The sequence below is a fragment of the Streptomyces sp. NPDC037083 genome, assembly GCF_055606485.1.
On the sequence record NZ_JBVJSQ010000013.1, the window covers coordinates 250,595 to 306,819 of the forward strand.

Annotated in this window: 54 protein-coding genes and 1 pseudogene (2 of these 55 running past the window's edge); 31 read left to right on the plus strand and 24 right to left on the minus strand. The window is 72.6% G+C overall.

The annotated features are described in order from the left end of the window. Positions 1-107, minus strand: partial view of a nucleotidyltransferase family protein gene (locus ACZ7DE_RS31020; RefSeq protein WP_470766958.1) — the 5' portion only. It extends 640 nt beyond the left edge of the window; only the first 107 of its 747 coding nucleotides appear in the window; its start codon is at positions 105-107; its stop codon lies beyond the left edge, outside the window. Between the two features lie 222 nt (positions 108-329). Between ACZ7DE_RS31020 and icmF the strand changes: the two genes are divergently transcribed. The 3 genes from icmF (at position 330) to ACZ7DE_RS31035 (ending at position 5,177) form a co-directional block, all read left to right on the plus strand. Further along, entirely contained in the window at positions 330-3,560 is a 3,231-nt protein-coding gene (icmF, locus tag ACZ7DE_RS31025; RefSeq protein WP_470766960.1) for a fused isobutyryl-CoA mutase/GTPase IcmF, read from the plus strand. A gap of 230 nt (positions 3,561-3,790) precedes the next feature. After that, positions 3,791-4,363, plus strand: a complete 573-nt coding sequence (locus ACZ7DE_RS31030) for an AMIN-like domain-containing (lipo)protein (protein WP_470766962.1) — start codon at positions 3,791-3,793, stop codon at positions 4,361-4,363. An 85-nt stretch (positions 4,364-4,448) separates the two neighbouring features. Continuing rightward, positions 4,449-5,177: a polysaccharide deacetylase family protein gene (locus tag ACZ7DE_RS31035; RefSeq protein ID WP_470766964.1), complete on the plus strand. Its 729-nt coding sequence runs from the start codon at positions 4,449-4,451 to the stop codon at positions 5,175-5,177. A 25-nt stretch (positions 5,178-5,202) separates the two neighbouring features. Here the strand turns inward: ACZ7DE_RS31035 and ACZ7DE_RS31040 are convergent, their stop codons facing one another. From ACZ7DE_RS31040 to ACZ7DE_RS31070, 7 genes are all read right to left on the minus strand, one after another. Then, complete coding sequence (locus tag ACZ7DE_RS31040; protein ID WP_470766966.1) at positions 5,203-6,243, minus strand: YihY/virulence factor BrkB family protein; 1,041 nt, start codon at positions 6,241-6,243, stop codon at positions 5,203-5,205. Between the two features lie 57 nt (positions 6,244-6,300). Next, complete coding sequence (locus ACZ7DE_RS31045; RefSeq protein WP_470766967.1) at positions 6,301-6,954, minus strand: maleylpyruvate isomerase N-terminal domain-containing protein; 654 nt, start codon at positions 6,952-6,954, stop codon at positions 6,301-6,303. A gap of 85 nt (positions 6,955-7,039) precedes the next feature. After that, positions 7,040-8,179 carry an abortive phage infection protein gene (locus tag ACZ7DE_RS31050; RefSeq protein WP_470766969.1) on the minus strand — a complete coding sequence of 380 codons (1,140 nt, stop codon included), beginning with the start codon at positions 8,177-8,179 and terminating at the stop codon, positions 7,040-7,042. Positions 8,180-8,417: 238 nt separating this feature from the next. Next, positions 8,418-8,858, minus strand: coding sequence for a hypothetical protein (locus ACZ7DE_RS31055; RefSeq protein WP_470766971.1), 441 nt, complete (start codon positions 8,856-8,858; stop codon positions 8,418-8,420). Positions 8,859-9,021: 163 nt separating this feature from the next. Continuing rightward, positions 9,022-10,572: an MFS transporter gene (locus ACZ7DE_RS31060; RefSeq protein WP_470766973.1), complete on the minus strand. Its 1,551-nt coding sequence runs from the start codon at positions 10,570-10,572 to the stop codon at positions 9,022-9,024. Between the two features lie 310 nt (positions 10,573-10,882). Continuing rightward, positions 10,883-11,950, minus strand: a complete 1,068-nt coding sequence (locus ACZ7DE_RS31065) for a helix-turn-helix domain-containing protein (RefSeq protein WP_470766975.1) — start codon at positions 11,948-11,950, stop codon at positions 10,883-10,885. A gap of 48 nt (positions 11,951-11,998) precedes the next feature. Continuing rightward, entirely contained in the window at positions 11,999-12,340 is a 342-nt protein-coding gene (locus ACZ7DE_RS31070; RefSeq protein ID WP_470766977.1) for a hypothetical protein, read from the minus strand. A gap of 641 nt (positions 12,341-12,981) precedes the next feature. On the opposite strand from ACZ7DE_RS31070, the gene ACZ7DE_RS31075 reads away from it, so the two are divergent. Together ACZ7DE_RS31075 and ACZ7DE_RS31080 are read left to right on the plus strand one after the other, a co-directional pair. Continuing rightward, positions 12,982-14,307: a lipase family protein gene (locus ACZ7DE_RS31075; protein WP_470766981.1), complete on the plus strand. Its 1,326-nt coding sequence runs from the start codon at positions 12,982-12,984 to the stop codon at positions 14,305-14,307. Positions 14,308-14,351: 44 nt separating this feature from the next. Then, positions 14,352-14,861: a molybdenum cofactor biosysynthesis protein gene (locus ACZ7DE_RS31080; RefSeq protein WP_470766982.1), complete on the plus strand. Its 510-nt coding sequence runs from the start codon at positions 14,352-14,354 to the stop codon at positions 14,859-14,861. A 131-nt stretch (positions 14,862-14,992) separates the two neighbouring features. On the opposite strand, the gene ACZ7DE_RS31085 is transcribed toward ACZ7DE_RS31080, so the two are convergent. From ACZ7DE_RS31085 to ACZ7DE_RS31100, 4 genes are all read right to left on the minus strand, one after another. Further along, on the minus strand, positions 14,993-15,442 hold the full coding sequence (locus tag ACZ7DE_RS31085) for an ATP-binding protein (RefSeq protein WP_470766984.1): 450 nt from the start codon (positions 15,440-15,442) through the stop codon (positions 14,993-14,995). 228 nt (positions 15,443-15,670) lie between these two features. After that, the gene (locus ACZ7DE_RS31090) at positions 15,671-16,507 is read right to left on the minus strand and encodes a chitosanase (RefSeq protein ID WP_470766985.1); all 837 of its coding nucleotides are present in this window, start codon (positions 16,505-16,507) and stop codon (positions 15,671-15,673) included. A 158-nt stretch (positions 16,508-16,665) separates the two neighbouring features. Then, a complete protein-coding gene (locus tag ACZ7DE_RS31095; RefSeq protein ID WP_470766987.1) occupies positions 16,666-16,995 on the minus strand; it encodes a hypothetical protein in 330 nt (109 codons plus the stop codon). A 158-nt stretch (positions 16,996-17,153) separates the two neighbouring features. Next, complete coding sequence (locus ACZ7DE_RS31100; RefSeq protein WP_470766989.1) at positions 17,154-17,426, minus strand: hypothetical protein; 273 nt, start codon at positions 17,424-17,426, stop codon at positions 17,154-17,156. A gap of 184 nt (positions 17,427-17,610) precedes the next feature. Here ACZ7DE_RS31100 and ACZ7DE_RS31105 point away from each other — a divergent pair, with 184 nt between their 5' ends. After that, on the plus strand, positions 17,611-18,315 hold the full coding sequence (locus ACZ7DE_RS31105; RefSeq protein ID WP_470766991.1) for a hypothetical protein: 705 nt from the start codon (positions 17,611-17,613) through the stop codon (positions 18,313-18,315). Between the two features lie 119 nt (positions 18,316-18,434). On the opposite strand, the gene ACZ7DE_RS31110 is transcribed toward ACZ7DE_RS31105, so the two are convergent. Beyond that, on the minus strand, positions 18,435-20,651 hold the full coding sequence (locus ACZ7DE_RS31110; RefSeq protein WP_470767089.1) for a M4 family metallopeptidase: 2,217 nt from the start codon (positions 20,649-20,651) through the stop codon (positions 18,435-18,437). A 458-nt stretch (positions 20,652-21,109) separates the two neighbouring features. Between ACZ7DE_RS31110 and ACZ7DE_RS31115 the strand changes: the two genes are divergently transcribed. Beyond that, the gene (locus ACZ7DE_RS31115; RefSeq protein WP_470766993.1) at positions 21,110-23,083 is read left to right on the plus strand and encodes a CASTOR/POLLUX-related putative ion channel; all 1,974 of its coding nucleotides are present in this window, start codon (positions 21,110-21,112) and stop codon (positions 23,081-23,083) included. A gap of 155 nt (positions 23,084-23,238) precedes the next feature. Continuing rightward, positions 23,239-23,706, plus strand: coding sequence for a hypothetical protein (locus tag ACZ7DE_RS31120; protein WP_470766995.1), 468 nt, complete (start codon positions 23,239-23,241; stop codon positions 23,704-23,706). 101 nt (positions 23,707-23,807) lie between these two features. Here ACZ7DE_RS31120 and ACZ7DE_RS31125 read toward each other — a convergent pair whose 3' ends face one another. Beyond that, positions 23,808-24,260 carry a flavodoxin family protein gene (locus tag ACZ7DE_RS31125; RefSeq protein ID WP_470766997.1) on the minus strand — a complete coding sequence of 151 codons (453 nt, stop codon included), beginning with the start codon at positions 24,258-24,260 and terminating at the stop codon, positions 23,808-23,810. A gap of 215 nt (positions 24,261-24,475) precedes the next feature. Continuing rightward, positions 24,476-24,796: a hypothetical protein gene (locus ACZ7DE_RS31130; RefSeq protein WP_470766999.1), complete on the minus strand. Its 321-nt coding sequence runs from the start codon at positions 24,794-24,796 to the stop codon at positions 24,476-24,478. Between ACZ7DE_RS31130 and ACZ7DE_RS31135 the strand changes: the two genes are divergently transcribed. From ACZ7DE_RS31135 to ACZ7DE_RS31180, 10 genes are all read left to right on the plus strand, one after another. Then, entirely contained in the window at positions 24,795-25,109 is a 315-nt protein-coding gene (locus tag ACZ7DE_RS31135; RefSeq protein ID WP_470767002.1) for a hypothetical protein, read from the plus strand. The two genes, ACZ7DE_RS31130 and ACZ7DE_RS31135, sit on opposite strands and share 2 nt — an antisense overlap. A 210-nt stretch (positions 25,110-25,319) precedes the next feature. After that, positions 25,320-25,694, plus strand: coding sequence for a hypothetical protein (locus tag ACZ7DE_RS31140; protein WP_470767004.1), 375 nt, complete (start codon positions 25,320-25,322; stop codon positions 25,692-25,694). Positions 25,695-25,905: 211 nt separating this feature from the next. Then, positions 25,906-26,274 carry an ArsR/SmtB family transcription factor gene (locus tag ACZ7DE_RS31145; RefSeq protein WP_470767005.1) on the plus strand — a complete coding sequence of 123 codons (369 nt, stop codon included), beginning with the start codon at positions 25,906-25,908 and terminating at the stop codon, positions 26,272-26,274. A gap of 428 nt (positions 26,275-26,702) precedes the next feature. Further along, the gene (locus tag ACZ7DE_RS31150) at positions 26,703-27,170 is read left to right on the plus strand and encodes a hypothetical protein (RefSeq protein WP_470767007.1); all 468 of its coding nucleotides are present in this window, start codon (positions 26,703-26,705) and stop codon (positions 27,168-27,170) included. A gap of 492 nt (positions 27,171-27,662) precedes the next feature. Continuing rightward, positions 27,663-29,204 (plus strand): ATP-binding protein, encoded by a 1,542-nt coding sequence (locus ACZ7DE_RS31155; protein WP_470767008.1) that lies wholly within the window; start codon positions 27,663-27,665, stop codon positions 29,202-29,204. Further along, the gene (locus ACZ7DE_RS31160) at positions 29,201-29,623 is read left to right on the plus strand and encodes a roadblock/LC7 domain-containing protein (protein ID WP_470767010.1); all 423 of its coding nucleotides are present in this window, start codon (positions 29,201-29,203) and stop codon (positions 29,621-29,623) included. The genes ACZ7DE_RS31155 and ACZ7DE_RS31160 overlap by 4 nt, the downstream gene beginning before the upstream one ends. Continuing rightward, positions 29,620-29,985, plus strand: coding sequence for a DUF742 domain-containing protein (locus tag ACZ7DE_RS31165; protein WP_470767012.1), 366 nt, complete (start codon positions 29,620-29,622; stop codon positions 29,983-29,985). Before ACZ7DE_RS31160 ends, ACZ7DE_RS31165 begins: the two co-directional genes overlap by 4 nt. Beyond that, a complete protein-coding gene (locus tag ACZ7DE_RS31170) occupies positions 29,954-30,580 on the plus strand; it encodes a GTP-binding protein (protein WP_470767014.1) in 627 nt (208 codons plus the stop codon). The genes ACZ7DE_RS31165 and ACZ7DE_RS31170 overlap by 32 nt, the downstream gene beginning before the upstream one ends. Beyond that, positions 30,577-31,839: a cytochrome P450 family protein gene (locus ACZ7DE_RS31175; RefSeq protein WP_470767015.1), complete on the plus strand. Its 1,263-nt coding sequence runs from the start codon at positions 30,577-30,579 to the stop codon at positions 31,837-31,839. Before ACZ7DE_RS31170 ends, ACZ7DE_RS31175 begins: the two co-directional genes overlap by 4 nt. Further along, positions 31,836-33,077, plus strand: a complete 1,242-nt coding sequence (locus ACZ7DE_RS31180) for a cytochrome P450 family protein (protein WP_470767016.1) — start codon at positions 31,836-31,838, stop codon at positions 33,075-33,077. Before ACZ7DE_RS31175 ends, ACZ7DE_RS31180 begins: the two co-directional genes overlap by 4 nt. 124 nt (positions 33,078-33,201) lie before the next feature. Here ACZ7DE_RS31180 and ACZ7DE_RS31185 read toward each other — a convergent pair whose 3' ends face one another. The 3 genes and pseudogenes from ACZ7DE_RS31185 to ACZ7DE_RS31195 form a co-directional block, all read right to left on the minus strand. Continuing rightward, positions 33,202-34,737, minus strand: coding sequence for a helix-turn-helix domain-containing protein (locus ACZ7DE_RS31185; protein ID WP_470767018.1), 1,536 nt, complete (start codon positions 34,735-34,737; stop codon positions 33,202-33,204). A 125-nt stretch (positions 34,738-34,862) separates the two neighbouring features. After that, positions 34,863-35,063, minus strand: a pseudogene (locus ACZ7DE_RS31190) (MFS transporter); the annotation flags it as partial. Positions 35,064-35,299: 236 nt separating this feature from the next. Further along, complete coding sequence (locus tag ACZ7DE_RS31195; RefSeq protein ID WP_470767019.1) at positions 35,300-35,734, minus strand: MarR family winged helix-turn-helix transcriptional regulator; 435 nt, start codon at positions 35,732-35,734, stop codon at positions 35,300-35,302. Positions 35,735-35,960: 226 nt separating this feature from the next. Between ACZ7DE_RS31195 and ACZ7DE_RS31200 the strand changes: the two genes are divergently transcribed. The 4 genes from ACZ7DE_RS31200 (at position 35,961) to ACZ7DE_RS31215 (ending at position 39,601) form a co-directional block, all read left to right on the plus strand. Continuing rightward, positions 35,961-36,647: a TetR/AcrR family transcriptional regulator gene (locus ACZ7DE_RS31200; RefSeq protein ID WP_470767021.1), complete on the plus strand. Its 687-nt coding sequence runs from the start codon at positions 35,961-35,963 to the stop codon at positions 36,645-36,647. Between the two features lie 109 nt (positions 36,648-36,756). Further along, on the plus strand, positions 36,757-37,377 hold the full coding sequence (locus ACZ7DE_RS31205; protein WP_470767023.1) for an L-threonylcarbamoyladenylate synthase: 621 nt from the start codon (positions 36,757-36,759) through the stop codon (positions 37,375-37,377). Between the two features lie 121 nt (positions 37,378-37,498). Continuing rightward, a complete protein-coding gene (locus tag ACZ7DE_RS31210; protein ID WP_470767025.1) occupies positions 37,499-38,254 on the plus strand; it encodes a dienelactone hydrolase family protein in 756 nt (251 codons plus the stop codon). A 156-nt stretch (positions 38,255-38,410) separates the two neighbouring features. Next, entirely contained in the window at positions 38,411-39,601 is a 1,191-nt protein-coding gene (locus ACZ7DE_RS31215; protein WP_470767026.1) for a glycoside hydrolase family 64 protein, read from the plus strand. Positions 39,602-39,666: 65 nt separating this feature from the next. Here ACZ7DE_RS31215 and ACZ7DE_RS31220 read toward each other — a convergent pair whose 3' ends face one another. After that, entirely contained in the window at positions 39,667-42,069 is a 2,403-nt protein-coding gene (locus ACZ7DE_RS31220; protein WP_470767028.1) for a M4 family metallopeptidase, read from the minus strand. Positions 42,070-42,490: 421 nt separating this feature from the next. On the opposite strand from ACZ7DE_RS31220, the gene ACZ7DE_RS31225 reads away from it, so the two are divergent. The 3 genes from ACZ7DE_RS31225 to ACZ7DE_RS31235 all read left to right on the plus strand — a co-directional run bounded on the left by ACZ7DE_RS31225 (position 42,491) and on the right by ACZ7DE_RS31235 (position 46,120). Next, entirely contained in the window at positions 42,491-43,312 is an 822-nt protein-coding gene (locus ACZ7DE_RS31225; RefSeq protein WP_470767030.1) for an MHYT domain-containing protein, read from the plus strand. A gap of 200 nt (positions 43,313-43,512) precedes the next feature. After that, a complete protein-coding gene (locus ACZ7DE_RS31230) occupies positions 43,513-45,018 on the plus strand; it encodes a metallophosphoesterase family protein (protein WP_470767032.1) in 1,506 nt (501 codons plus the stop codon). A 67-nt stretch (positions 45,019-45,085) separates the two neighbouring features. Continuing rightward, positions 45,086-46,120: an LLM class flavin-dependent oxidoreductase gene (locus ACZ7DE_RS31235; protein ID WP_470767034.1), complete on the plus strand. Its 1,035-nt coding sequence runs from the start codon at positions 45,086-45,088 to the stop codon at positions 46,118-46,120. 6 nt (positions 46,121-46,126) lie between these two features. Here ACZ7DE_RS31235 and ACZ7DE_RS31240 read toward each other — a convergent pair whose 3' ends face one another. Then, the gene (locus ACZ7DE_RS31240; RefSeq protein WP_470767036.1) at positions 46,127-47,122 is read right to left on the minus strand and encodes a TauD/TfdA dioxygenase family protein; all 996 of its coding nucleotides are present in this window, start codon (positions 47,120-47,122) and stop codon (positions 46,127-46,129) included. A 189-nt stretch (positions 47,123-47,311) separates the two neighbouring features. Here ACZ7DE_RS31240 and ACZ7DE_RS31245 point away from each other — a divergent pair, with 189 nt between their 5' ends. Continuing rightward, complete coding sequence (locus tag ACZ7DE_RS31245) at positions 47,312-48,142, plus strand: aldo/keto reductase (protein WP_470767038.1); 831 nt, start codon at positions 47,312-47,314, stop codon at positions 48,140-48,142. Positions 48,143-48,223: 81 nt separating this feature from the next. Here ACZ7DE_RS31245 and ACZ7DE_RS31250 read toward each other — a convergent pair whose 3' ends face one another. The 4 genes from ACZ7DE_RS31250 to ACZ7DE_RS31265 form a co-directional block, all read right to left on the minus strand. Continuing rightward, positions 48,224-50,566 (minus strand): SpoIIE family protein phosphatase, encoded by a 2,343-nt coding sequence (locus tag ACZ7DE_RS31250; protein ID WP_470767040.1) that lies wholly within the window; start codon positions 50,564-50,566, stop codon positions 48,224-48,226. Between the two features lie 120 nt (positions 50,567-50,686). Beyond that, complete coding sequence (locus ACZ7DE_RS31255; protein WP_470767041.1) at positions 50,687-51,154, minus strand: peroxiredoxin; 468 nt, start codon at positions 51,152-51,154, stop codon at positions 50,687-50,689. Beyond that, positions 51,151-51,549 carry a DoxX family protein gene (locus ACZ7DE_RS31260; protein WP_470767044.1) on the minus strand — a complete coding sequence of 133 codons (399 nt, stop codon included), beginning with the start codon at positions 51,547-51,549 and terminating at the stop codon, positions 51,151-51,153. The genes ACZ7DE_RS31255 and ACZ7DE_RS31260 overlap by 4 nt, the downstream gene beginning before the upstream one ends. Positions 51,550-51,879: 330 nt before the next feature. Beyond that, positions 51,880-52,398: a MarR family winged helix-turn-helix transcriptional regulator gene (locus tag ACZ7DE_RS31265; RefSeq protein WP_470767046.1), complete on the minus strand. Its 519-nt coding sequence runs from the start codon at positions 52,396-52,398 to the stop codon at positions 51,880-51,882. Positions 52,399-52,598: 200 nt separating this feature from the next. Here ACZ7DE_RS31265 and ACZ7DE_RS31270 point away from each other — a divergent pair, with 200 nt between their 5' ends. The 5 genes from ACZ7DE_RS31270 to hemC form a co-directional block, all read left to right on the plus strand. After that, a complete protein-coding gene (locus ACZ7DE_RS31270; RefSeq protein ID WP_470767048.1) occupies positions 52,599-53,579 on the plus strand; it encodes an ATP-dependent DNA ligase in 981 nt (326 codons plus the stop codon). 143 nt (positions 53,580-53,722) lie between these two features. Beyond that, positions 53,723-54,517 (plus strand): NPP1 family protein, encoded by a 795-nt coding sequence (locus ACZ7DE_RS31275; RefSeq protein WP_470767051.1) that lies wholly within the window; start codon positions 53,723-53,725, stop codon positions 54,515-54,517. 65 nt (positions 54,518-54,582) lie between these two features. Then, a complete protein-coding gene (locus ACZ7DE_RS31280) occupies positions 54,583-54,780 on the plus strand; it encodes a hypothetical protein (RefSeq protein ID WP_470767054.1) in 198 nt (65 codons plus the stop codon). Beyond that, entirely contained in the window at positions 54,777-55,241 is a 465-nt protein-coding gene (locus ACZ7DE_RS31285; protein WP_470767056.1) for a GNAT family N-acetyltransferase, read from the plus strand. Before ACZ7DE_RS31280 ends, ACZ7DE_RS31285 begins: the two co-directional genes overlap by 4 nt. Before the next feature lie 68 nt (positions 55,242-55,309). Beyond that, on the plus strand, positions 55,310-56,225 hold the 5' portion of the coding sequence (gene hemC / locus ACZ7DE_RS31290; RefSeq protein WP_470767060.1) for a hydroxymethylbilane synthase. 20 nt of this gene lie beyond the right edge of the window; 916 of the gene's 936 nt are visible here — the first part of the coding sequence; it begins with the start codon at positions 55,310-55,312; its stop codon lies off the right edge, out of view.

The window sequence follows — 56,225 nt, forward strand, 5'->3', positions numbered from 1 at the left end:
GCATCCGGCCGTACGGGGCGCGTCGTCCCCCCGGCCGGGTGTGCCGCCAGGTGCAGGCCGGGAGCGCCGCCGCGCCCGTCCCCAGCGGTGTCGTCGACCCTCTGCATCCGCTGCTCCGTTCCAGTGACAGCGACCGTCCGGCAGGAAGACCGCGTACCCCTCCCGGCCGCCACCACACCGGGGAGTGCCTGTTTCCGGCCGCCGACGGCCGGACGGTCACGGATCGTCGTTCTGTGCTGTTGGTCACATCGTCCTCACCTCGTGTCATTTACTAGGACGTCCTACTATTTTCTCAGTCGGAGTTACCGTGATCTGTCTGGGAAGGCCCCATGAGCGACCTGCACCGTCCCGTGCACCCCGTCCGTCTGGTCACGGCCTCGGCCCTGTTCGACGGGCATGACGCATCGATCAACATCATGCGGCGGATCTTCCAGTCGCAGGGCGCCGAGGTGATCCACCTCGGACACAACCGGTCGGTCCAGGAGGTCGTGGACGCGGCGCTGGAGGAGGACGCCCACGGCGTGGCCGTCTCCTCCTACCAGGGCGGCCACGTGGAGTACTTCGAGTACCTGGTCGAGTCGCTGCGCGCGCGGGGGGCGGAGCACGTCCGCGTGGTGGGCGGCGGAGGCGGCGTCATCGTGCCCGAGGAGATCGTCCGGCTGCGCGAGAGCGGGGTCACGATCTTCTCGCCGGAGGACGGGCAGCGGATGGGCCTGGCCGGGATGGTCAACTCGGTAATGCGCGACTGCGACTTCGACCTGTGGGACGCCGAACCGGCCGACACGGCCGCCGTCCTCGCGGGCGACCGGTTCGCGATCGCCCGCGCCATCACGGGCGCGGAACTGGGCAAGCTGTCCCCGCAGTTCCTGGAGCAGGTGCGCGCGGCGGGCACGGCCCGCCCGGTGCCGGTGCTCGGCATCACCGGCACCGGCGGCTCGGGCAAGTCGTCGCTGACGGACGAACTGGTACGCCGGTTCCGGGTCGACCAGCAGGACAAGCTGCGGATCGCGGTGATCGCGGTCGACCCGACCCGACGACGCGGCGGGGGCGCGCTCCTCGGCGACCGGATCCGGATGAACTCCCTCGACGGCAACCGGGTGTTCTTCCGGAGCCTGGCCACCCGCGGCAGCCACGAGCTGCCGGAGCACCTCTCCGACGTCATCGACGTGGTCAAGGCGGCCGGATTCGACCTGGTCATCGTGGAGACGCCGGGCATCGGACAGGGCGACGCGGCGATCGTGCCGTTCGTCGACACCTCGCTGTACGTGATGACGCCGGAGTTCGGCGCCGCCTCGCAGCTGGAGAAGATCGACATGCTCGACTTCGCCGACGTCGTGGCCATCAACAAGTTCGAGCGGCGCGGGGCCAAGGACGCGCTGCGCGACGTGGGCCGCCAACTGGTGCGCAACCGCGAGGCGTTCGGCATGCGCCCGGAGGACATGCCCGTGTACGGCACCTCGGCGGCCACCTTCAACGACGACGGGGTCACCGCGCTCCACCAGCATCTGAGGTCCGCGCTGGCCGAGAAGGGCCTGCCGCTGTCCGAGGGCACGCTGGCCAGGGTGGACGTGCGGCACTCCTCCGGCATCCGTCAGGTGGTCCCCGCGGACCGGGTGCGCTACCTCGCCGAGATCACCGACAGCATCCGCGCCTACCACGCCGAGACCACCAGGCTGGCGGAGGCGGCCCGGCGGGTGCAGCGCCTGGAGGCGGTCGGCGGCGAGCTCTTTGAGGCCGGCGCGGACGCCACGAACGTGCGCGAACTCCTCGAAGCGGCCCGCAAGAGCCTCCCGCACGAGGTCACCGAGCAGATCCGGGACTGGCCCGCCGTCGTGGCCGCCTACTCCGGCGACGAGCAGGTGGTGAGGATCCGGGACAAGGAGATCCGCACCAAGCTGACCCGCGAGTCCCTGTCGGGGAACAAGATCCCGCGTGTCGCCCTGCCCCGCTTCACCGACCACGGCGAGCTGGTGCGGTTCTGGCGCGGGGAGAACCTGCCCGGCCGCTTCCCGTTCACCGCCGGGGTGTTCCGCTTCAAGCGCGACGGGGAGGACCCGGCCCGCATGTTCGCCGGCGAGGGCGACCCGTTCCGCACCAACCGGCGCTTCAAGCTGCTCTCCGAGGGCCAGCCCGCCACCCGCCTGTCCACCGCCTTCGACTCGGTCACGCTCTACGGCCGTGACCCCGACGAGCGTCCCGACATCTACGGCAAGGTCGGCACCTCCGGCGTCTCGGTGGCCACGCTGGACGACATGAAGGCGCTCTACGACGGCTTCGACCTCGTCGCGCCGACGACCTCCGTCTCCATGACGATCAACGGCCCCGCCCCGACCGTCCTGGCGTTCTTCCTCAACACGGCCATGGACCAGCAGATCGACGCCTTCCGCGCCGCCGAGGGCCGCGACCCCTCCCCCGAAGAGACGGCCGCACTGCGGGCCCACGCGCTGGCGAGCGTGCGGGGCACCGTGCAGGCCGACATCCTCAAGGAGGACCAGGGCCAGAACACCTGCCTGTTCTCCACCGAGTTCAGCCTGCGGATGATGGCCGACATCCAGGAGTGGTTCATCGCGCAGAAGGTCCGCAACTTCTACTCGGTGTCGATCTCCGGCTACCACATCGCCGAGGCCGGCGCGAACCCCATCAGCCAGCTCGCCTTCACCCTCGCCAACGGCTTCACCTACGTCGAGGCCTACCTCGCCCGCGGTATGCACATCGACGACTTCGCCCCCAACCTGTCGTTCTTCTTCTCCAACGGCATGGACCCGGAGTACTCGGTCCTCGGCCGGGTGGCCCGGCGCATCTGGGCCGTCGCGATGAAGGAGAAGTACGGCGCCAACGAGCGCAGCCAGAAGCTGAAGTACCACGTCCAGACCTCCGGGCGCTCCCTGCACGCCCAGGAGATGGACTTCAACGACATCCGCACCAGCCTGCAGGCTCTCATCGCGATCTACGACAACTGCAACAGCCTGCACACCAACGCCTACGACGAGGCGGTCACCACCCCCACCGAGGACTCCGTGCGCAGGGCCCTGGCCATCCAGATGATCATCAACCGGGAGTGGGGCCTGGCGATGAACGAGAACCCGCTGCAGGGCTCGTTCGTCATCGACGAGCTCACCGACCTGGTGGAGGAGGCCGTCCTGCAGGAGTTCGAGCGGATCAGCGAGCGCGGCGGCGTGCTCGGCGCCATGGAGACCGGATACCAGCGCGGCCGCATCCAGGACGAGTCGATGCTCTACGAGCAGCGCAAGCACGACGGCACCCTGCCCATCATCGGCGTCAACACCTTCCGCAACCCGCACGCCGACACCGCCGAGCCGGGCGTCATCGAGCTCGCCCGCGCCACCGAGGAGGAGAAGGTCTCACAACTGGAACGCGTACGGAGCTTCCAGGCCGGTCACCGTGACGAGGCGCACGCGGCGCTGGCCGCGCTCAAGGAAGCGGCGGTGAACGACCGCAACGTGTTCGCCGTCCTCATGGACGCCGCCCGCGTGTGCTCCCTGCAGCAGATCACGGACGCCTTCTTCGAGGTCGGCGGCCAGTACCGCCGCAACGTCTGAGCGCGGATCCACCGGCCTCCGGGCGGGGCCGCGGGCGGCCGGTCCCCCGCGGCCCTCTCTCGGTTTCCGGGACGTCCTCGGACTCAAGTGCCCCTGGCCGCGGTCGGCGGCCGGGGGCACAGGCACATGCGGGACGGGGAAAGGACCAGTCCGCCGGAAAACGGTGCAACCTTCGGGGCAATCCGGTTGTCTCAGTTGATATCCGACACGCACACCCCTCGGGGGAGACCATGATGCGAAGCAGAACCGTCTGTGCCACCGCCGCCCTGCTGACCGCCACGCTCGGCGTGGCCGCGGCTCCCGCCGTGGCCGCCCCGGCCACGGCCGCCCGGGCCGTCACCGCCTGCCCCACCGGCTGGGGCAGCCTCGGCAAGACGTACTCCGCCGCCACGGCGACGCCGCTGACGAACGTCCGGACCGGCAACCACGACTGCTACGACCGGTTCGTCATCGACGTGCCCGGCGCGAGCGCCGACCGACTCGGCTTCTCCGTCAAGTACGTCGCCCAGCTCTACCAGGACGGTTCGGGCCGTCCCATCCCCGTCGGCGGCGGCGCCATCCTGGAGGTCCGGATCAACGCCCCCGCCTACAACCCCGAGACCGGCGCCTCCACCTACCCGGGCCGCGTCGCACAGCCCCTGCCGGGCGTGAACCTCACCGGGTACCGCACCTTCCGGGACACCCGCTACGCCGGAAGCTTCGAAGGCGTCACGCAGTTCGGGCTCGGCGTGCGCGCACGCCTGCCCTTCAGGGTGCTGCGCCTGACCGACCACCTCGTGGTGGACGTCGCGCACAGCTGGTGACGCCTGCTGCCGGCCCGGATCGCCCCGAACGCGGTGGCGTGGCGGGCGGGGTTGGCACGGCCGGATACTCGCGGCGGCGATAGGGGTGACGACAGTGGCGGCGGTCACCTCGGTGTGGACCGCGCAGGCCGGACCCGTCGACGGCACTCGGGCGGGAGCGGGCGTGTCGGCGAGCCCCTCCCCGGGCGGCCCCGGCGCCGCCCGGGCGGCGGTGTCGGTGGACATCGCCCACGCCTCGGACCACGGCGCCCGGGGCGTCAACATCACCGTGGACGACGGGCCGGACCCGGTCTGGACGCCCCAGGTGCTGGAGGTGCTGCGGGAGAACGGCGTGAAGGCGACGTTCTGCATGGTCGGCACGCAGGCCCAGGCCCACCCGGACCTGGTCAAGGCGGTCGTGGCGGCCGGACACCGGCTGTGCGACCACACGGTCTCGCACGACACCACCATGGACACCAAGCCCGACTCCTACCAGTCGCAGCAGATCCTGGACGCCGAACGCATGATCACCGAGGCGTCCGGAGGCGTCCGGCCGATGTACTACCGGGCTCCGGGCGGCGCCTTCACCCCCTACAGCCGCAATCTCGCCGCGTCCCGCGGGATGCGGCCGCTGGGCTGGAACGTCGACACCAAGGACTTCGAGCACCCCGGCGCCGCCGCCATCGTCGCCACCGTCAAGAACGAGGTGGGCAACGGCCCGACGATCCTCTTCCACGACGCGGGCGGAGACCGCTCCCAGACCGTGGCCGCGCTGCGCGAGGTACTTCCGTGGCTGAAGGAGCAGGGCTACTCCTTCGGCTTCCCGGTGCGCTGAGCGGACCGGCCCGCGCCGGTCCGCGTCACTCGGCCCGGCGCTTGTCCTCCTCGCTCCACGCGCGGGTGTCGCGCGGCCGGACGTAGGGTTCCTCGCCCTCCGGAAGGCCGCCCGCGACGGCACGCTGCCGGGCCATCTCGGCGTCGAACTCCAGGCCGAGCAGGATCGCGATGTTGCTGATCCACAGCCACACCAGGAAGACGATCACACCGGCGACCGCGCCGTAGGTCTTGTTGTACGAGGCGAAGTTGGCCACGTAGAAGGCGAACCCGGCGGAGGCGAGCAACCAGATCACCAGCGCCAGGACGCTCCCGGGCGTGATCCACCGAAAGCCCCGGCCCCGCACGTTCGGCGCCGCCCAGTACAGGATGCCGACCATGATCGTCACCAGGACCACCAGGACCGGCCACTTGGCGATGGACCACACGGTCAGCGCCGTGTCCCCGACTCCCAGCGCGGCGCCGGCCTGACGGGCGAGGCCGCCCGTGAAGACCACGATCAGCGCGCTGACGACCGCGAGCACCAGGAGCACCACCGTCACACCCACGCGGATCGGCAGCACCTTCCACACCGGCCGCCCCTCGGGCATGTCGTACACCGCGTTGGCGCTGCGGATGAAGGCGGCCGTGTAGCCGGAGGCCGACCACACCGCGAGCACGAGTCCGACGACCGCCATGACGGAGCCGATGCCGCCGCGGCCCTGCAACTGCTGCACCGCGTCGCTGATGACGTCCCGCGCCGAACCCGGGGTCACCTTGCGGAGGTTGGCCAGGACCTCGTCGGTCGCCGACTTCCCCGCCACCCCCAGGAGGGACACCAGCACCAACAGGGCCGGAAACAGCGACAGGACGCCGTAGTACGTCAGTGCAGCGGCCCGGTCCGTGAGCTCGTCGTCCTGGAACTCCCGTACCGTGCCCTTCAGTACGGCCCACCAGGACCGCTTCGGCAGCTGCGTCGGCTCCTCCGGTTCCCGCCGCTCCGTCTGCTCGTCCGGACCCGCCGCCTGCTCACGGCCGGACGCCGACGTCGTGGCGCGGCCGTGGTTGGAATTCGCTCTCGGTGCCATGTCACCGGAGTAACCGCAACGCTCCGTCCCATGCCCCCGTCGGGTCCGCGGCCCGTCTCAGCCGAGCACGAAGGGGATTTTCCCGGCCAGTTCCCCCAGCGCCGCCTTCTCGGCGTCGGTCGCGGCGCGGCGTCCGGTGCCGACCAGCAGCGCGTCCCGGTCGCGGAACGACGCCGGGATCCGCGCCCCGGCGATCCGCTCCAGCGACGCGCGGGCGGCCGCGAGGGTCTCGGCGGGCGGTTCCGCGGCCGCGGGCAGATGCGCGATCAGGTCGAGGTGATGCAGCGTCCATTCCATGACGTACGCCGACAGGTAGTCGCCCACGGTCAGCACTTCGTCCCGGGTCCCCACCCGCGCGGCCGGGTCGGCGAGTTCTGCGGCCCGCCCGGCGGCGGCGCCGACGTCGTCGAAGTGGAACTTCAGCCACCGCGGCTCGCCGTAGGCGGCGGCCAGCCGGGGAATCAGCGCGTCCAGCGGATCGTCCCCGGTGGGCGGCTCGACGAGGTTCCAGTAGCCGGCGGAGTCCACGGTCGGTGCGGAGTCGGCGGGCGTCACCAGCGTGATCAGCACGTCCTGGGCGTCGATGACCAGGTGGCACACCAGGTCCCGCACCAGCCAGCCGGCACAGCCGGAGGGTCGTTCCCAGTCCTCGTCGCGGAGTTCGTCGACCGCCGCGCGCAACGCCGTCCAGGAGCGAGAGAAGAGATCCACCGCGGCACGGTAGTGCGCGTCCGGATCGGCGGGCAAGCACCCCGCCGCGAACAGCGCCGGGAACGGACGGCGGGCGGGCGGCGGTTCAGCGCGCCGTGCCCGTGCCGTGGTCGCCGTAGTGGCGGGCAAGGGCGTGGAAGGCCTGCTTGGGCTCCCAGTGCCAGCCGGACTCCGGGTGGCCCGGGCGCTTCTGCAGGGATTTCGTCACGGCGTAGGAAGCCAGGTCGAGGTCGTGACGGGGGTCGTCCGCGCGGTGCGGGGCGTCCGGGGTGACGAACTCGAACGCCATCGCCGCGTACAGCCCCATCGACTCGAAGACGTCGAGCAGTGCGCTGACGTAGTCGGCCTGGGTGCGCTCACTGCGCACCAGGCGGCCCTTGATCTCCTCGGGGTCCTTGTCGTGGTCGACCACGTCCCATGCCATGCCGCCGGCCTGCGGAGCGCCCAGGTAGGCGCACGTGCCGAACTCGGTGACGGCGAGGGGCTTGCCCCAGCGCAGGTACCGGCGCAGCTCCCGGACGTGGTCGGAAGGGCGGGGGAAGAACGAGTAGTAGTCGATGCCGACTATGTCGAACAGCGACCAGTCGACCACGTCGTCCTGGGCCGCGGCGTAGCTGAGGCGACCGCCGAAGACGGAGCGGCCGGTCCTGGCCGCCCGGGCGGTGAAGGCGTTCAGGCGGCGTTGCATGACCACCGGATCGTAGGTCCCGTTCATCAGGTTGCGTACGCGCTCCAGCACCGTCTCGCCCGGCACGATGCCCGGCACGAACAGCCAGAACTCGCAGCCGACGCTGAGGTCGACGCTCGCGCCCTGTCTGCGCAGCCGTTGCGCGAACCGACCGGTCTCCGCGAGGTGTTCGAGAATGTCCCGGGCCGGGACGTCGCCCAGCGTGGGCTGCAGCCAGACGTGCAGGCCCTGTTCGGCCGCCTCCGTCGCGGTCGCCGTGAGCCGTTCCACGCCGTCGCCGGTGACGTCGACCGTGTCGGCGTGCAGCCGGCAGCGGATGGCGCGGATGTCCGCCCGCATCCGCTCGGCGCTCCAGCCGGTGGCCGGGGTCTCGCCCTCCCCCACGGTGTAGACGACGCCCCGGTGCCGCAGCCCGCGCCGTCGTGCCGTGGCATGCGCCCGCCCCGCCGGTCCGAGCGCACCCGCGGCGCCGACCGCCGCCATCCCGGCCAGGAATCCGGCCCGGCTGATCCGACTGATCCGATTGGTTTCCTCCATGCCCCCACGGTGCGGGCGTCGGGTGCGGGGGCGCAGTAGGCCGAAGGTCTGGATCGTCGTGACGAAGGTGGGTGCGAGGGCCGGGCGGACGGTCGTTTCGGCGAGCCACGCGGCCGAAAGACGCCGCGCCCCCGCCTCGACCCGACCGCTGCGTCCCTCACCTCGACCCGGCTCGAACGCCCCGGCCCCCGGGCGCGGGCGCGCGCCGGGGGCCGACCTGCCGAGGCGACCGGAAGGGTCAGATCCGGCCTCCGGTGAGCCGGGTGAGCGGGCCGTGCGTGTGACGGCCGGATCGGCGGCCCACGGCGTACGAGGCTGCGGTCAGCGCGGACAGGCCGGCCGCCGCGCCGGCGGCCACCAGCTTGCGGTGGGCGATGACCGTCCACGCCGTCTTGGCGGTCGCGGCCACCTGGCCCGAGGTCGTCACGATCGCCTGGCGGCTCGCCTCGACGCCCCGCACGGCGCCCTGGGCGGCGCTGTGCACGGCACTGGTCGCCGCCTCGGCCGAGCGCTCGACTCCGTTCTTGGCGGCCGATGCCGCGTCATCCGCCTTGGTCGCGGCGCTGTTCGTGGCCTGGGCCGCCGGAGCGGTGGCCTTGGCCGCGCCGCGCCGGGCCTTGGCCGCGGTCGCCTGCTTGGCTTCGGACTCTTCGTTCGTCTTCCTGTTCGGTTCAGTCATGGACTTCGCGTTGCCCCTCACTCGGGCCGCAAACCCCTGCGGCCGCGAGACGTGGGGACATCGCTCCGATCGCCCCTGGCGGCGGCGGACCGCAGGCCGTTCACCGTCGGGTCGCTTTTGTGGGTCTCCCACTGTCCGAACGAACGGCGTCCGGACGAACAGGTCACCCGCCGCCGGGTACCGTCCCGCCCTTGAGGCGTTCCAGGTCCGAGGGACGCACCTGGATGACCAGGACCGCGATCAGCGCGGCCAGCACGGTGAAGATCGCCGCCATGACGAAGGCCGCCGAGACGCCGGCGGTGAGGATCTCGTCGGACCAGGGAGCGGGGAGTTGGCCCGTGCGCCGGAAGTTCAGACGCTCGGCCGGGGTGGCCTGTGACAGGAAGTCGGGGACCTGCTCGTCCGCCTCGTTGCGGCTGGCCGTGCCGTACATCGTGACCAGGATGGACAGGCCCAGCGAACCGCCCACCTGCTGGGTGGCGTTGAGGAGCCCGGAGGCCGCGCCGGTCTCCGGCGGGGGGACGTTGGACAGCGCCATGAGAGTGAGGGAGACGAACTCCATGCCCATGCCGAGACTGAACACGAGCATCGGGCCGAGGACGCTGCCGGCGTAGGTGGAGTGGACGTCGGTCAGGGTCAGCCAGGACAGGCCGCCCGCCGCGAGGATCGCGCCCCCCACCATGAAGGGCTTGGGTCCGTACGTCGGCAGAAACCGCGAGGCCAGGCCTGCGCCGATCGCGATGACCGCGCTGACCGGCAGGAAGGCGAAGCCCGCCGCGAGCGGGCTGAAGTCGAGCACGTTCTGCACGAAGAGCGTGAGGAAGAAGAACATGCCGAAGATCGCGGCGGCCAGGCACAGCATGATGCCGTACGTGCCCGCCCTGTTGCGGTCGGCGAACATGTGCAGCGGGGTGATGGGCTGCTTCGAACGCCTCTCGACCAGGATGAACAGCGCGAGGACGACCACGGCGGCGCCGAACGAGGCCAGCGTGAGCGGGTCCCGCCACCCTTCCTGGGCGGCCCTGATGAACCCGTACACCAGCAGGACCATGCCCACCGTGGAGGTCAGCGCGCCGGTGAGGTCGAAGCGGCCGGGATGGCGTTCGGACTCCTCGATGTAGCGGGGTGTGGCCAGGGCGATGAGCAGCCCGATCGGAACGTTGACGAAGAGCACCCAGCGCCAGTTCAGCCACTCGACGAGGATTCCGCCCGCGAGCAGTCCGATCGCACCGCCGCCGGCCGAGACCGCGGCGAACACCCCGAAGGCCCGGTTGCGCTCGGGCCCTTCCCGGAAGGTGGTGCTGACCAGGGACAGCGCGGTCGGGGAGGCGATGGCGCCGCCGACGCCCTGCAGGGCACGCGCGGCGAGGAGTTGGGCCTCGTTCTGGGCGAGTCCGCCGAGCAGGGAGGCGAGTACGAAGAGCAGCACTCCGAAGACGAAGACGCGCCGTCTGCCGAGGATGTCCCCGGTGCGGCCGCCGAGCAGCAGCAGTCCGCCGAAGGTGAGCGTGTAGGCGTTCACCACCCAGGCCAGGCTCGTGGTGGAGAAGTCCAGGGAACGCTGGATGTCCGGCAGCGCGATGTTCACGATGGTGATGTCCAGGACCACCATCAACTGGCACGAGGCGATGACCAGCAGCGCCATGCCGTGTCCCCCACCGTCCTGTCGGGCGGTGGTCCGGGGCGCTGAGGTCGGCTGAGGAACGCTGCTCATGACGTGATCGCCCGCGCGCAGGCGGGCCCTGGGCAGAGGCCAGCGAGCGGTTGTGCCCACTGTCGGGTCCACCGTTTGACGGTACGCCCGCCGCCGAACCGTCACCACTCGATCATTCGTGGGCGGCGTGCGGGCGGATGCGACGCCCCTCCAGCCCCTCCGTGCCGCCCGCCCCGTCCGTGCTGGCCGCCCCCCTCCGGGCGTTCGCGCCGCTCCGGGTGGCCGCGCGCGTCCGTGCGTCCGCCCTTGCCGTGCCAGGGCTCCCCTGTCGTCCTGGCACGGCGGCGATTCCGCGGGTTGGCCGCGGTGATCACCAGGATGCGGGAGGGACACCCGGTGTGTCATTGGCGGAGCGTCCACGTCCGCTTGGCGCAGCGTCCACTCCGGCTCGAGGTCGCGGGTCGTCCCGGGGCTCGGTGAGGGCCTGTTCGCGCAGTGCGCTGGGCGTGAGGCCGTAGGCGGTGCGGAAGGCGCGCGTGAACTCGGCGGCGCGGGGGAAGCCCCAGCGGGCGGCCACGGCGTGGATCGGCAGTGCGCGCAGGCGGGGGTCGGCGAGTTCGCGGCGGGCGTTCGCCAGTCGCTGGTCGCGGATGTAGGAGGAGACCGTGAGGCCTTCGGCCTGGAAGAGGCGGTACAGGTAGCTGCGGGAGACGTGGTGCGCGGCGGCGATTCCGGCCGGGGCCAGGTCGGGGTCGTCGAGGTGCCGGCGGATGAACGTCTTGACGCGGAGCGTGAGCGTGCGGCTGTGGGTCTCCGGCGGGAGCCGGAGGTCGGCGTCCACGGCGTGCGCGAAGGCGGCCGTCACCAGGTCCGCGGCGACGGTGCCCAGCCGGGGGGCGTCCGAGGGCTGGTAGGGGGAGGTGTCCGCGACCACTTGGAGGAGGAACTGGGCCAGCAGGGCGCCGATCCCCTCCCGGCCCGATATGAGCCGCCCCAGGACCCGGTCCGCACCTCGCTCGGGCACGGCCACCAGGGCGCGCGGGACCTCGAGGCCGACGACCGTGACCGGATCGGTCCCGGTGAGCACTTCCCACGAGCGCGAGGAGGAGTTGATGTGGAAGTCGTTGATCCCGTAGGAGGCCTGCTGTCTGCCCCAGTCGGCCGCTCCCGCGCCCTTCAGCAGGAGGGACAGGTGGTAGACCTCCGGATCGGACTGGCGGACGAGTTTCGGGGTGCGGCGGAAGACCAGGGGGTCGAAGGTCGCCGGCCACACGGTCACATCGCCCAGTTCGAGCACGCGCTGGTGGCCCCGGTAGTCGGCGGTGCGGTCGCTGGTGAGCTGCATGGGCGCGTGGGTGCGGCCCATGCGCTCCGCCCACGCCTCGAACCGGGCGTCCACCGGCAGGTCCGTGGTGCGGAAGACCGATTCGTGCAACACGAAGGCAGTCAACCACACCGTGGGGAAGGGCCTGTTGAGGTCGGTAGGTCAGCTCAGGTGGGCGGTGTCGACGATGACGGACTCGTCGCCGGAGGCGGTGATGGAGATGTAGCCGGGGTCGCCGTTGCGGTCGAGGTAGCACACCACGTACCCGACGCCCACGACGGTCTCGCGCACCGGATGCTTCGAGACGGCCTCGCGGCAGGCCGCTGCCGTGGGCACCGCGGACGAACTCCACTCCGCCATCTTGCCGTTGGTGGACCTCAGGAAGCCGCCCTGGACGTAGACGGCGTCCGTGCCGGCGTCGGCGACCGTGGGCGGCGAGTGGGTGAAGTCGTAGCCGGTGGGCGCCTTCTGGCCGTCGGACTTCTCCATCGCGAAGCCGCGCACGAGCGACGTCGACGGCGAGGGCGTCGAGTCGGGCAGGGCCGCACTGACCGCCGCCCCGCCGCCCCCGACGACCGCGACGGCGGTGAGACCGGCGATCAGCGGATGGGCGTACGCCAGGCTGAGCAGGGGGCCCGACGACCGGGATCGAGAACTTCAGCGAGGTGTTCTTCTGCGTGATGGTGTTGTTGTCGCCCGCGGCCACCGTCTGTGTCGGTGAGTGGTGGGTGCCGGGCGGCGGCGGCAGATGGGGGTCGCTGAACGGGGCGGGGTCGCCGAGTCGAGCGCCGCGCGTGCGGTCGGTGTTCATGGCTCGGGACGCTAGCGACCGTAAACCCCGAGGTCTTGTTTTGGCGGAAATCGTCCCCAATGGGCAGCTCTTGGTCGCCCCCGGTGACGAATGTGATCGCCGCGGCGAAGGTTCGGACTTGCTACCGAGCAGTCATATTACCGAACCGTAACCTACCGACCGCTACCCGGGGTAACTCGACCCTCGCTACCGTCCTGACAGTTCGTCTAAGAGCGGTACGGGCAGCGGTGGACGACCGAGGCCCCGTACCGCTCGGTCGTCACGGCCCGCACCCCACCGGGCCGTCCGCCACCCGAGCCGCAGACGAAGGCTCGGCCTCCCCCGGAGGTCCGCCATGCCCGCCCCCACCCGCCTGCTGGCCGCAGCCGTCACCGCTGCCGCCTGCCTCGGCGTCACCGCCGTACCCGCCGACGCGACGCCGCAGTCGGACGCCGTGGTCTCGCGCGGCGTCACCATCCCCACCTTCTACAACCCGCCTGCCGCGCTTCCGGCGGCCGACGGCGCCCTGATCCGCTCCGAACCGCTCCCCCTCGCACTGAGCCTGCCGGGCGTCGACGGACCGCTGCCCGGCACCGCGACCCGCCTGATGTACAAGTCCACCGACTCCGGCGGCCGGCCCATGGCGGTGACCGGCGCCTACATCGAACCCTCGGCCCGCTGGACCGGCAGCGGACCACGGCCGCTGGTCGTCGTGGCGCCCGGCACGATGGGCCAGGGCGACCAGTGCGCCGCCTCCCTCGGCCTCGAACGCCCGTTCCTGGTCAACGGGCAGACGCTCTCCGTCGGATACGAGGACCTGGCGATCTACCGCTTCCTCGCCCGGGGCATCGCCGTCGTGGTCACCGACTACACCGGCCTGGGCGCGACGGACCGGCTGCACACCTACGTCAACCGGGTCGACGAGGCGCACGCCGTCCTGGACGCCGTCCGCGCCGCCCGCTCCCTCGAGGACACGTCCCTCACCGCCGCCTCACGGGTGGCGCTGTTCGGCTACAGCCAGGGCGGCGGGGCTACCGCGTCCGCCGCCGAACTGCAGCCCTCCTACGCTCCCGACGTGCCCCTCGCCGGGACCTACGCGGGAGCTCCGCCCGCCGACCTGGTCGCCGTCACCAAGGCGATCGACGGCAGCGACCTGGCCGGCGCGCTGGGCTGGTCGGTCAACGGCTTCCTGGAGTCCGACCCCGCCCTTCGGCCCATCGCCGAGGCACACCTGAACGCGGCCGGCCGTGCCGCGCTGAAGGACCTGTCGACGATGTGCGTGGGCGACGCGCTGCTCGCCTACAACTCCGCGCGCAGCACCGCCTGGACCACGGACGGACGGTCCATCAGCGAGGTCGTCGCCTCGGAACCGGCGCTGAAGGCGTTCCTGGCCGACCAGCGCATCGGGGCCCGCGAGCCGGCGTCGCCGGTGCGGCTGGCGACCGGGACCGCCGACGACCTGGTGCCGCACGCGCAGGCGCGGGCCCTGGCCGTCGCCTGGTGCGCCAAGGGCGCCGACGTCACGTACAAGCCGGTGATCCTGCCCGGCCTCGGCAGCTCCCTGATCAACCATGTCACCCCGCTGCTCGTCGACCAGGGCGACGCGATCTCCTGGCTGGCCGACCGGCTCGACGGCAGGCCCGCCACGTCCAACTGCTCCACGCTCGCGTTGCGCCCCTGACACGAGTCACGCGGTGACTCCGACGCCGGGACTAGGGTGGCTCCATGACGGAGATCGAGATCGTGGAGCTGCTGGTCTCGGCGTCGCACCGGCTCGCGGGACGCCCCGCGGACGGGCCGTCGGACGGCCCGGACGACGAGTCGGTGCAGGCCGTCCAGGTCCGTCGCGGACTCGGACTGGTCGGCGACCGGTACTACGGCCGCGCCGCCCACCGGGACGCCTCGGTCACCCTCATGGCCGCGGAGCACCTCCCCCGGCACATCGCCCCGGAAGCCGGCCTCACGCACACCCGCCGGAACGTCCTCCTGCGCGGCGTCGACATCGACTCCTGCGTGGGCTCGACGATCGTGCTCGGCGGCCCGGCGGGCCCCGTGGCCTTCTCGGTGAACCGCCCGGCACGGCCGTGCGCGTGGATGGACGTCACCGTGGGGCCCGGCGCCCAGCGGGCCCTGCGCGGAAAGGGAGGCGTGCGCTGCACGCCGCTGTCCGACGGGGTGCTCGTCCTGGGCAGGACGACGTTCGCCGTCGTGGAGGCGTTTCCCCCGCGGGACTGAGACCGTCGTGGTCGCTCCCACGGCGCTCCGGACGCCGTGGGACGCGGCCTGCCCACGCGTTCGGCGCGGGTCGGGCGGCCCCGTCCCCCACCCGCGAAGGGGCCCGTCGCGGGTGGGGGACGGGGCCGCGTTCACCGTCCGTCGGTCAGGCCCAGCCGGGCGACGATGCGTTTGCCGATCGGCTGGCGCGTCACGTCGAAGCCCTCGGCCACGGCTCTGACGATCTCCAGGCCGTGCTGGCCCACCCGCGTCGGGTCCGGTGCGTGCGGCGTCGGCAGCACCGGGTCGCTGTCCCACACCGCGATCTCCACCACGGCGCCGGCGATGCGCAGATGCAGCAGGACGGGCCCGGGCGCGTATCTGAGCGCGTTGGTGACCAGCTCGCTCACCACGAGCTGGGAGAGATCCATGGCCCGGGCCGACACGGTCAGGCCCTCACGGTGCTGGACGCGGGTGAGGAACTCACCCGTCAGCTGCCGTGCCCGGGCGATGCAACCGTCCTTGCCGTCCAGGGCCACCGTCGTCTCGGCAGGGGCTCCCTCGGGCAAGGGCCACCCCTGGTCGGGCGGGACAGGTGCCATCCGGACCGCCTTCGTTGCTACCCCGTTCATATCCGCGCGACTACCCGGTAACCCATCACCTACGCCCCAGTCGCCTCACTCACGCGATCGCGGTCCCGACGGGGCTTCCAGGGCGTCCGTCGGCGCCCCGGCGGCGTCGCGCCCGCCCGTCCCGCCGCCATGGTCCCGGCCGGCGCGCCGAAGTCTCCGGCACGCCACCGCACACGACGACGGGCGCGAGCGGCCGCGTCAGTCCAGGTGGTAGCTGTCGCCGTACACCTTCCAGTCCAGGGGCGGCTCGAGGTCGAGGTTGCCGTTGCGCAGGAAGACGCGCTGGGCGGTGTCGACGCGACTGGTGTCGCTGTGCGCCTCCTCCTGCTTCATGGCCCACACCCGAGCGTCGAGGAAGGCGTTCAGGTACGCCGTCTCGTCTCCGCCCCGGGCCGGCGGCTTCGCCTCGGCGAGTGCGCGCCCGCGGATGTTGCGGAAGCGGGTGGGGTCGGTGCCGTCGCCGTGCATGACGAGGGCGTCGTAGTAGGCGAACTGGCCCAGGGCGCGCAGGCCGTCGGCGCTGCCCCGGCGGACGGCCGGGTCGAAGTAGACCCGGTCGCGTTCGTCGTTCTGGGCCTGCTGGAACACGGTGTCCCGGGCGGCCTCGCGCCAGTCCGTCACGTAGTCCGGGTCGAGTCCCGCGTGCGAGTCGGTGCCGTCGACCGCGCGCAGGGCGGGCAGGTATCCGGCGAGGACGTTGCCGGGCCTGCGGTCGGCGTAGAGCTCGACGAGGTCGAGCATGTCGCCGGTGCCCGAGCAGAAGCCGATGATGCCGGCGGTGTATCCACGGCCGTCGCCGATGTCCTCGATGTAGGGGTACTGGGCCTTCCAGTCGAGCGAGGAGTTCTCCGCGCTGGAGACCAGCTTCATGGCGATCTCCTTCTTCGCCGGGTCGTCGAGGCCTGTCGCGGCGGGGGCCGTCGTCGCCCGGCGGGCGCCGAGCAGCGGGGTGGCCGCCACGACGCCGGCGAGGGCGAGGAAGCAGCGGCGGGAGGTGGGGGCGAGGCCGTCGACCGGCCGGGATATGTGCACCACAGTGACTCCAGGTGGGGGGTGGGGGTACTTCCGTGGGTGGTACTTCCGTTGCAAGCGACTGACAGGAAAGTTTCCTATCAAGCGTGGCGCACAGAGGTAACCCTCCCGAAGTCATGTTCGTACGATCGAACGAACGGCCCGCCGCCGCTCCCCGGGAGCTAGAGCAGCCGGATCACGAGGGAGACCAGGAACCCGGTGAGGCCGATGTGGAAGACGACCAGACAGATCCACTGCGACACGGACATGCGCCAGGACGTCGACGCCAGGATTTCCCACTCACTGACGGCGAAGGCGGCCAGCACCAGAGCCAGCACCTCCCACAGCACGATCCACCAGCCGGACGGCCCCGCCGCCGGAGTGCCCTCGATCGCCCCCTGGACGCGGGTCACGCGGCCCAGCAGGAAAAGTCCGATGAGGAGCTTGTGCCAGCCATGGCGGACCGCGGGCGCGGCGATTGCGCGAGTGGCGGATGTGGATCCTGTCGACATTCGCACATTTGATCACCCGCGGCCGATGGAAGCCATCGTTCCGGTCGCGCGAGGGCGCGGCGCCCCGGCGACGGCGTCCGCGCGGGTACGTGCTGACCGGGCCCGCTGAGCGGACCCGGTCAAACCGGCTCTGCCGGTCCTGCCCGGAGCCGCCTGGCTCAGGGAACTCCGGGGGCGTCGCCCCGCCAGTCGAAACGGCGGTCGTCTGCGTCGCGTCGTGCGTACAGGGCGCGGCCGCCGGGCCCGTACCGGCCTATCTCCGTAGTCAGGGCGACCTCGTGCAGCTCGTGCCCGGGCCGGCCCGTGACGTCCAGCAGCAGTCCGTCCAGCGGGCCGCCGACCAGCTGGACGTACGCGCGGTCCGGGCGGGGAGCCGCGTCGTCGTGGTCGGCGCCGTAGACCCGGCCCCGCAAGAACTCAACCTCGTCCATGACCAGCAGCCTGTCACCCGCCACTGACAACGGCCGCCGCGCGGGAGACGGCCGACGACGGTCGGCGGCCGGACGTTCTTCGGCCAAGGCCATGGCGGAAAAGCGGCGTTCGGGCGCAATCCCCCGACGAGACGGGTATGCCCCTTCTACACGTCGTTGTGTGTGGGGTGGGGGGCCGACCCTGATGGCACGTAGGCGGGAGCGGGCGCGGGCCGGCGAGTCGGCGCGCGCCCGCCGCCGTCGGGCCGTGCGCGAGCTGCGCGCGTCGGGGCGCTACGGGCCCCGGCTGCGCGAGGTGCTGCCCGCCCTGGCGGCCCTGGTCGCCGTCGCGGGCGCCGGGCTCGCGGGTCTGGCGCTGCTCTCGCACCGGCTCGGCTGGCAGGCCGGTGCGCTGGCCCTGGCCTCGATCGCGCTCGTCGCCGCCGTGGCGCGCCGTCGCTTCCGCCGGCCCGCTCGGCGGCGCGGCGGGTACTACACCGCCCAGGAGCTGGCGGAGCTGGACATGCCCGCACTGGTGGTCGCGGTGGCCAGGATGCTCCGGCGGGACGGCTGGCGCGTGCTGTCGCCCGCCCGGCACGACGCGCTCCATCTCGCAGCCCGCGACGACCGGGGACGGCTGCTCGACGTCGCGTTCCGTCCCGTGGCCGAGCCGCTGCCCGACGAGGAGGCGGCCTGCTCCTGCCGGGCGCGGCTGCGGTCACGGGGGCGGTCCGGTCCCCCGTTGCGGCTGGTCGTGCACCGGGGCACGTTCACGCACCGGGACGAGGCGTGGGCCGCGCGGGACGGACACACCTATCTGATCGACGGTCCCCGGTTACGGCTGTGGGCGCGCGGCACGCCCCTGGCGCAGCTGGTGGGAGGTGTCGTCCCCCCGCCCCGGCGGGTCTGAGGTCCGCAGGTCCCGGGCCCGCCGCCGGACCGTCCGCAGGCCCGCGCCGGGAATCACCCCCTGAACGCGCCGCCGCCCGGGCCTCGAGGGCCCGGGCGGCGGCTTGGGGCGTTCCGCGGTCAGGGAGTGAGCTGCCAGCGCTGGATGTAGCCGACGTCGATCGACGCACGGTCCTGGACGCGCAGCTTCCAGGTGCCGTTCAGGGGCTGCGCCGAGGCGTCGATGGTGAAGGTCTGGTCGACGTCGTCGGCGGCGCCGCCGCTGCGGTTGAGCAGCGAGTAGACGGTGCCGTTGGGGCCGACGAGGTCGACGGTCAGGTCACCGCGGTAGGTGTGGACGATGTTGACGTAGACGGAGGTGGTGGCGGAGGCGTTGCCGTCGCGGCCCGTGATGGTGACGGGCGACTCCACGGCGGCCCCGTTGTCCGGGATGTCGACCCGGGCGCCGTTGGCGTAGATGTACGCGATCCGCCAGGTGAAGGCGGACGTGACGGACGCCCCCGTGCCGTCGGTGACCTTGACGGCGACGTCGCTGCTGCCGAGGGTGGTCGGCGTGCCGGTGATCAGGCCGCTCGCGTTGATGCTCAGGCCGTCGGGCAGTCCGGTCGCCTCATAGGTCAGGCCCGCGCCGGAGTTGGTGGTGTACGCGTCCACCTGCAGGCTGACCGCCTGGCCCACCCCGCTGGTCTGGTCGGCGATCGGCGCGACATTGACGCCGAGGGCTATGCGGCTGCCGACGTTGACGGCGGCCCAGGCGTCCGCGACGGCGAGGTAGGTGGGGCTGTAGGCCCCGAACAGGTCGCTCGCCGCCTGCAGGGTGGCGGTGCGCGCGCCGGCGTAGTTGGTCGACGAGGTCATGTACGTCGTCAGCGCCCGGTACCAGATGGCGGCGGCGTTCTCGATGCCCACGCCGGTGACGGATCGGCCGTCGGACGTCGGGCTGTCGTAGGCGACGCCGTTGACGGTCTTGGCGCCGCTGCCCTCGGAGAGCAGGTAGAAGAAGTGGTTCGCGGGGCCCGAGGAGTAGTGGACGTCGATGCCGCCGAGGGTGGAGCTCCAGCTGTCGCGGGAGGAGCCGTCCCTGGAGGGCTTGTCCATGTAGCGCAGCGGCGTGCCGTCGCCGTTGATGTCGATCTTCTCGCCGACGAGGTAGTCGCCGGGGTCGGCGGCGATGTTCGCGTGGAACTCGACGGCGGCGGCGAAGATGTCGGAGGTCGCCTCGTTGAGGCCGCCGGACTCGCCCGAGTAGGTCAGGTTGGCGGTTGCCGCGGTGACGCCGTGGCTCATCTCGTGGGCGGCCACGTCCAGGGCGGTCAGCGGGTGGGTGTTGCCCGAGCCGTCGCCGTAGGTCATGCAGAAGCAGCTGTCCTGCCAGAAGGCGTTGACGTAGTTGCTGCCGTAATGGGCGCGGCTGTAGGCGGCGACGCCGTCGTTGCGGATGCCGTTGCGGCCGTACACGTTCTTGTAGTAGTCCCAGGTGGCCGCTGCGCCGAAGGCCACGTCGACGCCGGCGGTCTGACGGTCGGAGGGCAGACCGTTGCCCCAGACATCGTTGTCGTCCGTGAAGAGGGTGCCGGTGCCCGAGGTGCCCTGGTTCAGGTCGTAGGTCTTGTGCCCGGCGCGATCGCCGTCGGTGAGCTGGTACCTCGACCCCGAGGGCGTCGTGCCGAGCGGGACCGTGCCGCTGTACTGGCCGGTGCCGGTGCCGGTGTGCACCTTCTCGGCGGCGAGGATCTGCTTGCCCGTGGTCGCGTCGGTGACCACCTGGAGTTCGCTGGGCGTGCCGTCCTGCTGGACGCCCTCCACGAGGGTCTCCCAGGCCAGGACGGGCTTGCCCGCTCCCGCCCAGACGACGAGGCGGGGCGCTCGCTCGGTCCCGGCGCCGGTGACGTCGGCGCCCTTCGCGGCGGCGAGCGCCCTGCCGGTGGCGTGCGACGCGGACAGCTTCGGGGTGAGCGACGCGACCTTGACCGTGGCCTCGCTCGCCCGGGACACGGTGGTCCGGCCGTTCGCGACGTGGACGACGAGGTCCCCGCCGAGCACGGGCAGTCCGGCGTAGGTGCGTTCGTAGCGGGTGTGCGTGGCGCCGTCCGCGTCCTGGACGACGTCCTTCACGACGAGCTTTTCCTGTGCGCCGAGGGCGAGCCGCTGGGCGGTGGCGCCGGCCGTGGTCTGGGCGGCCTTGATCAGCGAGGCGCGGCGGGCCGGCGACAGGGAGGTCGCGGCGGCGCCGGCGCGCGGTGTGGCGGTGATCGTGGACGGGCCGGGAGCGGCGGGCGCCGCGCCCGCGGTGCCCGCGGGGGCGCCCAGGACCAGCAGGGTCCCGATGGTGGTCATCGCGAGGGCGGTGGCGCGTCTGCGCCGCAGGGTGGGGTGGTGTCGCCGGGGCAACGGGTTCTCCTTCTGTGCGACGGTCGGCCCGTGATGGGGGGCCGACGAGGTGGGGGCGGACCGGCGGGGTGGGGCCGGTCCGGAGCGCTGCACGGCTGGCGGGTGGAAGGAGGTGGGGGGTGGTTGAGGGGTGCTCCGCATGATGCGGGTGTGAAGGAATGGTGAACTTCGGCAGCAGAGTGGCACTGAGTGCCCGGTCTTGTCATGGGAATGCCAAGACAACGGCTTGAAATGACCATGACCGTCTGCGGATTCGGCCTGCTCGGCGCACATTTTCAGCCGCGAGCGGGGACCGCCTCCCCGAAAGGATGAACGCGCGCGCCTGCACGGCGTGTCGCGGCACGGCGGGCAGCACCCTGCGAGTTCAGGTGGCGACGGGAGTCGGCGGCGGACGGAGGGGCGCGGTGGAAGGACAGCGGCGGGAGCGGGCCTCGTTACGGGACCGGCTGCGCTACCGGTTCGACAGCACACTGGCCCGCAGCACCGGCAGGCTGGTCGGATGGCTGGCCGTGACCTGCCTGGGGATCGTCGTTCCCGCGAGCGCGCTGATGGTGTGGACGGACCCCTCCGCACCCCGTTCGCCCGCGGACCGGCTGGCCGCGGTGTGGCGGGTCAGCGCGGAGACGCTGCGGCTCGGCGCGGTGACCGGGGCCCCGCTGCGGATGCTGCTGTCCGTACTCCTGGGGCTGGTGGCCCTGCTGTACGTGTCGACCCTGATCGGCCTGATCACCACCGGTCTGACCGACCGGCTCACCGAACTGCGCCGCGGGCGCTCCACCGTGGTGGAGACGGGCCATTCGGTGGTGCTCGGCTGGTCGGAGCAGGTGTTCACGGTGGTCGGCGAACTGGTCGCGGCGCGCGTGAACCAGCGCTGGGGCGCGGTCGTGGTGCTCGCCGACCGGGACAAGACCGAGATGGAGGAGGCGCTGGCGGCGGCGCTCGGGCCCACCGGCGCCACACGGCTGATCTGCCGCAGCGGCTGCACGGCCGACCCCGACGCGCTCGAGCTGGTCAGTCCCGGATCGGCGCACGCGGTGCTGGTCCTGCCCGGCGCGGAGGCCGCGGGGGACGCCGAGACGGTCCGGACCCTGCTGGCCCTGCGCAGAGTTCTCGGCGAGCACCCGGGCCCGCCCGTCGTCGCCTGCGTCCGGGAGGAGCGCTACCGCGCCGCGGCCCGGCTGGCCGCGGGCCCGCGCGGCATCGTGCTGGAGTCCGACCGGACGGCCGCGGGGCTGCTCGCGCACACCGCGCTCCAGCCCGGCCTGACACCCGTGCTGCGGGAACTCCTCGACTTCGGCGGCGACGAGTTCTACCTCGCCGCCGCACCCGAGCTCACCGGACGTCGTTTCGGCGATGTCGCGCTCGACTGCGCGACGGCCTCCGTGGCCGGGCTGGTACGGGCCGACGGCACTCCCCGGCTCAACCCGCCGCCACAGACCGTCCTCGCTCCGGGAGACCGCGTCGTCGTCGTGGCGCCCGACGAGGACACCGCGCGGTGGGACGACTGCCGCGACCTCGTGGACCCGTCGGCGATGGCCGACGGCGGCGCCCGGGCACACGAGCCGCAACGCTTCCTGCTGCTGGGCTGGAACCGGCGGGCACCGCACCTGGTCGACCTGTTCCGCCGCAGCGCGCGTCCGGGCTCGGTCCTCCATGTCGTCACCGACCCGGCGGAGCAGGCGCCGCCGCCGTCGCTGCCGCAACCACGCCGGGATGCGGCCCTCACCGACGCGATGGCCGTGACCTTCGGCGCCGCCGACCCGACCGACCCCTCGTCCGTGCGCGCCCTCGACCCCGGTTCCTACGACCGGATCGTCGTGCTCGGGCCGGACACCGGAGAGCACGCCGACCGCCCGGACGACCGCACGCTGGTCGTCCTGCTGATCCTGCGGTCGCTGGCGCAGGAGGCCGGGCGGGCCGTGCCGGTGGTCGCGGAACTCGCCGACGAACGCAACCGGGCCCTGGCGCCGCTCGGCCCGGGCTCCGAGGCGGTCGTGGGCGGGCAGCTGACGGGGCTGCTCATGGCGCAGGTCGCGCAGAACGGCCACCTGGCAGCGGTGTTCGAGGAACTGTTCGCGGCAGGCGGCAGTGCGCTGCGGCTGCGTCCTGCACCTCGCTATGTGCTCCCGGACCGGCCCGCGTCCTTCGCCACGGTCGTGGCGGCGGCGCGCGAGCGGGGCGAGTGCGCGATCGGCTACCGCTGTCGCGACCCCGCCGCGACGCCCGCCGGCCACGCGGTCCGGCTCAACCCCGCCAAGGGCGACATACGGGTCTGGAGCCGCGAGGACGACATCGTGGTGGTCGTGACGGACGACCAGGCCGAGGGCGGCGCCGGCGGGGCGGAGGCGAACCGTGGAGCACGGGCGGACGTCTCGTAGCGCATCCCCCGCACCGGGGCACGGTCGCCGCCGCGCGCGGCGGCGTGGACCGTTCGAGTGGTCCCCTTCCGCTCGTCGTCGTAGCGTCGGGGAGAGAACCTCGGCGGGGCGCGGCACACCGGCGCGCCCCCGGTTCGGGCGGTCGGGAGCGGAAGATGCGACACACGACGAGATCAGCGGTCATGCTCGGGGCGGCGCTCTGCCTCACGGCGGCGGTCGGCTCCGCCACGGCCGCGCCGGCGGCGTCCCCGCCCGCGGCCCGTCCGGCCGCCGTGCGGCAGGCCAAGCCGCCGGTCCTGGTCGACTGCTTCTGGCACGCTCAGGTGCGGCCCCGCCACTTCATCCTGGCCTGCGGGGACGGCAACAGCCGTCTCGCCTCGCTGCACTGGAAGAGCTGGGGCCAGAAATCGGCGCGGGCCACGGGGATCAACCTGGTCAACGACTGCGTTCCCTACTGCGCGGTCGGCACCTTCCACCGGTACCGCGTCGTGGTGAAGCTGGACCGGCCCCGGCCGTGGAAGAAGCACCCGCAGGTGCAGCACTACAGCCGGATCACCCTGACCTACCCCGGAGACAGGCCGGCGCACTTCCAGCGGGTCGTGAAGTACCCCCTGTGGAACTGATCCTCAGCGGCGCGGCTCCTCGTCCGCTCCTGAAGGACGGACGGTCGAGCCCCGCGTCCCTGCCCGGGCGGGGCGGTCGCTGACGCACGGGCCGGGGTCGGTCAGCCCATCAGACCGGCCGCCATCGTCGCGCCCAGTTCCCAGCAGGCCTCCACGTCGCTCTTGGCCGGTTCCCCGGTGACGGTGACCGGCTCGGCCGCGCGCCGCCAGCCCAGGCCCGTGGTGACGGTCTCGATGCCGCGCACCGCACCGGTGACGTCGTTCCCGCCGTGCACGTAGTAGCCGAAGGGCCGGCCGCGTGTGGTGTCGAGGCAGGGGTAGTAGACCTGATCGAAGAAGTGCTTGAGGGCGCCGGACATGTAGCCGAGGTTGGCCGGGGTGCCCAGCAGGTAGGCGTCGGCCTCCAGGACGTCGGACGCGGTCGCGGCGAGCGCCGCCCGCCGTTCCACGCGGACGCCCTCGATCTCCGGCGCCGTCGCGCCCGAGACGACCGCTTCGAACAGCGCCTGGCAGTTGGGTGAGGGGGTGTGATGGACGATCAGCAAGGTGGCCACGGCACCAGACCCTGCCCGCTCCCCCGGGTCCGCCGCAAGCGACGCCGCCGCACGGCCCCGTGCCCGGCACACCCTGGAGCGCTGCCACGCCCCCCGCCGCCTCGGCCCTGCCCTGCCGTGCCCTGCCGTGCCCTGCCGTGCCCTGCCGTGCCGTGGGGAAGCGGAACCCGCTCCCCGGCGGAACCGTCGGCGTGGCACCCTGACATGACGACCCTTCAGAATTCGACACGCGAGGAGTGCATGGTGCTCGCTCGGAGTTCGGCGATGGTGTGCGCGGCCGGTGCGCTGGCCCTGTCGGCCCTGGCCGGCTGTTCCGCCGGGAACGACGGGGACGCGGCGGATCCGAAGGGCACCGCGCTCCCCACGGCGACCGCGTCCTCCGGCTCGCCCTCGCCCGCCTCACCCTCGGCCTCCCCCTCCCCACCCGCTCCGTCCCCGTCCGTCTCCCGCTCGCCGTCGCCCGCGCCATCCGCCTCGACGTCCGCAACCCCGTCGCCGGTGCCCGTGACCGGGCCGGACCAGAAGCTGGTCACCATGACGGTCAGCGGCGGCTTCGCCGGGGTGAACCAGCGGGTGGTCCTGCGTGGCGACGGCACCGTCCGCACCACCGACCGGGGCGAGTCCGACGTGCGCCGCACCACGACGGCGCAGTTCACCACGCTGCGCACACTGCTCGCCGATCCCGCGCTCGCCGACGTGCCCGCGTTCTCGCTGGACATGGGCGCCGCGGACAAGTTCCAGTACACGCTGCAGTTCGACGACCGCACGATCATGACGGACCGTTCCGCGGACGAGCCGGCGTTGGACCGTCTCATCGACGCCCTGGAGAAATGGCTGCCGAACAACTGACGTGGCTGCCGAAGAACTGAGCTACCCGCCGACGCCCATCCGCTCAGATCCCGAACCTGCGCGATCAGAAAGGGGCGGAGATCTTCGCGTTCCGGAGCTCCTTGCGCCAGTCCCGGAGCACGTCACCCTCTCGGGGGACGGTCTCCGTACGGTCGGGACACCAGCGGGGCCGGAGGAGCCCGGTCCCGTGCAACCGGCAGGAGGAGCGCCATGGCGAATCTGGAGATCTCGATGAAGGAGACGATGACCGCGGTGGAGGGGGCGGTGGGAGTCGCCGTCGTGGACTACACCAGCGGCATGGCTCTCGGCACGCTCGGCGGCGGCAAGGACCTCGACCTGACGGTCGCCGCGGCCGGCAACACCGATGTGATCCGGGCCAAGGTGCGCACCATGGAACACCTGGGCCTGAAGGGCGAGATCGAGGACATCCTGATCACACTCGCGAGCCAGTACCACCTCATCCGGCTGCTCAAGGGGCGTGGCGGCAGCGGACTGTTCATCTATCTCGTACTGGACCGCGGCCGGTCCAACCTGGCCATGGCCCGCCACCAGCTCAAGCGGATCGAGGCCGAACTCGAGCTGTAGACGACCGGACGGTCCGGGACTTCGCACACCCTCGAATTGAAGATTTCTTCATCTCGACACATCCAGATCAGCGCATCACACGGGTGTGCGGAGCCCGCAGCCGTCAGGATCGGGACGCAGCACGTCGCGCGCGGCGGCGTACGGCAGTGGGGCGGGCCGCCGCGCCGGCCAGAACCACGTAGTGAACGCGGCAGGGAGCGAGCGATTGACCATGCAGGTTCCCCTCTACCAGGCCAAGGCCGAGTTCTTCCGCATGCTCGGGCACCCCGTGCGCATCAGGGTTCTCGAACTGCTGCAGGGCGGCCCCGTCGCCGTGCGGGACCTGCTCACCGAGATCGAGATCGAACCCTCCAGCCTCTCCCAGCAGTTGGCGGTGTTGCGCCGTTCCGGGATCGTCGTCTCGATCCGGGAGGGGTCGACGGTCAGCTACGCGCTCGCCGGCGGCGACGTCGCCGAGCTGCTGCGGGCCGCGCGCCGCATCCTCACCGAACTCCTCGCGGGCCAGAACGAGTTGCTCGCCGAACTGCGTCAGGCCGAAGTGCCGCTGCCGGTGCCGCACGGCGGTGCCGGACCGGTCTGACGGGAGCGGCGAGCGAGGTCGGTCAGGCCGACTTCGCCGACGTCACCACGGGGGAGGACGACGGAGGGCGCCCGGTCGGTCGGCAGGGGCCCCACCGACGGACCGGTCAGCGGCCGACAGCCGGGGCGACGGTTCCCGCACGAGGAACGACCGGAGCCGACAGGGCAGGCGAAGGGCCGGGCGACCCACGATCGTCCACACGTCCGGGCCCTCGGGGTCGTGGTCGCCGCCGTCCGGCGGGCCCCGGCGGTCCCTGCTCCGTCCGCCGCCCTTGCGGCTGTCCGCCCGAGCCGAACAACGGCGCGATGATCGAACGAAACAGACCAAAACGCCAGGGTTCGCCACCCCTTCCGCCACCCAGAGATATCTACCAGCATGCATATGCCCGGTTGGCATGTGGCCGCCGGTGGACGTCACACGGAGCCGACATGAGCGATGCGATGTGGATGCGCGGCGTGGAATGGCTCGCCGCCGCCGCAACGGACCCGAGGCTGTGCAAGCGGGAATGGGACCAGGGTGACGGGATCGCACTGCTGGAGGCCGGCCGCTACTGGGACGTGCTGAGCGTGCCGGACCGGCTGGGGCTGCTCGCCCTGGACCTGCTGTGGCAGGCCTCGCGCCCCGTCCCGGGGCCGACGCTCGTCGACACCGCGGCGCACCGCGTGGGCTTCTTCCTGCCGCCCGATCCCGGCAGCCGCTGGATCGGCGCTGGACTGCGGCGCGCGAGCCGGGGCTCATGGGTGGCGGTGCCTCCCCCCTACCGGGCCGCCCGGTTCCTGGAGTGGCTCGTACCACCGGACGGGACCGGCGCCCTGCACGCGCCCGGCACTTTGGAGCAGGCCCTGAGACAGGCCAACGGCACGCTCGCCGTACTGTCCCCGGTGATCGGGGTGTAGCCGGTCACGTTCGCCGGCTCGCGCCGTCGTCGAGCCGGGTGCGGGGCGGACGGACGGCCAGGAACAGCCCCTGCCCGTCGGGGTGGACGGGCATGCTCCCGCCACGGGCGCGCCACTTGGCGACAAGGCGGACGCAGAACGGCACCCGGCATCGCGGGCATCCGGCCCACTGGGCGCAGAGGACGCCGAAGGGGCGGTCGCCGCGGCTCTGCGCCCGCCGGTGTCGGGCCGAGGCCGTCCGGGCGGCGCCGCCCCGCCCACCCGAACGCCCCTCCTACACGGTCGTCTAACTCGCTTGCGCCGTACGGCAATTCAGACAGTCGACGCAGAAGCGAACAGATAGCAGGCACTTTCGGAGCGAAGTATCGCTCGACCGTGCGAGATCGATCGATGACGGTGTGTACTGTGCTGCGGGTGCCCGGTCCGAGCCCGTCGGACCCGCCCCCGCCCTGCACTTCGTGACGACGCCCGACCTCCTCTGGAACCGAATCGATGATCGAACTACCGGACCTCGTGGCCGGCGCCCTGGCCGCCGGCACACTGTCCGCGCTCGCCCTCGGCGGCGGGCTGCTGCGATCACGGCGGCAACAGGCCCGGCAGCTCGCGGAGATCGCCGGACTGCGTACCCGACTCGACGGCACCGCGCGGGCGTTCACGGCCGAGGTCGAACATCTGGCGACCCAGCGCGTGCCCGCGGCCGCCCGCCAGGTGGCCCATCCTCGCCTGCCCGTGCCGGGCCCGCTCCAGCCGCTCACCGCCGGCACCCCGCTCGGCATCGCCCTGGAGAACACGCTGCTGGCGCTGCAGTCCGAGGTGGCCGCCCAGCGCACCGGGGTCGACGCCGCGGCCCAGGCCGGCATGCGAGGCGCCGTCCGGGAGATCCAGGCCGCTCTGTACCGGCTGCAGGACGCCCTGCGCGGTCTGCAACAGCGCTACGACGACCCGGAGTTGGCGCAGACCCTGTTCCGGCTCGACCACGAGAACGAGCAGTCACTGCGCCGCGCGCAGGTCGCGGCGGTGGTCTGCGGGGCCTGGGTCGGGCTGGCGCGCGAGGAGTCGCACCTGGTGGACGCGGTGACCGGCGGCCAGGCTCGGCTGGCCGGCTACCACCGGGTCCAGGTCCACAACCACCTCGAACCGGGGACGGCCCTGGTCTCGCACGCCGTCGAGCCGGTGGCCGTCATCGTCGCCGAGCTGCTCGACAACGCGCTCAGGCACTCCGCTCCGGACACCGACGTCGTGGTGAGCCTGGAGCACGTCCACCACGGCGTGTGCGTCACCATCGACGACGCGGGCCTCGGCATGACGCGCGACGAACGGGACCGCGCCCAGCGGCTGGTGGCCGGTGACGAACCGATCCTGCTGACCGACCTGGGCGATCCGCCACGCATGGGCCTGGCCGCGATCGGTCGGCTGACCAGGCAGTTCGACCTGAACGTGGACGTCTCCTCGGCCTCCCCGTACGGCGGGGTCCGCGCGGTGCTCAGGGTCGAAAGCCACCTCCTCAGCCACCTCGACCCGGCCGACCGGCCGCCGGCCGCGAGCGCCCCGCGCACGACACGGACGACGCGCAGGGCCGCCCCCGAACGGCCCGCCCCGGCCCCCGCCCACGCGTACGGGACGGAGGCCGTCGCCCCGGAGGCGCCGCCGGGACATCACGACCCGCGGGACGCCGACGGCCTGCCGCAGCGCCGCCGCCGCGCCCGGACCACGGCGCCTGCACCGGCGCCGGCCCCCGAGCGGCCGACCTCGCGCAGCCCGGAGGAAGCCGCCGCCGCACTCGGCGCACTGCAACACGGCACCGCGACCGCACGCGCCGCAGCCGCCGCCACCGACGCAAGCCCCCCACCGGGCACCACGGCCGACACGCCGACCTCGCGCAGCCCGGAGGAAGCCGCCGCCGCACTCGGCGCACTGCAACACGGCACCGCAACGGCACGCGCCGCAGCCGCCACCAACGGAAGCCCCCCACCGGGCACCACGGGCGACGACACCGACCAGACGGACGACGACGAAGGGGGCGCGGTCCGATGACCAGCCGCAACACGGGCGACACGGCATGGGTGCTGGAACCGATCCTGCAGGTGCCGCACGTCCTGGCCGCCGTCATGCTGACCCGGGACGGGCTCGTGACGGGGTACACCGACGCCCTGTCCCAGCCGTCGGCCGAGCGGGTGGCCGCCATCACCAGCACCGTGCAGGGCGCCTGCCGTACGGCGGCCGCCGCCTTCGCCGACCGGGAGCGGGCCGAGGTACGGCAGATCGTCATCGAGTCCGACCACGGATACGTGCTGATCGTGCCGACGGACCACGGCACCTGCGTGGCCGCCTACGGCGACGCGGAGGTGCGGCTGGACCTGCTGGCGCACCGGGTGCACTCGCAGGTGGCGCGACTGGGCGAGAAGGCCATGGCGGCCGCGCCCCGAGGAGCCGACGACAACGCTCCCGCATGACCGGACGCCCGGCCGGCCGCCCCCTGGTTCCCGCGTACCTGTCGACCGGCGGCGTGGCCCGGCCCAGCCGCCCCCATCTGGAGCGGCTGTCGGTGCTTGCCCGCAGCGACCGGCCGCCGCCCGCCGGCCTCACCGCCGCGGAACTCGCCCTGCTGGACACCCTGGAGGGCGGCTCGCTGGCCGTCGTGGAGGCGGCGGCGCTGCTCCGGCTGCCGGTCTCCGCGGTGCGGGTGCTGGCGGCCGGCCTCATCGACCGGGACCTGGTCCTCGTCCGCGCGCCGATCCCGCCCGCCGAACGGTTCGACCCCGACCTGCTGAAAAGAGTGGCCGATGGCCTCCGCGCCCTCAAGCTCCGCCCGTAGCGCCGGCGCGACCGGCGCCGTCCACCTGCCCGACTCCGCCCGCGACCTGGTGAAGATCCTGGTCGCTGGGCCGTTCGGGGTGGGCAAGACGACCCTGATCGACTCGGTGTCGGAGATCCGGCCGCTGCACACCGAGGAACCCCTGTCCGAGGCGTCCGCGCGGGTGGACGACCTGGCGGGGGTCAGGGAGAAGTCCACCACCACGGTCGCCGTCGACTTCGGCCGCATCAGCCTGCCCGGCGACGTCGTGCTGTACCTGTTCGGCACACCCGGGCAGGAGCGCTTCCGGGCGCTGTGGGACGACATCGCCTACGGTGCGCTGGGGGCGCTGGTCCTCGTCGACAGCCGTCGCCTCGACGCGTCGTTCGACGTGCTGGGACTGGTGGAGGAGAGCGGGCTGCCGTACGCCGTGGCCTTCAACGCCTTCCCCGACGCCCCGCGCCACTACGGCGAGGAGCGGCTGCGCCGGGCGCTGGACCTGGAGCCGGGCACGCCGATGGTGACGTGCGACGCGCGGGACGCGCACTCCTCTATCGACGCGCTGCTCGCGCTGGTCGACCATCTCGTCGGGCGTGAGCCGGTGGAGGCCCGGTGAGCGCCTATCCCCCCGACCGGGGCGACTTCTCCCGCTCGGCCCCCGTACGGCTGTGGGAGGACGGCTTCGCGTCGGCTCCGCACCGCTACTACTCCGCCCTGCGCGCCCAAGGGCCGATCGGCTGGGCCGAGTTGGCGCCGGGTGTGCCCGCGTACGTGGTCACCGACCGGCGGGCTGCGCTGGACGTGCTGCACGACGAGGAGACGTTCTCGCACGACCCGCGCGCGTGGGAGACGACCGTGCCCGCCGACTCGCCGGTGCTCGGCATGATGCGCTGGCGGCCCAACGCCCTGTTCTCCGACGGCGCCGAGCACATCCGCTACCGCAGCGCCCTCATCGACGTCTTCGGCCTCGTGGAACCGCACGACCTGCGCGGTCGCGTGCACCGGGCGGTGCGACTGCTGGCCGGACGCATCGGTCCGCGCGGCGAGGCGGACCTGGTCGCGGACTTCTCGCGCCCGCTGCTCGCGCTGGTGCTCAACGACCTGTTCGGGCTGCCCGACAGTCAGGGCGACCGGCTCAACGAGGGGCTGGGCAAGATGATGGAGGGCGGCGCACAGGCCGCCGAGGGTGAGGCGCAGTACGCCCAGTACGTCCTGGAGCTCATCGCGGCCAAGGCCGAGCGGCGCGGCGACGACCTGCCGAGCCATCTCCTCGACCACCCGGCCGGGCTGACCCGCGAGGAGGTCACCTGGCAGGTGTTCCTCACCCTCGGCGCCGGGTACGAGCCGACCGCGAACCTGCTGTCGAACACCCTGTCCCGGGTGCTGGGCAACCCTGCCTACTACTCCACGCTCACCAGCGGCGCCCGTCCGGTCATGGACGCGGTCGTCGAGGTGCTGCACCACGAGACGCCGCTGGCGAACTACGGCATCTACTACGCCCGCAGGCCCGTCGCCTGCCACGGGGTGTGGCTGCGCGAGGCGGTGCCGGTCGTGGTGTCGTACGGGGCGCTCGGGCAGTTCGCCGAGCGGGAGGCCGCCGACGGGCGTCATCCGGGCGACGCCTCGCACCTGTCGTGGGGCGCGGGGGCGCACACCTGCCCGGCGAAGCAGCACACCCTGCTGCTCGTTACCGAGGCCATCGAACAGCTCACCCAGTGGCTGCCCGACCTGGATCCCGTGGTGCCCCGCGAACGGCTGGCCTGGCGGCCGGGCCCGTTCCACCGCTCGCTGAGCGCGCTGCCCGTCCGTTTCAGCCCCCGCTCCCCCGCCTCCGGCCCTGCTTCCGCCTCCGCCTCTGAAGGAGTCCGTACGTGACCGTGACCGACCGCATCGCCCTCGATCCGTTCGGCGCCGATGTGCACGCCGAGAGCGCCCGGCTGCGCGCCCTCGGCCCGATCGTGCCCGTCGAGCTGCCCGGCGGCATCCCGGCCTGGGCGCCCACCGGGTACGACACCCTCAAGGCGCTGATCCTGGACCCGCAGGTCAGCAAGGATCCGCGACGGCACTGGCGGCACTGGCCGGAACTGGGCGAGCATCCCTCCTGGGGCTGGATCCTAGGCTGGGTCGGCGTGATCAACATGCTCTCCACCTACGGCGCCGACCACGCGCGGCTGCGCAAACTGGTGGCGCCGAGCTTCACCCACCGGCGCACCGAGGCGCTGCGGGGGCGAGTGGAGGCGATCACGGCGGAACTGCTCGACGACCTCGACAAGGGCGGCACCGCCGGGGACGACGACGCTGCCGTCGATCTGAAGGCCGCGTTCGCGCACCCGCTGCCGATGCAGATCATCTGCGAACTCTTCGGTGTGCCGGAGGAGTTGAGGGAGGCCACCGGCCGGCTCATCGCGGCGATCATGGACACCTCCGATCCGAGCCCGCAGCACGCCGCGTTCGTGCAGGAGCAGATCGGCACGGTGCTCGGCGCGCTCATCGCCGACAAGAGCGAGCGTCCCGGCGACGATCTGACGACCGAGCTGATCCGGGTGCGCGACGAGGAGGGCGACCGGCTCAGCGACGAGGAACTGCTCTACACGCTGCTCCTGGTCATCGGGGCCGGCTTCGAGACGACCGTGAACCTGATCGGGAACGCGACGGTGGCGCTGCTGCGCCGGCCCGAGCAGCTGGCGGCCGTGCGCCGGGGCGAGATCGGCTGGGACGCCGTCGTGGACGAGACGTTGCGGCTGTACCCGTCGATCGCCACGCTGCCGCTGCGGTTCGCCGTCAGCGACCTGAAGGTGGGCGACGTGACGATCCCGGCCGGGGACGCCATCATCACGACCTACGCGGCGGCGAACGTGGACCCGGCCCACTACGGGCCGGACGCGGAGGTGTTCGACGCGGCGCGCGGGGCGGACGACCATCTGGCCTTCGGGATCGGTGTGCACCGGTGCATCGGGGCGCCGCTGGCACGCATGGAGGCGCTGACGGCGCTGCCCGCGCTGTTCGACCGGTTCCCCGGCCTGCGGCTGGACACGGGGTCGGGGGACCTGCAGCAGGTGCCCTCGTTCATCGCGAGCGGCTGGCAGCGGATCCCGGTCCGGTTGCGGGGCTGAGCTGAGCGGGCGCGGGGGCGCGACCGGTCCCCCGTACCGGTCGTACCCCCGCGGTTCCTTGAAGTTACGTCCCTGGCGGGCGGCTTGTGAATCGTGGCGGTGCCCGCTCGGGCGGCCGGATGGCTCACCTGTGCACAGGTGAGTCCGGATGGCCCCGTTCCGCCCCGTGGATGTGTCCGTGCAGGTCGGGCAGGGCGAGGTCGCCGGTCGCCAGGTGGGCCAGGACCACCTCGTACAGGTCGCTGCCGGAGGCGAGGAGCTGACGTTCGAGGACGGGTTCGGCACTGCGGACGTGTTCGCGGACGGTCTGCGCGTGCATGCCCAGCGCCTGGGCGGCCCGCTCGGCGTTGCCGCCCGAGGCGATCCAGGCGCGCAGGGTGCCGCGCAGGTCCCGGCCGTCCGTGTCCAGGCGGGCCAGCACGTCCCGCGCCCAGCCGCGCAGCGCGGGCCCGGCGATCAGTTCGCCGAACCGGGCGGGGGCGGTTCCGGCGCCCGCGGGGTCCTCGGCGATGCCGGCCTGGGCGTTGAGGGCGAGGTGGACGGCGGCCCGGACGGTCAGGTCGGAGAAGTCGGTGCGCAGCAGGTTCTCGACGCGTTCCATGCGGGCGCGGACGGTGTTGCGGCTCACGCCGAGCACCTTGGCCGCGCTCACCGCCGTGAACTCCAGACCGAGCCGGGTGGTGGCGAGGAGTTCGGCGCGGGTGTGGTGCGGGAGGGCGTCGAGGGGGCGCAGCAGGCGGGTCGTCCAGGCGCGCAGGACCTCGGGGTCCATCAGGCGCTCGGGGTGGGTGCGTTCGGCGTAGACGGCCGACTTGCCGGGGCGGAAGCGGGCGACGGCGAGCGCGCTGACGGCCTGTCCGTAGGCGGTGGCGGTGCGCGCGAGGCTCTGGCGGGCGCTGCAGCCGAGGAACGCGCCGGGGTGGCGGTCGCACAGGGCGCGCAGCTCACGGCCGGTGTCGTCGTCCGGGACGACCGCGATGACGTGACCGTCCATGGCGGGGCAGCGCACCACGAGGGCCTCGTCGTGGGTGGCCGCCAGGCAGGCCGCGGCGAGGCGGTCGCGGTCCTCGGGGCTGGTCTCGACGACGTAGACGCACGCGGTGTCGATGTCGAGCAGCCCGGGCCACAGACCGGCGGCGACGCGGCGGGCGGCGACGGTGTCCTCGACCATGAGCAGTTGCAGGATGGCCAGCCGAAGGTCGGCGGTGGCGCGGGCCAGACGGTGCCCGGTCGCCTCGGTCTGCTGGGCGCGCAGGAGGAGTTCGAGGACGCCCACGGTGTGGGTGACGATGTCGGAGGCGCGCCGGTCGAAGGGGCGCGTCCGGGACAGGGCGAGCACGCCGGCCGAGGCGGACCGCGGGACTCCGACCCTGATCAGGCGCATGAAGGCGCCCGCGTCCTCCCAGGCGGCGGAGGCGAGCCGACCGCCCAGGACGTCGGCGGCCGGCGCCGCGTCCAGCGGCGGGAGCGATCCGGCGAGCAGAGCACCGGTGTCGTCGCGCAGCGAGACGGTGGCCTCGACCGCCTCCGCCAGCCAGTCGACGACCCTGCGGACGTCGCCGCCGGCGGCGCGCAGGTGACCGAGGAGTTCCCGCGCCCATGCCGCGTGGGCGCCGTCCGCCGCGTCGCTGTGCAGGTGCTCGTCGTCCCGGCCGGCCATGACGGCGCGCTCCTCGTCCCTCGCGGCCCGTGCGGGCCGAACCAGTCATATCGGTCGGGGACGTTACCTCACGCGGGGCGGGCGCTGCGCCCGCGGGCCGGGGCCGGCGGGCGCAGGCGACTGCGTCAGACCGGCGCGGCGGCCTTCCGGACGCCCACGGCGGCCAGGACGGCTCCCAGGACGCACAGCAGGCCGGTGACCGCGGACGCGGTGTGCAGGCCGTTCATGAAGGCCTGCCCGCTGCCCTCGACGACGGCCGCCCTGAGCGGCGCGGGCATGGCGTCCGAGACGGGCGCCACGCCCATCGCGACGGCGTCCCGGGCGCCATGAACAGGCCGAAGGCGACCTCGCAGAGCGTGAGCCAGGGGTTGGTGCGCAGGTGGCCGACGGGCGGGGCCGGCGCGGTGGTGCGTGCGGGCACGCCGGAGTGGTCCACGGAGGTGGACGGCATGGAGAGCCTTGTCTGTGTACGGGGTGGTGGGAGGGGCCGCATGACGGACGCGGGCGGCACGGGCCCGCGCGCAGCCCCGTTCCGCAACGGCCGGGGAGCGGACCGGGACGGTCAGTGCGCCGAGGTGCGCAGGTGGCGCTTCAGTGAGTTGAGCGCGTCCAGCGCCGCGCCGAGTGCGCCCCTCTCGCCCTCGGTGAGGGATCCCAGGGCCTCGGCGAGAAAGGCCGTCTCGAGGCCGCCCACCTCGGCGAGGCGTCGTCGCGAGGTCGCCGTCAGGTGAAGGCGGGCGATCCGCTTGTCGGCGCTGTCCTGCCGGCGCTCCAGCAGGCCCAGCGCGGTGAGCTGGGAGACCAGGGCGCTGACGTTGTTGGGCTTCATCAGCAGGGCCTCGGCGGCCTCGCGCACGGTGGCGCCTTCCTGCTGCTCGACGAACCTCAGCAGCAGGAGCTGCCCCTCGGGGGGCTTGGGGTGCGGGAACGCGGACGCGACCCGGCGGTCCAGGGCCCGGTGCAGCGCGGGGAGGCAGGCCACGAGCTCGGCGGCCACGCGGTCATTGCCCCGGAGGGCGTGCCGGCGTCGGACATGACCCCGACATTAGGTTTGAGGTCATATCTATGCCAAACGAGGTATCGCTCGCCACCAGTGGCTGAAAAGAGGCGGTGACGTACCATGTGAGCATCAACCCGGGGTGCGACCTTGCAGGTCAGCGACCCTTTCGCAGTCGACCGGGAGACCGTCCGACGTGGCCAATCTACGAGCTGCCCAGAAGGAGATGACCCGTCGACTGCTGCTGTCGACCGCGCTGGAGCTGTTCGAGGCCCGGGGCTACGCCGGGACGACGGTGGACGACATCGCGAAGGCCGCGGGCACCACGAGGGTGACGTTCTACGCGCACTTCCCGTCGCGGGCGGCACTGATGAAGGCGCTCGTCCAGGAGCTCGACGAGCTGCTGGAGCGCGGGAGCGCGAGGAAGCCGGGGTCGGCCCCGGGACTGGCCGCCGTCGTGCGCGAGGGCGGGCGGGACGGGTTCGAGGCGTGGCTGCACGACACCTCCCGCCGATGGCCGCGCATCCGTCCCTACGTACTGGCCGCGCACGAGGCCGCGGTGGTCGACCCGGAGCTGCGGGAGCTGGTCGACCAGTGGTTCGACGAGGTCGTCACCGACATCGAGGCGGGACTGGAGCAGGCCGGCCGCTTCGACCCCGCCTCCCGGCGGGTGCGTGGCTTCCTGGCCCTCACCCAGCTCGACCAGCTCGCCCGGCGCTGGATGCGGCACGGCTGGGAGACCGACCCCGCGACGGCCCTCGGGGTGCTGACGGACAGCTGGGACTTCCTCCTGGGAAGGGCCGGCGTCCGGGAGACCCCGGCGCGGGCCGACGCCGGGCCGGGACACGACGCGGATCCGCAGGGCGAGGGCCCGGCAGCCTCCCGCGCGGCGGACGCAGGGCCGGGAGCATGAGGGCGTTCGGGGTGTTCGCCTGGGCCCGTGGCGTCCGGCGCCGGGCGGGCGGACACCGAGGCGGCGGTCCCGGGCGGCCTCGCCCCGCGGCACGGCATAAGCTCGGGCAATGGCGAAGTACTACGACGTGCACCCCGACAACCCCCAGCCGCGCACCATCTCCCAGATCGCGGCCGCCATCCAGGCGGACGCGCTGATCGCGTACCCGACGGATTCCTGCTACGCGCTCGGCTGCCGGCTGGGCAGCAAGGACGGCATCGACCGCATCCGGGCCATCCGCGACCTGGACGACCGGCACCACTTCACCCTGGTCTGCCAGGACTTCGCGCAGCTCGGCCAGTTCGTGCGGGTGGACAAGGACGTGTTCCGCGCGATCAAGGCGTCGACGCCCGGCAGCTACACCTTCATCCTGCCGGCGACGAAGGAGGTGCCGCGCATGCTCCAGCACCCGAAGAAGAAGACGGTGGGCGTGCGCATCCCCGACCACGTCGTCACCCAGGCCCTGCTCGCCGAGCTCGGCGAACCGCTGCTGTCCAGCACGCTGTTGCTGCCCGGCGAGGACGAGCCGATGACCCAGGGCTGGGAGATCAAGGACCGGCTCGACCACGTGGTGGACGGCGTGCTCGACTCCGGGGACTGCGGCACGGAGCCGACGACGGTCATCGACTTCTCCGAGGGCGAGGCCCAGATCGTGCGGCACGGGGCGGGCGACACCTCCCGGTTCGAGTAGCGCTACCTGCGCCGAGAGTTCTCGCGGACCGACGAATGGTGCGTGCAACGATGATCCCGTCCGGCCCGGCCGGGCCGATCGACCGCTCGTCGCCGTGCACCGCGCAGAGAGGCTCCCCCACATGACAGCAGTACAGGGAACAGCAGTGGACATCCCCACCGAGGACGGCGTCGCCGACGCCTATCTCGCGCACCCCGGGGACGGCGCGCCCCGGCCGGGCGTGCTGCTCTACCAGGACGCCTTCGGACTCCGTCCGCACCTGCGGGCGATGGCCGACCGACTCGCCGAGGCCGGCTACGCGGTGCTGGTTCCCAACCTGTTCTACCGTCACGGGCGCGCCCCCGTCATGGAGTTGCCCGAGTACATCGACCCGGCCGCGCGCCCGGAGATCTTCGAGACGCTGTACCCGCTCGTGCTGGCCCTCACGCCCGAGCTGATCGTCCGGGACGCCGACGCGTATCTGCGGTGGATGGAGGAGAATCCGCTCGTCGCGGACGGCCCGGTGGCGGTGACCGGATACTGCATGGGCGCCCGGCTCACCCTGCCGACCGCCGGCGCCCATCCGGACCGGGTCGCGGCGGCGGCCGGTTTCCACGGCAGCCGCCTCGTCACCGACGCGCCGGACAGCCCTCACCTGTTCGTCGAGCACATAAGGGCCGAGGTGTACTTCGGCCACGCCGACGACGACCCGGGCCTGCCGCCCGAGCAGATAGAGCGCTTCGAGGAGGCCCTCACGGCCGCCGGTGTCCGGCACACCTGCGAGGTCTACGCCGGCGCCGAGCACGGTTACACGCAGGCCGACACCTCCGCGTACGACGAGGAGGCCTCCGAGCGGCACTGGGCCGCGCTGCTGGATCTGCTGAAGCGCACCTTCTGAGCCGTCCGGCGATCGACACGACGCCCGCGGCCGGACGGGCCGCGGGCGTCCTCTTTTGTTGAAATCGTTGACATGAGCACACCTCGATGCGACTTTGAGAGCGCTCTCAACATGGTACGGACCAACCCCACAGGCCTACCCGCACGGAGGTGGAGAGTGCTCGCAAGGATCACCCTCAGACTGTTGGGAGCGGCAGCCCTCGTCGGCGCGCTGCTCACCCTCGGACCCCCACCGGTCGCCCGGGCCGCCGTCCCGGACACCATCCCACTGAAGATCACCAACAACTCGGGCCGCGGCGAGCCCCTCTACGTGTACGACCTCGGCACGCTGCTCTCCTCCGGCCGGCAGGGCTGGGCGGACGCGGGCGGCGCCTTCCACGCGTGGCCCGCCGGCGGCAACCCGCCCACCCCGGCGCCGGACGCGTCGATCGCGGGCCCCGCCGCCGGACAGTCCGCCACGATCCGCATCCCCAAGTTCTCCGGGCGGATCTACTTCTCGTACGGGCGCAAGCTCGACTTCCGGCTGACCACCGGCGGGCTGGTCCAGCCGGCCGTGCAGAACCCCAGCGACCCCAACCGCGACATCCTGTTCAACTGGTCGGAGTACACGCTCAACGACTCCGGGCTGTGGTTGAACAGCACCCAGGTCGACATGTTCTCCGCGCCCTACGCGGTCGGCGTGCAGCGCTCCGACGGCACAACCGTCAGCACCGGACACCTCAAGGCGGGCGGCTACACCGGCTTCTTCAACGCCCTGCGCGGCCAGCCCGGCGGCTGGGCGAACCTCGTCCAGACGCGCTCCGACGGCACCGTGCTGCGCGCGCTCTCCCCGCTGTACGGGGTGGAGACCGGGGCGCTCCCGGCCGCCGTGATGGACGACTACGTCAACCGCGTCTGGCAGAAGTACACGACGACGACCCTGACCGTGACGCCGTTCGCCGACCAGCCGGGCACGAAGTACTACGGCCGGGTCTCGGGCGGGGTCATGAACTTCGCCAACGCCTCCGGAGCGGTCGTCACCAGCTTCCAGAAGCCGGACGCGGCCAGCGTCTTCGGCTGCCACCGGCTGCTGGACGCCCCCAACGACGCGGTGCGCGGGCCGATCTCGCGCACCCTGTGCGCGGGCTTCAACCGCTCCACACTGCTGGTCAACCCCAACCAGCCGGACACCACGACGGCCGCCTTCTACCAGGACCCGGTGACCAACCACTACGCCCGCAAGATCCACGCGCAGATGGCCGACGGGAAGGCGTACGCGTTCGCCTTCGACGACGTCGGACACCAGGAGTCGCTCGTCCACGACGGCTCGCCGCGCCAGGCCTACCTGACACTCGACCCGTTGAGCTGAGCGCGCACGGCGAGGTCCCGCACGCGGAGGGAGCCCGCGTGCGGGACGTCGTCACCGGGGGCCGGTCAGCCGGTGGTGACCGCGGTGTCGTCCACCACGAAACTGGTCTGCAGCGAGGAGTCCTCGACGCCGGAGAACTTCAGCGTCACGGTGGAGCCCGCGAAGGAACCGAGGCTGAAGGACTTCTGCACGTACCCGGAGGCCGCGTTGAGGTTGGAGTACGTGGCCAGCGTGGTGGACCCGGCAGTGACCGTCAGCTTGTCGTACTGCGTGCTGGTGGTGGTCTCGGCCGTGTCGACGTGCAGGTAGAAGGTGAACGTGGTCTTGGTGCAGCCGCTCGGGATCGTCACCGACTGCGAGAGGGTGTCGGTGTGCGTCGACCCGTAACCGTCGAGCCAGGCCTTGTAGGAGCCGGTGCGGGCCGCCTGACCGCTGGAGTTGGTGATCACACCGCTCGACGCCGTCCAGGTGGTGTTGCCCGACTCGAAGCCCGCGTTGCCCAGGAGCTGCGTCGAGGTGCAGGAGCCGCCGCCGCTGGAGTTGACGGTCCAGGTGAAGGACGCGGTGCCGGTCGCGCCGGTCGAGTCGGTCACCGTGACGGTGGTGGCGGAGGAGCCTGCCGTGGTCGGCGTGCCGGAGATCAGGCCGGTCGAGCCGCTGATCGACAGGCCGGCGGGCAGACCGGTCGCCGCGTACGTCAGCGAGCCGCCGTTCGTGCTGGCCGCCGAGATCTGCAGACTCACCGCGGTGCCGACCGTGGCGGTCTGGCTGCCCGGGTTGGTGACCGTGACGCCCGTCGACGGGACCGTGATGTGGCTGCCGACGTTGATGCCCGCGAACGCGTTGCCGACCCCGGCGTACTGGGTGGAGCCGGAGCCGTACAGCGCGGCGGCGGCGTTGAGGGCGGCGGTGCGGGCGCCCGCGTAGTTGGTGCTGGACGTCATGTACGTCGTCAGCGCCTTGTACCAGATCTGCAGCGCGGCGGCCCGGCCGATGCCCGCCACGGCGACGCCGTCGGAGGTGGGGCTGTTGTAGGTGACGCCGTTGACGGTCTTGGCGCCGCTGCCCTCGGAGAGCAGGTAGAACATGTGGTTCGCCGGGCCCGAGGAGTAGTGGACGTCGAGGTTGCCGACGCCGGAGTACCAGCTGTCGGCGGAGCCGCCGTCCTTGTCGGGCTCGTCCATGTAGCGCAGCGGCGTGCCGTCGCCGTTGATGTCGATCTTCTCGCCGATGAGGTAGTCGCCGACGTCGGAGGAGTTGTTGGCGTAGAACTCCACGCCGGTGCCGAAGATGTCGGAGGTGGCCTCGTTCAACCCGCCCGACTCACCGGTGTAGTCGAGACCGGCGGTGTTGGAGGTGACGCCGTGGCTCATCTCGTGGCCGGCCACGTCCAGCGAGGTCAGCGCGTGCGTGCCGCCGGAGCCGTCGCCGTAGGTCATGCAGAAGCAGTCGTCGTCCCAGAAGGCGTTGACGTACGAGGAGCTGTAGTGGACGCGGGAGTAGGCGGCCACGCCGTCGTTCTTGATGCCGCTGCGCCCGAAGGTGTTCTTGTAGAAGTCCCAGGTCGTCTGGGCGCCGAAGTGCGCGTCGACGCCCGCGGTCTGGGTGTTGGAGCCGGAGCCGGTTCCCCAGGTGTCGTCGGCGTCGGTCATCAGGGTGCCGGTGCCCGACGTGCCGTTGTTGAGGCTGTAGGTCTTGTGGCCGCCGCGCGTGGTGTCGTACAGCTGGTACGTCGAACCGGACAGCGTGGTGCCCATGGTGACGGTGCCGCTGTACTGGCTGTTGCCGGTGCCGGTCTCGACGCCCTCGAACTGGGAGAGCTTCGCGCCGGTGAGGGCGTCGGTGATGACGTGCAGCTTGCTGGGCGTGCCGTCGTCCTGGAGGCCGCCGACCACCGTCTCCCAGGCGAGCTTCGGCGTGCCCTCCCCCGCCCAGATCACCTTGCGGGCGCTCCGGGCGGCGGGATCCTTCGCGTCGAGTGCCTCGGCCGCCTTCAGGGCCTTGGCCTCGGCGGAAGCCTTGCCGTACGTCGCCGTCGTCGACCCGACCGAGACGGTACGGCGGTTGTTGTTGAAGGTCGTGCTCACCGTGCCGGCGGCCAGTGAGGCCGGGGGCGTGTGCACGACGAGGTCGCCGCCGAGGACGGGCAGACCGGCGAAGGTGCGCTCGTAGCGCGTGTGCACGGTGCCGTCGTTGTCCTTCACGACGTCCTTGACGACCAGCTTCTCCTGGGCGCCCAGGCCCAGGGCGTCGGCCGTCTGCGACGTCTTCGCCTCCGCGCTCCTGACCAGCGTCGCGTGCTGGGCGGGCGTGAGATCGGCGGACAGGCCGCCGGTGCGCAGGGGGCTGGGGTGGGGGGCGGCGGGCAGCGCGGCCGCCGGAACCGTCTGGACTCCGAGAGCCAGGAGGGCGGCGGTGGAGAGCAGGGCTGCTCCGGACGCGGTCCGCTTGCGGGGGTTGGGTCTCACTCGTTCTCCTCCTGCGGCGGCCGGTGGGAACGGCCGGTGACAGACCGGACAGACGGGTGTACTGTCCGGGACGAGCCGAGGCGTGCGGGGCCGTGCACCGATGACGTCAACGTGCCGTTGTCGTGCGGCGGTTGGGTGGGAGAATGACAGGCTTGTCAGTGGCATGTCAGCCAACGCGGGGCGCTTCGAGGGTTATCCCTCGGTGTCCGACGCGCTCGACGCCGCCACGGCCGCCCGGACTGTGAGCGACCTGTACGTTCCCTGTCCGGCTGCGCCGCCGAGCACCTGGGCCGACTCCGCCGTCGGCGACCGGTCTCTGCGGCAGTCCCCGACCCACGAGTTTCAGCAAACGCTTGCGTTCACCGCTCCTTACCCGTAGACATTCCTGCACGAAAAGCCGTCACTCTGGGGGGAGTTGGCGATGGAAGGCACGATCGACGGATTCCGGTACGGGGTGGTGCCCCCGGTGGCCGCCTTTGTGATGGCATGCCTGGGGGGAGCACTGGGGCTGCGCTGCATCGTGCGGACCCTGCTCAGCGCCGAGTCGTGGAAGCCCGGCTGGCTGGCGCTGGGAGCCGCGTCCATCGGCTGCGGCATCTGGACGATGCACTTCATCGCCATGATCGGCTTCCAGGTGGAGGAGACCCGGATCGGCTACCACATCGGCCTGACCGTGCTGAGTCTGGCCGTCGCGATCGCGGTGGTCGGGGTCGGCGTGTTCATCGTGGGCTACCGGGGCGCCGGACGCGGGGCGTTGTCGCTCGCGGGCACCGTCACCGGCCTCGGGGTGGCCGCCATGCACTACCTGGGGATGGCGGCGCTGCATCTCAACGGGAGCATCGACTACGCCCCGCTCACGGTGGCGCTCTCCGTACTGATCGCGGTGCTCGCCGCGACCGCCGCCCTGTGGGCCGCCGTCACGATTCGCGGGTCTCTCGCGAGTCTCGGAGCCAGCCTGGTGATGGGCGTCGCCGTCTCCGGGATGCACTACACGGCGATGGCCGCGGTCAGCGTCCATGTACACGGCGAGACCTCTTCCTGGTCCGGCGACAACCCGACCTCGCTGCTGCTGCCGATGCTGATCGGACCGGTGATCTTCCTGCTGCTGGCCGGTGTGGTGGTGATGTTCGACCCGCTGCTCGTCCTCGGCGACGGCGAATGGAACCGGCCCGGGCGGGCCGCCGACGCGGCCGAGGAGGGCCACAGCCGGCCCCCGGCCGATCGGTCGTGGAGCAGAAGGTGAACGGCGGCCGCGGGCCGGGGCGTTCGCGGCACGCCGCCGGTGCGCACCCGGTGCGGCCGACGCCGCGTGCCCGCCGTGCCGCGGATCGCCCACAGGTCTCGGGTGTGCGCACGCCCCCCTTCGGCCGCGGCCGGTCGGGCGTGCGTCGCCGCCGGTCACCCGCCTCCTGCCGTCTCCTGGATCATTGCTACGGTGCACCGGTGTCTGACTCCTCACGCGATACCGCCGCGGGCGCCGGCTGGGGCGACGCCGACCGAGGCGCGTACCGACAGCTCATGCCGGGCAGGGTCGAGAAGATCTCGTGGCTGAATCCCCGGCTCCTGTGGGCCGCCCGCAACGGCGTTCTCGCGTCCTGGTTCGGCGACCCGACGGGGCGCACGCGAAGCCGCTGGGTCGCGCAGCGGGCATCGGCGGGCGCGCCCGCCGACAAGGTGATCCGGCGTGAGGACCCGGACGAGTTCTCCTTCATGGTCATCGGCGACACCGGCGAGGGCGACGACCCCCAGTACGCTGTGGTGCCAGGCTTTCTGAGGGTGAGTCAGGGAACCTCCTTCGCCGTCCTGGCCAGCGACGTCATCTACCCCGTCGGCAGTGCCGACGACTACGACGCGAAGTTCTTCCGCCCCTACCGCGACTACCGTGCGCCCATCTACGCGATACCGGGCAACCACGACTGGTACGAGGACCTCGGCGCGTTCATGCGCGTCTTCTGCGACGACGCCCCCGCTCTGGACGCCGAACCGGCCCCGCGCCCCCTCACCCGTGCCTGGCTGCGCTCCCTGCTGTGGCACCGGCCCCACCCGAACGACGGCCAACGCCTGGCGCATGCAAGGGCGTTGCGGTCCGGCCCGGGCCGACAGGCCGTGCAGCCCGGACCGTACTGGGCGATCGACGCCGGTCCGGTGCGGATCATCGGCATCGACACCGGACTGCTGGGCGTCCTGGACGCCGAACAGGGCGCGTGGCTGCGCGAGGTGTCCCGGGGTCCGCGCCCCAAGATCCTGATCACCGGCTCGCCCCTGTACGTCGACGGCGAGCACCACCCGTGCCCCATCGAGGGCGGCGGCACCGTCGACGACGTCGTCAGCGCGCCCGAGCACCACTACGTGGCGGCGATAGGCGGCGACATCCACAACTACCAGCGCTACCCGGTACGTCTGGCGGACGGCCGGACGCTCCAGTACGTCGTCTCGGGCGGCGGGGGCGCCTTCATGCACGCCACGCACACCATCCCCCGGGTGTCCGTCGCGGGCGTCACGGAGCAGGACTTCCGCTGCTATCCGCTGCGCGGCGACTCCCTGGCCTTCTACAGCCGGCTGTACGGGCGGCGGTTGCGGCTGCGCCGGTTCTTCTCCCTCACCGAGGAGGAGGCCCAGGCGGTCGTCGCCGAGCGGCTGGGCATCCCGCCGACTCGTACGCCCGGTCCACAGGTGCGGGTGACGCGGCGGATCCGGCTCGTCGCCGGCCTGCTGGGCACCGGCAGCCGCCCGGACCGCCGCAGACGGTTCCGGCTGCCCGTGCGCAAGATCTACACCCAGCTGTTCTCCCCCGGCTCGGCGACCTACAGCCCCCCGTTCTTCAAGTGCTTCCTGCGCCTGGACGTCACACCGGAATCGGTCCGGCTGCGCTGTCACGCGGCCACCGGCAATCTCGCGCAGGAGCTGAACCCGCCGGTCGAGGACGAGGTCGTCATCCCCCTGGGCTGAGCCCGCCTGCGACAATCGACGAGGACCGCTGGACGGCCGTACGCGCCGTGAACGATGGAGGAAGCCCGTGCCGACGACCTCTCGCCCCCTGCGGAAGCTGGGCTTCCTGACCATCGGGCTGTTCGACGGTGACGACCCGCGCCGGGGCCACGAGACGACACTGGAGATCATCGAGCTGGGCGAGCGGCTCGGCTTCGACAGCGCGTGGGTGCGCCACCGCCATCTGCAGTACGGCATCTCGTCCCCCGTCGCGGTCCTCGCTGCCGCCTCGCAGCGCACCCGAAGCATCGAGCTCGGCACCGCGGTGATCCCGCTCGGCTGGGAGAACCCGCTACGGCTGGCGGAGGACCTCGCGACGGTCGACATCCTGTCCGGGGGCAGGCTGAACCCGGGCGTGAGCGTCGGCCCGCCGATGCACTACGACCAGGTCAAGAACGCCCTCTACCCGGACGCGGCCGACGTGGAGGACTTCGGCTACGAACGGGTGCGGCGGCTGCTGGACTTCGTACGCGGCAAGCCCGCCACCGACTTCAGCGGCGTCGAGGGCTTCGAGGTGTTCTCCGACCGGGTCCAGCCGCACTCCCCCGGCCTGGGCCGCCGCCTCTGGTACGGCGGGGGCAGCGTGAGCTCGGCCAGGTGGGCCGGCGAACACGGCATGAACTTCCTCACCAGCAGCGTCGTCAAGGCGGAAGGCCCCGACGACACCAGGGACTTCGCCGACATCCAGCTCTCCCACGTCCGGGCCTTCCGCGCCGCCCACCCCGACGGCGAGGCGGCCCGGGTCTCCCAGGGACTCGTGGTCGTCCCCACCGACTCCGCCACACCCGAACAGCGGGCGAAGTACGAGAAGTTCGCGGCCGACCGACTCCCCCGCACGACGTCCCCGCAGGGTCCGGCCCGCCTTCTGTTCGCACCGGACCTGGTGGGGTCCTCGGAGGAGATCGCCGCACGCCTGAACGCCCACGCCGCCTTCCGTGAGATCGACGAGGTCGCCTTCGCCCTGCCGTTCACCTTCGACCACGACGACTACGTGCAGATCCTCACCGACATGGCGACGAGGCTCGGTCCGGCGCTCGGGTGGCGGCCCGGCGCCGGAGCCTGAGAATCCTCACCAGCGACCCGGCTCGGTTCCCGTCACCGCCTCCGACCGCTTGCCGTCCACCCCGACGGGGATGTCACCGGTGAGCATGACCCGGTGCATGGTGCGCGGGAAGTCCAGATGCGCGGTGTCGCCGGGCGCGAGGTGCATGGTGGCGCGGTTGTCCCAGAAGGCCACGCTGCCGGGTTCCCAGCGGAAGCGGACCGTGTACTCGGCACGGGTCGCCTCCTGAAGGAGCAGGTCCAGGATCGCCCGGCTCTCCGCCCGCGACAGGTCGGCGATCTGCTCGACGTAGTAGCCGTTGACGTACAGCACCCGCTCGCCCGTCTCGGGGTGGACGCGTACCAGCGGGTGCACCGAGGCGACCTGGTGGTCGAGGAGGTGGCGGACGTACGCGTCGTCCCCGGGGCGGGGCTGGTAGCCGACGCCGAGCCGGTGCTCGGCGCGCAGCCCGGCCACGAACTGCCGTACGGGCGCGGAGAGTCCGGCGTACGCGGCCGCCAGGTTGGACCAGGTCGTGTCGCCGCCGTAGGGCGGCACGGTCTCGGCGCGCAGGATCGTCGCGGCCGGCGGGTCGATGCGGGCGCCGTGGTCGCAGTGCCAGCCGCGCAGGAGGGTGTGGCGGCGTCGCCGCAGCCACTCCTCGTGCTCCATGCCGAACCTCCCGCCCAGTTCCAGCCGGTCGGCGGTCGTCTCGACCTCCGGGAAGTCCGGCGGCGAGGCGCTGCCGCGCCGGCGCAGGACGACGGGTTCGCCGAACCGTCGCGCGAACGCCACATGGGCTGCGTGGTCCAGGCGCTGGCCGCGGAAGAACACCACCTTCCAGCGCAGTACCGCCGCCCTGATCGCGGCGACCTGGGCGTCGTCGAGACCGGCGGCCAGGTCCACGCCCCCGATCTCGGCGCCGATGTGCCCGGCGACCGGTTTCACCTCCACCCCGGCCGCCCGCGCGGCCTCCTCGGCCGTCGGGTCGTCGACGTCGGTCGGCCGGCTGTCCGTCGTCATGCGCGCTCCGCTCGTCTTCACTCGTCGTCGGTCACGGGAACACGAAGATCGTGTCAGCGAATCGACGGCCTGGCGACACTCCTCCCGCCCGCTCCCCTTCTTCCCTCCCCCGCCCCGGGTGTCCGTTTGGCCGTCCGCCTCGCTGTCCGTGAGGCTGGGAGGACGACACAGTCGAGGGAAGGCTCCATCGTGTTCAACATCCCGCAGCACACGCTGAACGACGGCACGAAGCTCCCGGCCCTGGGGCTGGGCACCTGGCCGATGGACGACACGGAGGCGGAGGAGGCGGTGGCCGGGGCGCTCGGCCTGGGCTTCCGGCTCGTCGACACGGCGACGAACTACCGCAACGAGACCGGGGTCGGCCGGGGCGTGGCCCGTGCCGGGGTGCCGCGCGAGGAGATCGTGGTGACCACGAAGCTGCCCGGCCGCCATCACGGGTACGAGGAGACCCTCGCCTCCTTCGAGGAGTCCCGTCGGCGGCTCGGCGTCGAGTACGTGGACCTGTACCTGATCCACTGGCCGCTCCCCCGCGTCGACCGGTTCGTGGAGTCGTGGCGAGCCATGATCAAGCTCCGCGAGGACGGCCTGGTCCGGTCGATCGGCGTCTCCAACTTCACCGCCGAGCACATCGGGCGGCTGGAGAAGGAGACCGGTGTGCTGCCGTCCGTCAACCAGATCGAGCTGCACCCGCTCTTCCCGCAGGCGGAGCTGCGCGCCTTCCACGAGGCCAAGGGCGTCCGCACGGAGAGCTGGAGTCCGCTGGGGCGCGGCTCGGCGATTCTGCGGGACCCGGCCGTGGTGTCCGTCGCGGAGACGCTGGGCGTGACTCCCGGCCAGGTCGTGCTGCGCTGGCACCTTCAGCTCGGCGCGGTCCCCATCCCGAAGTCCTCGAGCCCCGAACGTCAGCGCGCCAACCTCGACGTCTTCGGCTTCGAGCTCGATCCGGCGCAGATGGCCGCGATCGCGGGGCGGGCGCACCGTCGGCTGGGCGGGGATCCCGAGGCGCACGAGGAGTTCTGAGGGTCGCCCGGAAGACCGCGAGCGACACGGACCACGTGCTGCGGGAGATCACCGACTGCGCCTTAGACGGCGTTCCAGGTGTCACTCGGGCTCCAGCGTCTGCTCCGCCCAGATCGTCTTGCCCCGGCCCGTCTGCCGGCTGCCCCAGCGCTGGGTGAGCTGCGCGACGAGCAGCAGGCCGCGTCCGCCCTCGTCGAAGGCGTGGGCGCGGCGCAGATGGGGGGAGGTGGAACTGCCGTCGGAGACCTCGCAGATGAGGGTGCGGTCGCGGATGAGGCGCAGTTGGATGGGCGGCGCTCCGTAGCGGATGGCGTTCGTGACGAGTTCGCTGACGACGAGTTCGGTGACGAACGCGGCCTCCTCCATGCCCCACGCGGCCAGTTGGGCGGTGGCGGCCTGCCGGGTGGCGGCCACCAGGGCGGGGTCGGGGGCGACGTCCCAGGTGGCCACCCGGTCCGCGCCCAGCGCCCGGGTGCGGGCGAGCAGCAGCGCGACGTCGTCGCCGGGCTCCTCCGGCAGGACGGCCTTGAGGACGATGTCGCACAGGGCGTCGAGGGAGGCGGCGGGCGCGGTCAGGACGCTGCACAGCTCGCCGGTGGCACGGTCGACGTCACGGTCGCGGTCCTCGATCAGGCCGTCCGTGTAGAGGGCCACGACCGAATCCTCGGGCAGTTCCAGCTCGACCGCCTCGAAGGGAAGCCCGCCCACGCCGAGCGGGGGGCCGGGGGTCATGGGGATCAGTCGCGCGGTGCCGTCGGGCAGCACGAGGGCCGGTGTGGGATGGCCCGCGGCGGCGGCGGTCAGGCGGCGGCTGACGGGGTCGTAGACGGCGTAGAGGCAGGTGGCGCCGAGTTCGGCGACGTCCTCGCCGCCCTCGTCGTAGGCCGCCAGGTGGGTGACGAGGTCGTCCAGGTGGGTCAGGAGCTCGTCGGGCGGCAGATCCACGTCGGCGAGGGTGCGCACGGCCATGCACAGGCGCCCCATGGTCGCCGAGGACGGGATGCCGTGGCCGACGACGTCGCCGACGACAAGGGCGACCCGGCCGCCGGAGAGGGGGATGACGTCGAACCAGTCGCCGCCGATGCCCGCCGTGGAGCCGCTGGGCAGATAGCGGTGGGCCACCTCGACGGCCGCCTGTCCGGAGAGCCCGCGCGGCAGCAGGCTGTTCTGCAGGGCGAGGGCGGTGGTGCGCTCCCGGGCGAAGCGGCGGGCGTTGTCGATGCAGACGGCGGCCCGGCTGGCGAGTTCCTCGGCGAAGACGGCGTCGTCGGCCTCGTAGTCGTCGGAGTGGGCGATCCGGACGCCGACCAGGACGCCCAGGGTGGTGCCGCGGGCCTTCAGGGGCACCGAGATCACCGAGTGGACGCCGGTGCGGAAGGGGCGGCCCGCGGGAGCGCGCGCGTTGCGTTCGGCGAGCCAGCTCATGAAGTCGGGCTCGCCCGCCTGGATGCGGACGGCGCGCCCCTCCCGCAGGGCGCGCGCGGGCGGGCTGAAGGGCGGGTGGACGTCGGTCTCGCCGAGGCGGACGGCCGCTTCGGGGGTGCCCTCGTGGGCGGAGCCGTGGGCGACCCTGCGCAGCACCACCTCACCGCCCGGGGCGGGGGGCGGCTCGTCGGCGCCCAGCACCCAGTCCAGCAGGTCGACACTGACGAAGTCGGCGAACCGCGGGACGAGGAGCTCGACCACTTCCTCGGTCGTGCGCACCACGTCGAGGGTGGTCCCGATGGAGGCCGCGGCCTCGTTCAGCAGGGCGAGCCGCTGGCGGGCCAGGTACTGCTCGGTGCTGTCGAACGCGGCCAGGGCGACGCCGGTGACCTCGCCGGATGCGTTCCGCACGGGCCACATCTCGGTGGTCCAGGCGTGCTCGCGGTTGAGGGAGGGGGCGCCGGTGAAGCTCTCGTAGCGGATCGGGCGGCCGGTCTCGGCGACGTGGCGCAGGTGCCAGTTGAATCCCCTGTGCGGTTCGACCTCGGCGACGGTGTCCGGAAAGTGGCGGCCGAGCAGGGTGTCCTCGGGGACGCCCATGACCTTGCAGGCGACCTCGTTGAGTCGCAGATAGTGCTGCTGGGTGTCGAAGACGGACATCGACATGGAGGCCTGCTGGAAGGCCATCCCCGCCAGGGTCGGCTCCGGGGCGGCGGGGCGCTGCGCGGTGAGGGTGAACCCGGTGCGCCGGCCGTCGGGGCCCAGCACCGGGCACGTCGTCACGGTGAGGGCGACGGGGTGGCCGTCGCGGTGCCGCACGACGACCGGGCCGGTCCACTCGCCGTCCGCGCGCCGTGGCAGCGCCTCGGCGAGCAGGTCGGCCGCCCTCCGGCCCACGGCCTCCTCGGCCGGGTGGCCGGTCAGCAGACGGGCACCCTCGCTCCAGCCCGTCACGACGCCGTGAGCATCGATGACCGCCGCAGCGACGACATGCTCCATGTCGTCCAGAATGGTCCCTTTGCCCCGGTGCATCAACTGCGAGGGGCCGGTCGGGGCCCGAGCAGGCGCCTGGGCCCGGGCGGCCCGGCCCGCCCGGGCCGCCGCATCGGACGGCGCCCGTCAGGCGCGGTGGGCTCGCAGCACGTCCAGAGCGCGGTCGGCGTGGGTGTTCATGCGCAGTTCGCTGCGCACGACCTCCAGGACGGTGCGGTCCTGCCCTATGACGTAGGTGACCCGCCTGCTGGGGGCCAGGGAGAAGCCGCGCTTCACACCGAACCGGTCCCGCACCGACCCGTCCTCGTCGGACAGCAGCGGCATGCCGAGGGTGTGCCGCCCGGCGAACTCCTGCTGGCGGTCGACGGAGTCCCCGCTGATGCCGACGGGCTGAGCGCCGACGGCGGCGAACTCGGCGGCCAGGTCACGGAAGTGGCACGCCTCGGCGGTGCAGCCCGGGGTGAGGGCGGCGGGATAGAAGAAGAGCACCACCGGCCCGTCGGCGAGCAGGCCCGACAGGCTGCGGACCGTGCCGGTCTCGTCCGGGAGCGCGAAGTCCTCGACCAGGTCGCCGGTCCGCAGAGTCCTGGTCACGCCCGTCCCCCCGCGGTCTTCGCGGCGCCGGCGCCCTCGGCGACGTTGCGCGCCCACAGCACGAGGGGGGCCTGCAGGGGGAGGCGGCCGATGGCGGCGGCCTTCAGCGGGGCCGGGCGGTGCCGCCAGTCCCACGCCATCTTGACGTTCGCGGGGAAGACGCCGACGAAGAGGGCGGCCGTGGCCAGTGCGGCGGTCTTCCTGGTCCGCGGCAGGGCCACGCCCGCCGCGAGCGCCAGTTCGGCGACGCCGCTGGCGTACGTCCAGGTCCTGGGCGAGCCGGGCAGCGTGCGCGGGACGATCGCGTCGAACGGGCGCGGCACGGCGAAGTGGGCGACGCCCATGCCGGCCAGCAGGCCCGCCAGCAGCAGGGGTGAGCGTTCGGACCGGGGCACGGTTCCTCCTCTGATGACCTGGCGCCCGACCTTACTGGAGGGTAGCGACGAGCCCCGCGGCGGGGTGCCGGTGACCGAGGCCGCGCCAACTCGCCTCTGGGAGAGGGAGGTTGCGGCAGCCCGCCCGTCCGGTCCGGGGCCGGCCCCGTCGCCGACGACGGCCGGGCGCGCCGTCGGAGGCACCGGCGAGGAGTCCGTACACCGCCCACGGCGCCGTCGCGCCGGGCATGTCCGTACGTCCGCCCCGCGGAACATGGCTGCTGTCGTGCGGGCCGCGCGCCTCCCCCGGGCGCCACGCCCGCGGCCCGGGCCGGCCCACGCGGCCGAGTGTCACGCGCCGGGGGCCGCCGCCGGCTGCTCGGTCTCGTCCTCGACGGCGTGGGAGAGGAAGTCGTCGACCATGCGATGGAAGAGCGCGGCGAGCAGGCCCAGATCCTCGGGGGCCCACTCGGACAGCGCCAACTGCATCCCCCGGGCACCCGCGTCCCGGATCCGGTCGACGGCGGCGCGGCCCGCGTCCGTGAGCTGGATCCGCTGGGCACGGCCGTCGTCGGGGTCGGGGACGCGGGTGACGAACGCGGACTTCTGCAGCTGCTGCACCGTGCGGGTCACATGGGAGGCCTCCACGCCCAGCCGCTGGGCCAGCTCGCCCGGCCGCAGCGGCTCGGAGTCGGCGATCTGCCGCAGCAGGGCCACGGCGGCGCGGTCCAGAGGGACGCCGGCCAGGGCCATCAGCCGCTCGTGCTGCCGGGCACGGGTGCTCAGATAGGTGATGCGCGTGAGGGCGCGCTCGATCTCGATCACCTCCGGGGAGGCGGCGGAGGGCAGGGAGCGCGGTTCGGTGGGCATGCCCGCCACTTTACCATCTCGTTGCGTAACTCAAGTAATTCGCTCGATCGCCCGGCCCGGGTCCCGCGCGCACCTTCCGACGCCCGACGCCCGCAGACTGACGCCCGACGCCCGCAGCCCGCCGAGGCCCGTCGCCGCCGTTCAGGGGAAACAACCGCACCGCGCGCGTGGCAGCGGGACGCCGTGTCGACAACTCACCCATGCCCCTCCCCCTCGTCGCGCCCATGCTGGCCACCCCCGGCTCCCTCCCGCCCGTGGCCCAGGACGCGCGCTGGGCCTACGAGACCAAGCAGGACGGACAGCGCGCCGTGGTGTACCTCGCCGGGGACGGGAGCATCACCCTGCGCGCCCGCTCGGGCGAGGACATCACCGGCGCCTATCCGGAGCTGCGACCACTGGGCGCCGCTCTCGGCCGCACGCCGGCCGTGCTGGACGGCGAGGTGCTCGCCCTGGACCAACAGGGCCGGGCCGACTTCCAGTTGCTGCAGTCGCGCATGGGACTGGTCCAGGCGCCGGGCAAGGCGGCGCGACTGGCGGCGACGGCTCCCGTGCACCTCGTCCTGTTCGACGTCATGCACCTCGGCGGACGCTCCCTTCTCGACCTGCCCTACACGCGCCGCAGGGACCGGCTGGAGGCGCTGGCGCTGGAGGGGCCGTTCTGGTCGACGCCGAGCGCCTTGGTGGGGCACGGCCGCGAAGCCCTGGAGGCCACCCGTGCGCACGGCCTGGAAGGGCTGGTCTGCAAGCGGCTGGACTCGGTGTACGAGCCGGGCGTGCGCTCCCGGGCCTGGATCAAGATCCGCAACATGCGCGTCGCGGACGTCCTGGTCGGCGGCTGGCTGCCCGGCAAGGGGCGGCTGACCGGGCTGCCCGGCGCGGTCCTCGTCGGACAGCGCGCCGCGACGGGGCTGCGGTACGTCGGGAACGTGGGCACCGGCTGGAGCGAGGCCGAGCGGGTCGAACTCGCCGCGCTGCTGCGGGCCGCCGCCACCGACGTGTGCCCCTTCGACTCCGTGCCGCGGGCGGCGGGCGCGCGCTGGGCGACGCCCCGGCTGGTCGGCGAGGTCCGCTACAGCACGCGCACCCGGGCCGGACTGCTGCGCCAGCCCTCCTGGCTGCGGCTGCGACCGGACCTGACGCCCCGGGAGTCGGCGGCCGACCTTCCGGACACATCCGCCTGACACGGCATCAGCCGACCAGGGACCGGGCCGTTCCGCACCACTGACACGTCTGCGACCCCTTGGCGCGGAAGTGAAAAGCGTGGAAGCTGAACTCCCTTTTCCCCCACAGCCGTTCGGCTGCGCCCGCATCCCGAGGAGAAGACGTGTCCTCAGCCAGGTTCAAGGCCCACCGCAGGAGATGGCTCACCGGCCTCGCCGGCGCCGCCGCGCTCGCCGGCGCCGCCGCGCTCGTCGTCGCCGTCCCCTCGGTCGCCTTCGCCGCCCCTCCCCGGGCACTCGCGCAGAACGCCGAGGCCGGGGAGCTGACGTACCAGCCGGCCTTCGACTACGACACCGACGGGTGCTACCCCACGCCCGCCATCGGTCCCGACGGCACGATCAACGGCGGTCTGAAGCCGACCGGTTCGCTGAGCGGCGACTGCCACGACGCCTCCGATCTGGACAACACCAACAGCTACTCGCGCTATAAGTGCAACAACGGCTGGTGCGCGTACATGTACAGCCTCTACTTCGAGAAGGACCAGGCGCTGCCGGGCACCAGCATCGGCGGGCACCGCAACGACTGGGAGCACGTCGTCGTCTGGGTGCAGAACAGCCAGGTCCAGTACGTCTCGACGTCCAACCACGGCTCGTTCACCGTGCACGCGGCGTCCACCGTGCGCTTCGAGGGCACCCACCCCAAGGCCGTTTACCACAAGGACGGCATCAGCACGCACTGCTTCCGGCTCGGCAACTCCAACGACGAGCCGCCGGAGAACGCCAAGCACACCTGGCAGTACCCGCCGCTGGTCGGCTGGAACGGCTACCCGGCCGGCCTTCGGGACAAGCTGAGCGCCTACGACTTCGGCAGTGCCCACTTCGGTCTGAAGGACGGCAGCTTCGCCGGCAACCTCTCCTCCGCGAAGCCCTCGGGGATCCCCTTCGACCCCAACGCGTAGCCCGGCGGCAGGGTTCGGCTCCGGGGTCTGGCGTCCGGGGCCGTCCGCCGGGGCATGATGAGCGGATGGATCTTCATGAACTCCCGCCCACGACACCGGTGAAGACGATGCCCTCACGCCCCGAAGCCCGTCGCGCCCGCACCGCCGGGCCGTCGGGCGGGTCCGCGGGCGCTTCGCGTCCGCTGCTCCTCGACGGCACGGGCCCCCTGGACGACGGTCCGGCCGCGTGGGGCGCCGACACGGCCGAGGGGGAGGTCAGGTGAGCGCCGCCCGGGTGCGGCACGCCGAGCGGTCGGATCTGCCGCGGGTCGCCGAACTGGCCGCCCAGCACGCCCGTTACGAACGGGCCGACCCGCCCGCGCCCGACCTGGCAGAGCGTCTGGCCGCGCTCCTCTTCGACGCGCCGGAACCGCGGCTCAGCTGCCTGGTCGCCGAACTGCCCGAGGGCGAGGTCGTCGGCTACGCCACCTGCGTGCCCGAGCTCTCCACCTGGGAGGGCCGTGAGTACCTGCACATGGACTGTCTGTTTCTCGCGCCGGGCCACCGCGGCCTGGGCGCGGGCGCCCTCCTGATGGACGCGGTGGCGGATCTGGCCCGGAGCATGGGACTGGCCGAGGTGCAGTGGCAGACGCCGGTCTGGAACGAGGGGGCGATCCGTTTCTACGCCCGGCGCGGCGCGCTCGGGACCGACAAACGCCGCTTCAGCATGCGGGTGCACCCGTAGGCCCGCCGCACCGGCCGAATCCCGCAAGCCGTGCGGAGCGCGGGTCGCGAGGGTCTATCGTGTCCCGCATGTCCGTTCCGGAACTGATCCGCATCGTCTCCCGCGACTCGCCCATGGCCCTGGCTCAAGTGGAGCGGGTGCGCGCGGAGTTGACCGCTCTGCATCCCGGTGTGCGCACCGAGGTCGTCCCCGTGCGGACGACCGGCGACAAGTGGATGGGAGACCTGTCCCAGGTCGAGGGCAAGGGCGCGTTCACCAAGGAGGTCGACGCGGCGCTGCTGGCCGGCGAGGCCGATCTCGCGGTCCACTGCGTCAAGGACGTCCCCGCCGACCGGCCGCTGCCCGCGGGCACGGTGTTCGCCGCGTTCCTGCGGCGCGACGACATCCGCGACGCCCTGATCCACCCGGGCCACCTCACCCTGGACGAGCTGCCGGCCGGGACGCGCATCGGCACCTCCTCGGTGCGCCGGATCGCCCAACTCGCCGCCACCCACCCCCACCTGCAGTGCGTGCCGTTCCGCGGCAACGCCAACCGGCGGCTGGAGAAGCTCGCGGCCGGCGAGGCGGACGCACTGCTGCTCGCGGTGTCCGGCCTGGAGCGCATCGACCGGCGGGACGTCATCAGCGAGGTGCTGTCACCGGAGACGATGATGCCGCCGATCGGCGCGGGCATCCTCGCCCTGCAGTGCCGCGAGGGCGACGCCGACCTCATCGACGCGGTGAGCGGGCTCGGCGATCCGGCCACCCATCGGGAGGCAACGGCGGAACGCATGTTCCTGCATGTGCTCCAAGGACACTGCAACAGCCCGATCGCCGGCTTCGCGCGGGTGGACCGCGGCGGCGAACTGTCCCTGCGGGCCTGTGTGTTCACCCCGGACGGCAAGACCCGCCTCAACGCCCACGAGTGGGCGGGCCGCCTCGACCCGGCGACGCTCGGCACGTCGGTGGCGGTCGCGCTGCTGCGTCAGGGCGCGCGCGAGATCA

Bases quoted from the DNA above. Each gene is read 5' to 3' on its own strand.
- icmF (WP_470766960.1), top strand. From the start codon at position 330: ATGAGCGACCTGCACCGTCCCGTGCACCCCGTCCGTCTGGTCACGGCC.
- ACZ7DE_RS31030 (WP_470766962.1), top strand. From the start codon at position 3,791: ATGATGCGAAGCAGAACCGTCTGTGCCACCGCCGCCCTGCTGACCGCC.
- ACZ7DE_RS31040 (WP_470766966.1), bottom strand. From the start codon at position 6,243: ATGGCACCGAGAGCGAATTCCAACCACGGCCGCGCCACGACGTCGGCG.
- ACZ7DE_RS31050 (WP_470766969.1), bottom strand. From the start codon at position 8,179: ATGGAGGAAACCAATCGGATCAGTCGGATCAGCCGGGCCGGATTCCTG.
- ACZ7DE_RS31055 (WP_470766971.1), bottom strand. From the start codon at position 8,858: ATGACTGAACCGAACAGGAAGACGAACGAAGAGTCCGAAGCCAAGCAG.
- ACZ7DE_RS31060 (WP_470766973.1), bottom strand. From the start codon at position 10,572: ATGAGCAGCGTTCCTCAGCCGACCTCAGCGCCCCGGACCACCGCCCGA.
- ACZ7DE_RS31075 (WP_470766981.1), top strand. From the start codon at position 12,982: ATGCCCGCCCCCACCCGCCTGCTGGCCGCAGCCGTCACCGCTGCCGCC.
- ACZ7DE_RS31080 (WP_470766982.1), top strand. From the start codon at position 14,352: ATGACGGAGATCGAGATCGTGGAGCTGCTGGTCTCGGCGTCGCACCGG.
- ACZ7DE_RS31085 (WP_470766984.1), bottom strand. From the start codon at position 15,442: ATGGCACCTGTCCCGCCCGACCAGGGGTGGCCCTTGCCCGAGGGAGCC.
- ACZ7DE_RS31095 (WP_470766987.1), bottom strand. From the start codon at position 16,995: ATGTCGACAGGATCCACATCCGCCACTCGCGCAATCGCCGCGCCCGCG.
- ACZ7DE_RS31100 (WP_470766989.1), bottom strand. From the start codon at position 17,426: ATGGACGAGGTTGAGTTCTTGCGGGGCCGGGTCTACGGCGCCGACCAC.
- ACZ7DE_RS31105 (WP_470766991.1), top strand. From the start codon at position 17,611: ATGGCACGTAGGCGGGAGCGGGCGCGGGCCGGCGAGTCGGCGCGCGCC.
- ACZ7DE_RS31110 (WP_470767089.1), bottom strand. From the start codon at position 20,651: ATGACCACCATCGGGACCCTGCTGGTCCTGGGCGCCCCCGCGGGCACC.
- ACZ7DE_RS31120 (WP_470766995.1), top strand. From the start codon at position 23,239: ATGCGACACACGACGAGATCAGCGGTCATGCTCGGGGCGGCGCTCTGC.
- ACZ7DE_RS31135 (WP_470767002.1), top strand. From the start codon at position 24,795: ATGACGGTCAGCGGCGGCTTCGCCGGGGTGAACCAGCGGGTGGTCCTG.
- ACZ7DE_RS31130 (WP_470766999.1), bottom strand. From the start codon at position 24,796: ATGGTGACCAGCTTCTGGTCCGGCCCGGTCACGGGCACCGGCGACGGG.
- ACZ7DE_RS31140 (WP_470767004.1), top strand. From the start codon at position 25,320: ATGGCGAATCTGGAGATCTCGATGAAGGAGACGATGACCGCGGTGGAG.
- ACZ7DE_RS31145 (WP_470767005.1), top strand. From the start codon at position 25,906: ATGCAGGTTCCCCTCTACCAGGCCAAGGCCGAGTTCTTCCGCATGCTC.
- ACZ7DE_RS31150 (WP_470767007.1), top strand. From the start codon at position 26,703: ATGAGCGATGCGATGTGGATGCGCGGCGTGGAATGGCTCGCCGCCGCC.
- ACZ7DE_RS31155 (WP_470767008.1), top strand. From the start codon at position 27,663: ATGATCGAACTACCGGACCTCGTGGCCGGCGCCCTGGCCGCCGGCACA.
- ACZ7DE_RS31160 (WP_470767010.1), top strand. From the start codon at position 29,201: ATGACCAGCCGCAACACGGGCGACACGGCATGGGTGCTGGAACCGATC.
- ACZ7DE_RS31165 (WP_470767012.1), top strand. From the start codon at position 29,620: ATGACCGGACGCCCGGCCGGCCGCCCCCTGGTTCCCGCGTACCTGTCG.
- ACZ7DE_RS31170 (WP_470767014.1), top strand. From the start codon at position 29,954: ATGGCCTCCGCGCCCTCAAGCTCCGCCCGTAGCGCCGGCGCGACCGGC.
- ACZ7DE_RS31185 (WP_470767018.1), bottom strand. From the start codon at position 34,737: ATGGCCGGCCGGGACGACGAGCACCTGCACAGCGACGCGGCGGACGGC.
- ACZ7DE_RS31200 (WP_470767021.1), top strand. From the start codon at position 35,961: ATGACCCGTCGACTGCTGCTGTCGACCGCGCTGGAGCTGTTCGAGGCC.
- ACZ7DE_RS31205 (WP_470767023.1), top strand. From the start codon at position 36,757: ATGGCGAAGTACTACGACGTGCACCCCGACAACCCCCAGCCGCGCACC.
- ACZ7DE_RS31210 (WP_470767025.1), top strand. From the start codon at position 37,499: ATGACAGCAGTACAGGGAACAGCAGTGGACATCCCCACCGAGGACGGC.
- ACZ7DE_RS31225 (WP_470767030.1), top strand. From the start codon at position 42,491: ATGGAAGGCACGATCGACGGATTCCGGTACGGGGTGGTGCCCCCGGTG.
- ACZ7DE_RS31240 (WP_470767036.1), bottom strand. From the start codon at position 47,122: ATGACGACGGACAGCCGGCCGACCGACGTCGACGACCCGACGGCCGAG.
- ACZ7DE_RS31250 (WP_470767040.1), bottom strand. From the start codon at position 50,566: ATGGAGCATGTCGTCGCTGCGGCGGTCATCGATGCTCACGGCGTCGTG.
- ACZ7DE_RS31265 (WP_470767046.1), bottom strand. From the start codon at position 52,398: ATGCCCACCGAACCGCGCTCCCTGCCCTCCGCCGCCTCCCCGGAGGTG.
- ACZ7DE_RS31270 (WP_470767048.1), top strand. From the start codon at position 52,599: ATGCCCCTCCCCCTCGTCGCGCCCATGCTGGCCACCCCCGGCTCCCTC.
- ACZ7DE_RS31280 (WP_470767054.1), top strand. From the start codon at position 54,583: ATGGATCTTCATGAACTCCCGCCCACGACACCGGTGAAGACGATGCCC.